The organism is Pseudomonas nicosulfuronedens, from assembly GCF_005877905.1.
Lineage (GTDB): Bacteria > Pseudomonadota > Gammaproteobacteria > Pseudomonadales > Pseudomonadaceae > Pseudomonas > Pseudomonas nicosulfuronedens.
The window spans coordinates 1-57,671 of record NZ_SWDV01000031.1; the positions used below are offsets into that span (position 1 = coordinate 1).

The window sequence follows — 57,671 nt, forward strand, 5'->3', positions numbered from 1 at the left end:
TCGAAGAACGGGGTGGACTAGACCGCTGGCTAGTTCATGTCAATCCCATTGATCGGGAAATCCTCGTGCTCCGATTTGTTGCGGAACTGGAGTTCCAGGAAATCGCCGACATCATGCACATGGGGCTTAGCGCCACGAAGATGCGCTACAAACGTGCACTCGATCGAATGAGAGAAAAGTTTTCGAATGTGACGGAATCTTAGTCCGGGAAATATTGTCTCTCTGTTTGGCAAGTTCTGATAAACTTGCCACCCAAGTTGTACGGCCTATGGTTAGGACAACTTATTGACCACCAAGATGGGGATTTAACGGATGAAACTGAAGAACACCTTAGGCGTCGTAGTTGGCTCGCTGATCGCCACCGCCGCTGTCAATGCCTTCGCTCAAGGCCAGGGCGCCGTCGAAGTCGAAGCATTCGGCAAGCGCTACTTCACCGACAGCACCCGCAACATGAAGAACGCGGACCTGTACGGCGGCTCCGTTGGTTACTTCCTGACCGACGACGTCGAGCTGGCTCTGTCCTACGGTGAGTACCACGACGTACGTGGCACCTACGAGACCGGCAACAAGAAGGTCCATGGCAACCTGAGCACTCTGGACGCCATCTACCACTTCGGCACTCCGGGTGCTGGCAACCTGCGTCCGTACGTTTCCGCCGGCGTTGGCCACCAGAGCCTGACCAACATCAACTCCGACAACGGTGGCCGTCAGAACCTGACCATGGCCATGGTCGGTACCGGTCTGAAGTACTACTTCACCGAAAACTTCTACGCCAAAGCCAGCCTCGACGGCCAGTACGGCCTGGAGAAGCGTGACAACGGTCACCAGGGCGAGTGGATGGCTGGCCTGGGCGTCGGCATGAACTTCGGCGGCGGCGCCAAGCCGGCCCCGGCTCCCGAGCCGGTTGCTGAAGTCTGCTCCGACTCCGACAACGATGGCGTCTGCGACAACGTCGACAAGTGCCCGAACACCCCGGCCAACGTCACCGTTGACGCCAACGGCTGCCCGGCTGTTGCCGAAGTCGTTCGCGTTCAGCTGGACGTGAAGTTCGACTTCGACAAGTCCAAGGTTAAAGAGAACAGCTACGCTGACATCAAAAACCTGGCTGACTTCATGAAGCAGTACCCGTCCACCTCCACCACCGTTGAAGGCCACACCGACTCCGTCGGCACCGACGCCTACAACCAGAAGCTGTCCGAGCGTCGTGCCAACGCCGTTCGTGACGTACTGGTCAACGAGTACGGTGTTGAAGGCGGCCGCGTAAACGCTGTTGGTTACGGTGAGTCCCGTCCGGTTGCTGACAACGCAACCGCCGAAGGCCGCGCTGTTAACCGCCGCGTAGAAGCCGAAGTAGAAGCCCAAGCCAAGTAATTGGTCTGAGCTGACGAGAAAAACCCGGCCTAGGCCGGGTTTTTCTTTGCCTGCAGGAAAGTGAGCTTCAGGCGGTGCGAGCCAGGATTGCCTGCTGCGCAGCGGCTGCGACTTCGCCAATCACCAGGATTGCCGGGCTCTTCAGGGCAAAGCGCTGGGCGTCGTCCAGCATGCTGGCGAGTTGGGAGCGGTACTCGCGTTGGGTGGGCAGGGAAGCGCTCTCGATCATCGCCACCGGCGTGCCGGCAGCCATGCCACCGTCGAGCAGGCCGTCGCGGATTTCCGCCAGTTTTGCCACGCCCATGTACACCACCAGCGTTGTGCCGCCCTCGGCCAGACCACGCCAGTTCAACGGGCTGTCGTCCTGGGTGTGCGCTGTTACCAGGGTCACGCCCCGGCTGATGCCGCGCAGGGTCACGGAGATGCCGCACTGGGTCGCGGCTGCCAGCCCGGCGGTGATGCCATTGACCAGTTCGCAGTCGATGCCGCGCGCAGTTAGCCAGTCGGCTTCTTCGCCGCCACGGCCGAAGATGCACGGGTCGCCGCCTTTCAGGCGTGCCACGCGGCGCCCCTGGCGGGCGTAGCGCAGCATCAGGCGGTGGATGAAGTCCTGCGGTGTAGAGCGGCAGCCGCCGCGTTTGCCGACGGAAATCACCCGCGCTGAAGGGCAGTGCTCCAGTACCGCGGGGTTCACCAGGTCGTCGATGAGGACCACGTCGGCCTGAGCCATCGCACGGACGGCCTTCAGGGTCAGCAGTTCCGGATCGCCGGGGCCGGCGCCGATCAGCCAGACTTTTCCACTCATGTCGTTCTCCTCGGGCTGCCGTCTTCGCGGCTTGGTTCAGGCTGTCGCCGCCAGCGGTTTTTGGGCCAACAGGCGCTTGATTTCCGGTACGCAGGAGCCGCAGGCGGTCCCGCACTTGAGTTCGCATTTCAGACCTTCGAGGTCCAGGCCCTTGTCGATACCGGCCTGGATACGGCTCTGGCTGACGTTCAGGCAGTTGCAGAGTGTCTTGTCTGCTGCCGCGCCAGCCTTGCCGGGGGCCGCGCTGAGCGGTGCGAGCAGCCAGCGGCGCAGTTCCTGGTCGGCACGGCCTTCCTTCCAAAGCTCGCGTAGCCAGGCGCGGGCAGCGGTTTCGCCGGCCAGCCGCAGCGAGACAATTCGTGACTGCTCGATACGCACGCGTTTGCCCACGGTGCGGCGCGGGTCGTCATAGGCCATGACCGGTCCATCGCCGAGGTCCAGCAGGGCGTCTATGCGGGCCAGCCAGTCCGCACTGGGGGCCTCATGGTGCGCGGCACGGATCACCAGCGCCGGGCGCTCGCGGCCGATGGGGCTGAAGCTGGCGTAGCGCAGGTCTTCGAAAAGCGGGCGCAAGGCGTCGAAGCGTTTCTGTACGTTGCCTTCCACCAGGGCGAAGAACTGCCAGGACAGCTCGATGCGGCTGACTTCCACCGTGGCGTGTTTCAGCTCGGGTTGGCGGGACAGCGGGTCTACCGCCGGCAGGGTCAGCACATTGATGCCCAGACCCTTGAGGTAGCGGTCGCCCCAGTGCATCGGCAGGAAGGCCTGGCCGGGGCGCAGTCGGTCGTCTGCCTGTACCGGCAGCACCAGTTCGCCACGGCGGCTATGCAGGCGCACCAATTGGCCGTCGCTGATGCGTCGGCGGCGCAGCTCGTCCGGGTGCAGGCCGAGTATGGCTTCTTCCACGTGGCCGAACAGTTGGGGAGCCGTGCCGGTACGGGTCATGCCGTGCCATTGATCGCGCAGGCGACCGGTGTTGAGGATCAGCGGGTAACGCGCATCACGCTTTTCCTTCGGGGCGCGGTAGGGCTCAGCGATCAGCCGGGCGCGGCCATTGGCGGTGGGGAACTGTCCGTCGCCATACAGGCGCTCGGTGCCTTGGGTTGCGCCGGCGCGGAAGGGCCATTGCTGCGGGCCACGGGTGTCCAGCAGTGCGTAGTCGATACCGGACAGATCAAGATCACGTTCACGGGTCAGCAGCTTGTACTCGTCGAACAGCGCGGACGGTGAGCCGAAGTCGAACAGGCTGCTTTCGCCGGGTCGCAGGTGTTGTTCCAGGCGGCGGGCGAAGTCGCAGACGATGTTCCAGTCCGCCCGGGCCTCGCCGATCGCCGGAATGGCCGGGCGCACGTGGCTGATGCGACGTTCGGAGTTGGTCACCGTGCCTTCCTTCTCGCCCCAGCTGGCGGCCGGAAGCAGCAGGTCGGCGTACTGGCAGGTCTCACTGGTGGTGAAGGCTTCCTGGACGATGACGAAGGGGCAGGTTGCCAGGGCTTCGCGCACGCGGGTCTGGTCCGGCAGCGATTGTGCCGGGTTGGTGCAGGCGATCCACAGGGCCTTGATGCGCCCGTCGCGTACTGCGTCGAAGAGCTCGATGGCGCTCAGGCCGGGACTTTCCGGCAGCCGTTCGACGCCCCAGTAGGCAGCCACTTCGGCACGATGTTCAACGTTTGCAGCCTCGCGGTGGCCAGGCAGCAAGTTGGACAGGCTGCCGGTCTCGCGGCCGCCCATGGCGTTGGGCTGGCCAGTGAGGGAGAAGGGGCCGGCGCCGGGGCGGCCGATCTGCCCGGTGGCCAGGTGCAGGTTGATCAGCGCACTGTTCTTCGCGCTGCCGGCGGTGGACTGGTTAAGTCCCATGCACCAGAGCGACAGGACGGACGGCGACTGGCCGATCCACTGGGCCGCACGCTGCAGGTCATCGACTGCGATGCCACAGATTTCCGCCACGGCCAGCGGGCCGTAGTCACGCACCAGGGCTTTGAGCTCATCCAGGCCGTCGGTGTGGGCGTCGATGAAAGCCCGGTCGATCCAGCCTTCCCAGAGCAGGATGTGCAGGATGCCGTGGAACAGCGCGACGTCGGTGCCGGGCAGGATCGCCAGGTGCAGGTCGGCCGCCTCGGCCGTGTCGGTGACGCGCGGGTCGATGACGATCAGCTTCATCTCCGGGCGCCGTGCGCGGGCCTCTTCCAGGCGGCGGAACAGCACCGGGTGCGCGTAGGCCATGTTGCTGCCGGCGATCAACACGCAGTCGGCCAGTTCGATGTCTTCGTAGCTGCAGGGCGGGGCGTCGGCGCCCAGGCTGCGCTTGTAGCCGACCACCGCCGAGGACATGCACAGGCGCGAGTTGCTGTCGATGTTGTTGGTGCCGACCAAGGCGCGGGCGAGCTTGTTGAAGGCGTAGTAGTCCTCGGTCAGCAACTGGCCGGAGACGTAGAAGGCCACGCTGTCCGGCCCGTGCTCGCGAAGGGTTTCGGCGAAGACGCCAGCGGCATGTTCCAGCGCGGTGTCCCAGTCGGTTCGGGTGCGCGACAGGCCCTTGCCCAGGCGTAGCTCCGGGAATTGCGCGCGGGCATCGGCATCGCCGGTCAGGTGCAGGGTCGAGCCCTTGCTGCACAGGCGGCCGAAGTTGGCCGGATGCTGCGGGTCGCCCTGCACGCCCAGGATGCGCTCGTCGTCGTGCTCGATCAGTACACCGCAACCCACGCCGCAGTAGCAGCAGGTCGATGCGGTAGTGCGACGGTTATGGGGCATGGCGCAGCCTCGCTCTGAATCGGAAGCAGGGAAAATCAGGCGCAGTGGGCGAGGTTGTCGCGCAGGGCCAGCAGCACGCGCCCATCCGTGACCTTCACCTCGTGGCGATGGGCGCAACCCTGGTCGGGGGCCACGGCTTCGCCGCTGGCCAGTTCGATCTGCCAGTTATGCAGCGGGCAGGCCACGCGCTTGCCATAGATCAGGCCCTGGGACAGCGGGCCGCCCTTGTGCGGGCAGCGGTCGTCGAGGGCGAAGACCTCATCATCGGAGGTACGGAAGATCGCGATATCGCCCTGGGGGCCGGCGATGACGCGCGAGCCCAGTGGGTTGATGTCGTCCAGGGCGCAGATGTCGATCCAGTTCATGGGGTGTCTCCGGCAAACGGGTAGTAGGGGCCTCGATGACGGGGCCCGGCGGGCACTCAGGCGGGTTCCAGCTGTTTGAGGGGAATCCGTTCGAACTCCTTCTTCAGCGGCTGCTGGGTGATGCGCTCCTGCCATGGGTCCTGCTCCAGCGACAGGGAGAACTGCAGGCGGGCGTTGAGGGCCTGTCGGTTATCCGCGTCCTCCAGCACGGCCTTCTTGATGCGCTCCATGCCGACGCGCTGCAGGTAATGCACGGTGCGTTCGAGGTAGAAGGCTTCCTCACGGTAGAGCTGCAGGAAGGCGCCGCTGTACTCGCGGACTTCGTCGGAGGTCTTGAGCTTGACGAAGAATTCCGCCACCTCGGTCTTGATCCCGCCATTGCCGCCGATGTACAGCTCCCAGCCCGAGTCCACACCGATGATGCCGATGTCCTTGATGCCGGCCTCGGCGCAGTTGCGCGGGCAGCCGGAGACGGCGAGCTTGACCTTGTGCGGCGACCACATGTTGAACAGGTCGTGCTCCAGGTCGATGCCCAGCTGGGTCGAGTTCTGCGTGCCGAAGCGGCAGAACTCGCTGCCCACGCAGGTCTTCACGGTGCGGATGGACTTGCCGTAGGCATGCCCGGAGGGCATGTCCAGTTCCTTCCAGATCGCCGGCAGGTCGTCCTTCCTGATGCCGAGCAGGTCGATGCGCTGGCCGCCGGTGACCTTGACCATGGGCACCTGGTACTTGTCAGCGACGTCGGCGATGCGCCGCAGTTCGGCGGCGTTGGTGACGCCGCCCCACATGCGCGGGACTACCGAGTAGGTGCCGTCCTTCTGGATGTTGGCGTGGGCGCGCTCGTTGATCAGGCGCGACTGCGGGTCGTCCTTGGCCTCGCCCGGCCAGGTGGAGATCAGGTAGTAGTTCAGCGCGGGGCGGCAGGTGGCGCAGCCGTCCGGGGTACGCCAGTCCATGAAGCGCATGGCGCTGCTCAGGGTGACCAGGTGATGGTCGCGGATCGCCTGGCGTACCTGGCCGTGGTTGAGGTCGCTGCAGCCGCAGATGGCTTTTTCGCTCTTGGGCTTCACGTCCGCCGCACCGCCCACGGTGCTGATCAGGATCTGCTCCACCAAGCCGGCGCAGGAGCCGCAGGAGCTGGCGGCCTTGGTGTGTTTCTTCACCTCGTCGACGCTGAACAGGCCGTTTTCCTGGATCGCCTTGACGATGGTGCCCTTGCACACGCCGTTGCAGCCGCAGACTTCGGCGGTGTCGGGCATGTTCGCCGCGCTGTTCTGGCCCTGGTGGCCGACATCGCCGATGCTGCTCTCGCCGAACATCAGGTGGTCGCGGATTTCGCCGACGTTGTGGTTCTCGCGGATCTGCCGGAAGTACCAGCCGCCATCGGCGGTGTCGCCGTAGAGGCAGGCGCCGACCAGGACGTCGTCCTTGATCACCAGCTTCTTGTACACGCCGCCGATGGGGTCGGAGAGGGTGATGGTCTCGGTGCCTTCGCCGCCCATGAACTGGCCGGCGGAGAACAGGTCGATGCCGGTGACCTTGAGCTTGGTGGAGGTCACCGAACCCTGGTAGCGGGCGAAGCCGAGCATGGCCAGGTGGTTGGCGCAGACCTTGGCCTGCTCGAACAGCGGCGCCACCAGGCCGTAGGCGATGCCGCGGTGGCTGGCACACTCGCCCAGGGCGTAGATGCGCGGGTCATAGGTCTGCAGGGTGTCGTTGACCAGGATGCCGCGGTTGCAGGGCAGGCCGGTCTTCTCCGCCAGTTCGGTGTTCGGGCGGATGCCCGCGGCCATCACCACCAGGTCGGCGGCGATCACTTCGCCGTCCTTGAAGCGGATGGCGCAGACGCGGCCGCTGCCGTCGTCGATCAGTTCTTCGGTGTGGGTGTTCAGGCGAAAGTGGATGCCGCGCGATTCCAGCGCTTCCTGCAGCAGCTTGCCGGCGGTGCGGTCCAGCTGACGCTCCAGCAGCCAGTCGGAGAGGTGCACCACGGTGACGTCCATGCCGCGCTGCTTGAGGCCGTTGGCCGCTTCCAGGCCGAGCAGGCCGCCGCCGATGACCACCGCGTGGCTGTGGGTGCCCGCGGTGTCGATCATGGTCTGGGTGTCGGCGATATCGCGGTAGCCGATCACGCCCTGCAGGCGGCTGCCCGGCACCGGCAGGATGAAGGGGTTGGAGCCGGTGGCGATGAGCAGGCGATCGTACTCGGCCTCGGTGCCGTCTTCGGCGTAGACCTTGCGGCGATGACGGTCGATGCGGGTGACCTTGCGGTTGAGCAGCAGGCGGATGCCGTTCTCGCTGTACCAGTTGAGGTCGTTGAGGACGATGTCCTCGAAGGCCTGTTCGCCAGCCAGCACGGGGGAGAGCAGGATGCGGTTGTAGTTGGGGTGCGGCTCGGCGCCGAATACGGTGATGTCGTAGAGGTCCGGTGCGATCTTCAGCAGTTCTTCCAGGGTCCGCACACCGGCCATGCCGTTGCCGATCAGTACGAGCTTGAGCTTCTTCATGTCAGGGCTCCGTCACGCAAAGCTGAAACACGGAAAACAAAAAAGGCGTCCCGCCGGTTACCCAGCGAGGACGCCTTTGTCCAAGTCCCGTTCGATCGGGAAGTGCGAGCCTCTTCGTTGAGGGACGCGCTTTTGTAGATTGTTGCCAGGGTTATTGCAGGGGCTGTGCCAACTTGCTCGGGCTCCGGTTTCCGGGGCTCTCAGCCGGCCTGTTCTAGCGGTTAGCCATTCTGCTGCACTGCGGTGATGCGTTCTGAACCGAACTGGTGCGCCTTCAGCCCCCGTGCAACAGCCAGAGCAGCAGCCCCAGGTTGATCGCCAGCGAGGCCAGGGCGACGCCACGCCAGACTCTCAGCGGTTCGCGCTCCAGCAGCGGACGCGGGCGCGCCGGGGCCTGCCGTTCGCCTTGTTCCAGGGCGAGCAAGCATTCCTCGGCGGTCTCGAAACGCTGTTGCGGCTGGGTGGAAGTCAGTTTTGCCAGCCAATCGTCGAGCCAGGCCGGCACGTCCGGACGGTAGCGGCTGGCCGGGGCGGCTGTGCCGAAGCGCGGATGCTGGAAGGCTTCGATCTCGCCGTAGGGGTAGTGCCCGCAGAGCAGGCGGTAGAACGTTACACCGGTCGCATAGAGGTCCTGGCGGGCGTCCGGTGCTGCGCCCTGGAAAGATTCAGGGGCGAGGTAGCTCGGTGTGCCGGGCAGGTTGTGCGGGTCTTCCTGCGACAGTCCTGGGCAGTAGGCCAGGCCGAAGTCCAGCAGGCGCAACTCGCCGTCGTCGGCCCAGTGCAGGTTTTCCGGCTTGATGTCGCGGTGCAGGATGTTGCGCCGATGCAGCTGGCCCAGGCCGCGCAGCAGGCGCTGGGCGAGGTCCAGCCAGTCGGGCAGGTTCAGCGGGCCGTTGAGTTTCAGGTGCTCGTCCAGCGTCTGCCCCGGATACTCGCGCATCGCGTAGTACAGGTGCTGGCGCTGCGGCAGGCTGTGCAGCTCGGGAAAGTAGCGGCCCTGCACGCGGCGCAGGAACCATTCTTCCAGCAGCAGCGCCTGGGCGGCTTCCGGGGAGTCGCGCAGCGCCGGCGGCAGGGTCTTGAGCAGCCAGGGGCGATTCTGCCGGTCGCGCACGCGGTAGATCAGCGACTGGCGCGACTGGGCCAGTTTGCCTTCCACCTGCCAGCCTTCGAACTCCTGCCCGTCCCGCAGAGCGGGCGGTGCCGGCCAGTGATCGAGCTGGGCGAGGGCGTCGCCGAGACTCGCGGGTGGCAGTTCCGCCACCTGGAGGAGCAGGGCGCTGGCGTTGTCCTGGCTGCCGGCCAGGTGGGCAGCGCTGACCAGCGCATCGGCGCAGGCCTGCAGGGATTGAGCGTCCTCCAGCAGGCGCTGGATGGCGCTGTCGCCCAGCGCGGCCCAGATGCCGTCGCTGACCAGCAGGAAGCTCTGCCCGACCTCCAGCTCTCCGTCGCAGTAATCGACCACGAGGTGTTGGTCGAGACCCAGCGCGCGCTTGAGCACGTGCTGCATGCCGGGCTGTTCCCAGGCGTGGTCCTGGGTCAGGCAATCCAATTGACCAGCATGCCAGCGGTACAGGCGGCAGTCGCCGACGTGGGCGAGGGTGAAGCGCCGGCCCCGCAGGACCAGCGCGGTCAGGGTGGTGAGCAGCGGTTGTCCGCCGCCGTTGGCCTGCAGCCAGCGGTTCTGCGAGATCAGCAGGCGGTCGAGGGCCTGGGCGACGGCCCAGGTCTCGGGGGTGGCGTAGTAGTCGGCGGCCAATGCCTGCAAGGTCAACCGTGCGGCCAGGCCGCCGTCGGCGCAGTGGCTGACGCCGTCGGCGATGGCGAACAGGTGCCCCTTGCTGGAGGCCAGCCCGGCGGGCGGGGTGACTACCCGTAGGGCATCCTGGTTCTCGTCGCGCGGGCCGGTGGCGCTGGCCTGGGCAAAGCTCAGGCGCAGCTGATTGTAGGAACGAGCTTGCTCGCGAACGTGTTCCCCAGTGACCTCCGCATCAAGCGGTTCGCGAGCAAGCTCGCTCCTACAGGCCATGTTCAGACTCGCGCCGCAGTAACGGCCGCGCTGCCCCAGGTGGTGCGCCAGCGGGCTTTCACCGCGTGCAGGCCGAACCAGGCCAGTACGCCGAGGCTGGCGAACAGCCAGAGGCCGATCTGGTAGTCACCGGTGGCCTGCTTGATCGCCCCCAGGCCCGCCGTCAGGCAGAAGCCGCCGATGCCGCCGGCCATGCCGATCAGGCCGGTCATCACACCAATGGTCTGGCGGAAGCGCTGCGGCACCAGCTGGAACACCGCGCCGTTGCCCGCGCCGAGGCTGAGCATGGCGACCACGAAGAGGCCAAGCGCCGCCACTGCGCTGGGCAGGTGGAAGCCCACGGCGGCGATGCAGATCGAGGCGATGGTGTACATCACCAGCAGGCTGCGGATGCCGCCGATGCGGTCGGCCAGGGCGCCGCCCAGCGGGCGCATCAGGCTGCCGGCGAAGACGCAGGCGGCGGTGTAGTAGCCGGCTTTCACCGGGTCGAGGCCGTACTGGTCGTGGAAGTAGCCGGGCAGGGTGCTGGCCAGGCCGAGGAAGCCACCGAAGGTCACGCTGTAGAAAAACATGAACCACCAGCTGTCACGGTCGCCCAGGGCCTTCAGGTAATCCCCCAGGGATTTGGCCGGCGGCCGCTCCGGCGCATTGCGGGCGAGCAGGGCGAACACCACCAGGGTGGCCAGCAGCGGGATCAGCGCGAAGCCGAACACGTTCTGCCAGCCAAAGGCGGCGGCGATGGCCGGGGCGAACAGCGCGGTGAGCACGGTGCCGGAGTTGCCGGCGCCGGCGATGCCCATGGCCTTGCCCTGGTGCTGTGGCGGGTACCACTGCGAGGCCAGCGGCAGAGCCACGGCGAAGGAGGCGCCGGCCATGCCCAGCAATACGCCGAGGATCATCGCCTGCTCCAGGCTGTGAATGCCCAATTGCCAGGCGCCAAACAGGGCGCAGATGACGATCACCTGGCCGAGGATGCCGGCTGCCTTGGGTGACCAGCGATCGGCCAGCAGGCCCATGAGGAAGCGCAGGATGGCGCCGGAGAGGATCGGCGTGGCGACCATCAGCGCGCGCTGCTGGGTCGTCAGTTGCAGGTCGGTGGCGATCTGCACCGCCAGCGGGCCGAGGACGTACCAGACCATGAAGCTCAGGTCGAAATACAGGAAGGCGGCAAACAGGGTCGGCGCATGGCCGGCTTTCCAGAAACTCGTGTTCATCGAACACCTCATCAGCAACGGTAGAGGAGCCCGGTCGTGCGCCACGTGGCAGCCGCCGGGTTCGAGAAGGTCCTGAGCCCCTGCGCCGGGGCAAACGAAAAAGGCGTCGCTCCACCCACCGCACTGTGCGGGTGTGGATGCGACGCCTTTGTCGAAGTCGGGTAATCGCCGTTGATTACCATCGCCTTGTGCAGAGCAAGGCGCGGGCCAACAGCGGAAAATCCCGTCGGCTCAACGAGTTAGTAGGATTCGTGCTTTACCTGCTGTCCCACAACGGGGCGCACGCGTCCCTGGCGTGCTCCCCGTTGGGGCGATTCAGGGGGCGGGCGGGGACGGGAAGAGGACTACCGGGCCCTTGGGCGTGCCGCCGGGCGGTACGTAATCGGGAGCCCTGTTGCCGGCGGCTCCGAGGTGGCGCACGTAGCGATAGATACCGCGCAGGTCGGCTTCGTCCATGATCCGCAGCGTGTGGGAAGGCATTGGTGGACGGAAGTTGGCCTGGCGCGCTATGGCCAGCCATTGCTCTTCGTCATAGGCCTGCATGGCCAGGCGCAGGTTGCTGGCGTAGGTGGTGCCCCAGGGGCCGCTCCAACCGAGCTGGTCGCCGGTGAGCCAGGTGCTTTCGGGGACCTTGTCCGGGGCGAGGATGTAGCCCGCGGTGTGGCAATCGTTGCAGCCGGCGACTTGCACCAGATAGCGGCCGCGCTGGACCGGATCGGTATCCGCCGCATGGGCGATGGCGAACAGTGAAGGGAAGGGCAGGCACAGACAGCTGGACAGCGCGCCCACCCGAAGGAAGGACGGCATGCTGGAATCTCCTCTGGAGGCTGACGAGTACGACTCCAGAGGTATAGCGCGCTGCCGCTTCGCTTGCCGCTCAGGCGATCCAGTTGACGTTGGGGAAGGTGTCGCGGAAGGCCTCGGGAATCGGCACGACCTGGCCGATCTTGTAGTCGAAGAACACGAAGCCGGACTTGGCCATGGCCACCAGGGTGTCGTCGGCCGGGCGGGTGATGCGGAAGATGATGTCGCCGCCGTACTTGTTGAAGTCCATCACACCGACCTCGAACAGCAGCTGGTCGCGGGCGTGGGCCTCCGCGCGGTAGGTGGTGGCGAGGTCAGTGACGATGATGCCGGTCTCGCGGATGCCGTAGTCGAACAGGAAACGCGCTCGGGCCTCGGAGATCATCGAGATCATCGAGTCGTTGCCCAGGTGGTTGGCGCCGTTGATGTCGGTGACGCGAACGGTGAGCTTGGTGGTGTAGATGAAGAGTTCTTCGGGAAATTCCAGTTTCAGGCGGGCCATGGCGGTCTCGATGACAAGGCAACGGGTAGTGCGGATGTGTCGCGCATTCTACGCGCAGTCCGCCCGCCCCGTGCCTCATCAGGTCAGTGAATGGCGAGTCAGCGGTGCGCCGAGTTCAGGTGGAAGACGGTCACCCGCGCACCCTCGCTGCTGTCGCCGTAGTTGTCGTTGATGTACGCGCCGGCCTTGAAGTACAGCAGTTGTTTGGACCAGGTGGTGCTGAGGATCTTGCGGTAGTAGTTGGCCCGACCGTCGGAGGTCTCCACGCGGATCGCCAGGTTGCCCACCGAGGTGACGCGCAGGCTGTAGTTGAAGGTCTGGTCCAGAGCGATGTTGTCGATCAGCGGGACGTTGATGCTGGCGCTATCGTCGGGATGGTTGCGCACCAGGGCTTCCAGGCGTCCACTTTCCAGGGTAGGGAGGTAGTGGTACTGCAGCTTGACCAGGGGCTCGCCGTTGCCGGTGTAGGGCGAGCGGCTGTGGATCTGGCCGATGATGATCTTGTTCTTCGACGGCACCTGCTGGACGCTCATGGTCACGCGCAGCTCGTTGTCGCCCTGGTTGTAGTACCAGTTGGAGACCTCGCCAGCGGTAGTGGTCTCGCGCAGTTCGCTGCGCGGGTAGACGCTATCGGAGGTATGCGAGCCGGTGACGGGAACCCAGAACACCACCTGACTGCCGTCGCGCCGGAAGTAGCGGCTCTGGTAGCCCCTGGCGATCTGCGCGGTGGTGACTTCGGTGGGGCGGGGGTCGGTGGGAACGCTGAGGTTCCAGGTGGTGAGGTCGATCATGGGCTTGCCCTTGCTGAGCCGCACAGGCGGCGAGGTCGGGTGGGCGCCGAGGTGCCTAGCCGGCGGCGGCCACTGCGATGCGCCATCGAACCCTGCCGATGACGCTCCTGGGACCCGGCCAGAAGACCGGGCGGCCGCAGCATAGGGCGTTGCAGGCGAGGTAGGGGCCAGCTCCGCCGCTGGCGAAATGATCGCGCCTTGCCGCCGCTGGCCGTTGGCCGGCTTCACCTCTTCGACGTCAGTGCCCCAACATCTCGTGCATGGCGATGATCTGCTCGGCCACTTGTGAAAGCTTCTGCTGGCGGCCCATGGCTTGGCGGCGCATCAGGGTGTAGGCCTCCTCCTCGGCACAACCCTTCATTTTCATCAGCAGCCCCTTGGCCAGCTCGATGCGCTTGCGCTCGGCCAGTTGCTGCTCGCGGGCCTGCAGTTGGGCACGCAGAGCCTGGTCGCTCTCGAAGCGGGCCATGGCGACATCGAGGATCGGCTGCAGCCGCTGCGCCTGGATGCCCTCGACGATGTAGGCGCTGACCCCGGAGCGGATGGCCTGGCGCATCACCTGCGGGTCGTGTTCGTCGGTGAACATGACGATGGGGCGTGGCTGGTCGCGGCTGACCAGTACCACCTGTTCCATCACGTCGCGGCCGGGGGATTCGGTATCGATGAGGATCACGTCCGGGTGCAGGGCTTCGACCCGTTGCGCGAGGTCCACGGTGAGGCCGGATTCGTCGATGACCTCGAAGCCGCACTCCACCAGCGCGGCCTTGAGGCGCCCGACCTTTTTCGGGGTGTCGTTGATCAGCAGGACGCGCAGCATGCTCAACCTCGCTCCGCCAGGGCATTCAGCTCGAAGCTGCGGGCATAACCGGCCGGGTCGCTGCCGTCCCAGAGGCGCCCGTCGATCAGGGTCGAGGCACGCATCTCGGCGGCCGGCACGCTGACGCCCACGGCGCTGGCGGCTTCTCGATAAAGGTCGAGTTGCTGAACCTGGCGGGCGGTGCCGAGGTAGTCGACGTCCTCGCGCAGCAGGCCCCAGCGGCGGAACTGGGTCATGAACCACAGCCCGTCGGAGAGCCAGGGATAGGTGGCCTTGCCGTCATTGAAGAAGCGCAGCGGGTGCGCATCTTGCCAGGCGTGGCCGAGACCGTCCTGATAGCGGCCGAGCAGGCGTGGCTCGACGCTGGCGAGAGGGGCGTCGACGTAGTCCTCGCTGCTGATCAGCTGGGCGGCACTGCGCAGGTTGTCTTCGTTGGCTTCGATGAAGCGGCTGGCATCGAGGAGGCTCATCACCAGCGCGCGGGCGGTGTTGGGGTACTGCTCGACGAAGGCTCGGGTGGTGCCCAACACCTTTTCCGGGTGGTCCGGCCAGATCTGCTGGCTGGTGGCGAGGGTAAAGCCCATGCCTTCGTCCACCGCCAGCGCGCCCCAGGGGCCGCCGGCGCAGAAGCCGTCAATGCGCCCGGCCTTGAGGTGCTCGACCATCTGCGCCGGGGGCACCACGAGACTGCGGACATCTTGCAGCGGATGGATGCCGTGGCTGGCCAGCCAGTAGTAGAGCCACATCGCATGGGTGCCGGTGGGAAAGGTATGGGCGAGAGTCAATTGTGCTCCGTTCTGGCGCACGTGGCTCCGCAGTGCCTCGGCAGAGGTCACACCGTCGCGCATCAGTGGGGCGGAGAGGTTGATTGACTGGCCGTTCTGGCACAGCCCCATGAGCACGGCCATGTCGGTGGCCGAGGCGCCGCCCAGGCCCAGTTGCAGGTCGTAGATGAGGCCGTAGAGGCTTTGCGCTGCGTCCAGTTCGCCGCTGAGCAGGCGGTCGCGCAGCCCGGACCAGGAGTTCTGTCGCTGCAGGTTGAGCGTCAAACCGTAGGGCTGGCCGAATCCCTGGGTGGCGGCCACCACCAGCGAGGCGGAGTCGGTGAGGGCCATGAAGCCCAGGTTGAGCGCGGTCTTCTCCGGGGCATCGGAGCCGGCCACCCAGGCCAGGTTGTCCGGCAGTGGGCTGGTGCTGTCGATCATCTCCACCTCTCAACGCACTCTCAATACAAAAAAGCGCCGCTCCACCGGCCGTCGAGGAGGCGGTGGCAGCGACGCCATTGTCGGTAGGCGATCCGCCGTTGGATCACCCTTTGCGAAAGTGCAGCAAGGGCTGTGCCAGTCAGCTGGATAAAAAGAAGCCCCGCCATGGAGGGCGGGGCGCAGAGGAAGGGAGCGCACCTCTGGAGGGTTCCACAAGGGCACCTGGGCACGGATATCGGCAGGAGCCTGATCTCCACCTTAGACCCGAGGCGCGTGGGTGCAACCGGTCAATAAGTATTAGGCCCATCGTTAGGGGAGGGCGGGAGCGCTCTGTTTCGGGGCCTGGAAAAGAAAAGCCCCGCACGAGGCGGGGCTTTTCATCACGCTAGGAGTCTCAGACCTGGACGGCCGGGATCTTCGCGTTGGCGGCAGCTTCGCGGAACTCGGCGATCTGGTCGAAGCTCAGGTAGCGGTAGATATCGGCAGACATGCTGTCGATGTCCTTCGCGTAGGCCATGTACTCCTCGACGGTCGGCAGCTTGCCGATGATCGAGGAAACGGCGGCCAGCTCGGCGGATGCCAGGAACACGTCGGTGGCGTCGCCCAGACGGTTCGGGAAGTTACGGGTCGAGGTGGAGACCACGGTCGAACCGGTCTGTACGCGAGCCTGGTTACCCATGCACAGCGAGCAGCCCGGCATTTCCATGCGCGCGCCAGCCTTGCCGTAGATGCCGTAGTAGCCTTCTTCGGTCAGCTGATGGGCGTCCATCTTGGTCGGCGGAGCCAGCCACAGACGGGTCGGAATGCCACCCTTGACCTTGTCCAGCAGCTTGCCGGCAGCGCGGAAGTGACCGATGTTGGTCATGCAGGAGCCGATGAAGACCTCATCGATCTTGCGGCCTTGTACGCTGGACAGCAGGCGGGCGTCGTCCGGGTCGTTCGGAGCGCAGAGTACCGGCTCCTTGACGTCGGCCAGGTCGATCTCGATGACCGCGGCATACTCGGCGTCCTTGTCGGCGTCCAGCAGTTGCGGGTTGGCCAGCCAGGCTTCCATCGCTTGCGCGCGGCGCTCCAGGGTGCGGGCATCGCCGTAGCCTTCGCCGATCATCCAGCGCAGCAGGGTGATGTTGGACTTCAGGTACTCGGCGATGGCCTCTTCCGGCAGCTTGATGGTGCAACCGGCAGCCGAACGCTCGGCGGAGGCGTCGGACAGCTCGAAGGCTTGCTCGACAGTCAGGTCGTTCAGACCTTCGATCTCGAGGATGCGGCCGGAGAAGATGTTCTTCTTGCCTTTCTTCTCGACGGTCAGCAGGCCAGCCTGGATCGCGTAGTAGGGGATGGCATGGACCAGGTCACGCAGGGTGATACCCGGTTGCAGCTGGCCCTTGAAGCGCACCAGAACCGATTCGGGCATGTCCAGCGGCATGACGCCGGTGGCAGCGGCGAAGGCGACCAGGCCGGAGCCGGCCGGGAAGCTGATGCCGATCGGGAAGCGGGTGTGCGAGTCGCCGCCGGTGCCGACGGTGTCAGGCAGCAGCATGCGGTTCAGCCAGCTGTGGATGATGCCATCGCCCGGACGCAGGGAGACACCGCCGCGGGTCATGATGAAGTCCGGCAGGGTGTGGTGGGTCTTGACGTCGATCGGCTTCGGATAGGCAGCGGTGTGGCAGAAGGACTGCATCACCAGGTCGGCGGAGAAGCCCAGGCAAGCCAGGTCTTTCAGCTCGTCGCGGGTCATCGGGCCGGTGGTGTCCTGGGAACCGACGGTGGTCATCTTCGGTTCGCAGTAGGTGCCCGGACGGACGCCCTGGCCTTCGGCCAGACCGCAGGCGCGGCCAACCATCTTCTGGGCGAGGGTGAAGCCCTTGCCGCTGTCGGCCGGCGCTTCCGGCTTCTTGAACAGGTCGGACGGGGCCAGACCCAGCTCGGCGCGGGCCTTCTCGGTCAGGCCACGGCCAACGATCAGCGGAATACGGCCGCCGGCGCGGACTTCGTCCAGCAGGACCGGGGTCTTCAGCTCGAAGGTGGTGACCACTTCGCCGCTGTCATGACGCACGACCTTGCCTTCGTACGGGTAAACGTCGATGACGTCGCCCATGGCCAGGTTGGTGCAGTCGAATTCGATCGGCAGGGCGCCGGCGTCTTCCATGGTGTTGTAGAAGATCGGGGCGATCTTGGTGCCGAAGCAGAAACCGCCGCCGCGCTTGTTCGGCACGTAGGGGATGTCGTCGCCGAAGAACCACAGCACCGAGTTGGTGGCGGACTTGCGGGAAGAACCGGTACCGACCACGTCACCGACGTAGGCAACCGGGAAGCCCTTGGCCTTGACCGCTTCGATCTGCTTCAGCGGACCGACGGAACCCGGCTGGATCGGCTCGATGCCGTCGCGGGCCATCTTCAGCATGGCCAGGGCGTGCAGCGGGATGTCAGGGCGCGACCAGGCGTCCGGAGCGGGGGACAGGTCGTCGGTGTTGGTTTCGCCGGGGACCTTGAACACGGTCAGGGTCAGCTTTTCGGCGACGGCCGGACGGGCCTTGAACCACTCGCCATCGGCCCAGGATTGCAGCACGGCCTTGGCGGCGGCGTTGCCTTTCTTGGCGCGCTCGGCGACGTCGTGGAAGGCGTCGAACATCAGCAGGGTGTGCTTCAGCTGCGCGGCGGCGACTTCGGCCAGCTCGGCGTTGTCCAGCAGCTCGACCATGGTGGTGATGTTGTAGCCACCCTGCATGGTGCCCAGCAGCTCGAGCGCGCGGGCCTTGGTCAGCAGCGGGGAAGTGGCTTCACCCTTGGCGACGGCGGACAGGAAGCCGGCCTTGACGTAGGCAGCTTCGTCCACGCCCGGCGGTACGCGGTTGGTGATCAGGTCGAGGAGAAATTCTTCTTCGCCGGCCGGCGGGTTCTTCAGGAGTTCGACCAGACCAGCGGTCTGTTCGGCGTTCAGCGGCTGGGGCACGACGCCCTGGGCGGCACGCTCTTCTACGTGTTTGCGATAGGCTTCAAGCACAGTATTTCCCTCATCAGTGGTCCCGGAGGACGCGTATCCAGGAGACCCCTCCGATCCATTCGTCAGGCATGGTGGACGGTAATCCACTGACCTACGACGGCACCGGCGATCTCCGGGCAGAAGCTGTTTTCAAAGTTTTACGCCGGGGTGGCCTGGGACTGATGGGGCTGGGCGCTTGAGGGAGGCGCCCAGACCGCGCGGCTGCCGGAATCTGTGCTTCGTGACGCTTTGAAAACAGCTTCTTTCGGACAATGACGCCAAAAAGGCGCAGCCATTCTAATGGAATTAATGGGCCTTGGTAAGCCGATTTGCGTGGCGCCCGAGGGTGATCTTGCCTAGACAAAGGGCTAACATGCCCGCTTTGCCAGCTATCTGTTCAGCCATGTCTTCGCAACGCATCAAAACCCCCTGTGTCGGGCTCTGCTCGACGGTCTATGGCGACCTGGTCTGCCGTGGCTGCAAGCGCTTCCACCACGAAGTGGTGAACTGGAACCGCTACGGCGACGAAGAGAAACGGGCGGTCCTGAGCCGTCTGGAGATCCTGCTGACGCAGGTGATGATGGCCAAGCTGGAAGTCTTCGATGCGTCCTTGCTGCGCAGCCAGCTGGAACAGCGGCAGATCCGCTTCGTGCCCGAGCAGTCGCCGTATTGCTGGGCCTACCAGCTGATCGCCCGCGGCTCGCGGATGATCAACCAGGTGGAAGCCTACGGCCTGGCGTTGCTGCCGGAGTTCCGCGAATGGCCGCTGCCGGATCTGCGCGATGCCATCGACAAGGAGTTCTTCATCCTGTCCGAGGCGCATTACGAGCGTTATATCGCGCCGAGCTTCCTGGCTGAGGCGCTGGAGTCGCGGGTCTGACTGTCTGCCGCCTGCCCATAAAAAAAGCGCCCGACGGGCGCTTTTGTTTTTTGTAGGAGCGAGCTTGCTCGCGAACTGGATTTTCCGGCAGCTCCAGCGCTGTGCTGGTTCGCGAGCAAGCTCGCTCCTACAGGTCAGGCTTCTGCGCGGTTTTCAGGGCTTGGCGGCGATCTCCTCCAGGTGGGCGATGATGTCGTCCGGCTTGAGCACCAGGATGTCGCTTTCCAGCGTATCCAGCACCACTTCCGCGGTGTTGCCGATCAGCGCGCCGGCGAACCCGGTGCGCGCCACGCTGCCGATCACCGTTACCGCCGCATCGAGGTTATGCGCTGCACGGGGGATCAGCACGTCCGCCGGGCCTTCCTCGATGTGCAGGTGCTGGTCGTCGACGCCGTATTCCGCCTGGAACGCCTTGCACGCCTCGCGGTACTTGGCCTCGATGGTCTCGCTGAGCTGGAAGGTCGGGTCGGCCGCCGAGAGCATGGGCGAGGGATGCGCGCTGATGACGTGCAGCTGACCGTGGGCGAGGCCGGCGATGTCGTAGGCGTGGCTGACGATCCCGGCGTGCAGCGTACGGTGCTCGACGTCGTTGTTGCCCACGTCCACGGCAGCGAGGATGTTGCGTCCGGCCCAGGGCAGGCTGGTCTTCACCAGCAACACCGGGGCAGGGCAGAAGCGCAGCAGCTTCCAGTCGTCCGGGGTGAGCAGGGCTTTCTTCAGTGGGTTGTCCGGGCTGTGCTGCTTGATCACCAGCCCGCAGCCTTCGGCTTGCTGTTCGGCGATGATGGTCTGGTGCAGGTTGTCCTTCCAGGCCTGGCGGCTGGAAGCGCTGAAACCTTCCTGGCGCAGCACCTCGGCGACTTCCTCGAGCTTGGCGCTGTAGTCGGCGCGCCGCTCGCAGGCCAGCAGGTGCAGGTGCGACTGGGTCACGCTGGCGATCAGGCGGGCCCGTTTCAGCGCGAGACCTTCCGGCTGGTCCGGGTCCACGACTACGAGGATGCTACGGATGGCTTGCATGATCGTCTCCCTTCGTGCGCGTTGTTTATGTGGAACAACTGTAGTCGGGATATCTCGTTCATGACGTTGAGGCATATCAACGCCGGAAGCTGGTTCCGCGCGGCGGCATTCGTATAATGCTCCGCCTTTATGACACCGGCCAGCGACGGGCGGGTGCGCCAAGTGTTTGCGCGGCTGCGCGTCGGTCTGCGGGTTGGAGAAAGTACATGTTGTCTGAAATCAGGGAATTTCTCGGTTGTGCCACGCCGGATGCGTGGGTGGAAGCCGCGCTGCGGGATCAGGCGGTGATGCTGATCGACCACAAGAACAACGAGTTCAAGGCTGCCAGCACGGCCCTGGCCCTGATCGCCAAGTACAGTGCCCACGAGGAACTGGTGAACTTCATGTCGCGCCTCGCCCGCGAGGAACTGCGTCACCATGAGCAGGTGCTGGCAATCCTGAAGAAGCGCGGCATCCCGCTACGGCCGATCTCCGCCGGTCGCTACGCTTCCAGCCTGCGTACCGTGGTACGCAATCACGAGCCGCAGAAGCTGGTGGATACCCTGATCGTCGGCGCCTTCATCGAATGCCGCAGCTGCGAGCGTTTCGCCGCGCTGGTGGATCACCTGGATGCCGACCTGGCGAAGTTCTACGGCTCGCTGCTGAAATCCGAGGCGCGGCACTTCCAGGGTTACCTGAGCCTGGCGCGCCGCTACGGCGATGACGCCGACATTGACCGCCGCGTGGCGGAGATTCGCGAAGTGGAGGCTGGACTGATCCAGTCGCCGGACAGCGAGTTCCGTTTCCACAGCGGCGTGCCCGAAGTGCAGGCGGCCTGATTCTCCCGCCGGAATGAAAAAGCGCCCAGTCGGGCGCTTTTTTCTTGGTTCTTCGTAGGAGCGAGCTTGCTCGCGAACAGATTTCCCGGCAGCCAGGGCGCTGGGCTGGTTCGCGAGCAAGCTCGCTCCTACAGGTTCAGTCCTTGACCTTGAGGTCCAGCGCCAGATCGCGCGCCGCCTTGGTAGCGAGCACGCCCATCAGCTGGCCGATCTCGTCCTGGCGGCTGCTGGCACCGGTCGGGCCGCCAGCCATCATCACGCTGGGTACCGGCGCCTGGGCGGCAGCTTCAGCCCAGACCTTGTTGATGGCGATCAGTGCGTCGAGCTTGGGCTGCAGCGCGCCGTCCGCCTTGATTACCGCTTCGCGGGCATAGGCATCGGCGTCGGCGGTGATCTTGGTGGCCTGTGCCGTCACGGCAGCTTTGTCGCGCAGCAGCTCGGCGGTTTGTTTCTCGATCTCGGCGCGCTGCTTCTCGCGCTCGGCGTTGATTACTGCCAGCTGCTTCTCGGTCTCGGCCTGGGTGGTGCGCTCGATCTGGTCACGCAGGGTTTCCTGGCGCTTGGCTTCCACTTCCTTCTCGCCGCGAGCGGTGACCAGCAGCTTCTCTTCCTCTTCCTTCAGGCGGTTCTGACGAGCCACGGCCAGCTCGGCCAAAGCCTGCTGAACCTTGACCATGCGCTGCTTGTACTGCGGGTTGGGGTCGACGTTGGTGATGCGTGCCTCCACCACTTCCACGCCGAACTTGCGGAATTGCTGCTGCTTGCGTACCGGGATGCCCTTGGTGTCAGTGACCTTCTCGGTGACGAACTGGCTGGCGTTGTTGTCGCCGAAGCTGCCCTGTTCGGTGCCGGCCTGGAGGATGGCGGTCTGATGCGGGACGGCGCCGCGCGGGCCACGGACTTCCTTGCGCTTGATCAGGTAAAGGCCGTCGTTGAGCTGGTTCTCGAACTCTGCGGCGAATTCGCTGCGGGCGCCGGCGTAGTAGTCGTCGGCGGTCATCAGTGAGGCGGTGGCCTGGAGGGTTTCCTTGATTGCCGGGACCAGCGCGGTACGGATGAAGTTGTCCGGGTTGCGATATTCCTGGGCCATCTTCAGGAACTGGTCGCCGCCGGGCAGGCGGAAGCGCGCGGAGGACTCGACCTTGGCGTCGACGTTGCCGAGGAACACGATCGGGAAGGCTTCGATGGTGGCGCCGAGGCCATCGTTGTCGGGGTTGTTGTCGTTGTCGTCCATGATCAGTACGGACTGCACGCTGATGGCTTTCTTCCAGGTAGTGGCACGGCCGAACCATTTGGTGGCGTAGCCGACGTCGTCGACGATCTTCTCGTCGCCGAAGATGGTCCGCACGTGGGTCATGAAGCCGGCTTCGTTATAGAAGAAGACGCCGTTGAACAGGATGAAGGCGGCGGCGACCAGTGCCAGGGGCAGGGCGCCGAACTTGATGAGGTTTCCCTTGCTGAACATGTTTCTTCCTTGAGTGAGCAAACCGCGAATGCTGCGCAGGGCGGTTGGTGCCGGTCAAGGAGAAATGTCTGACAGTGCGGGTGAGTTAGCGCCAAAAGGCCACCATTGCGGTGGCCCGGGGCTTCACAGGGGGAAAGGCGCCTGCTGCATGCCTTGTTCGTCGGCCTCCAGGGCCCAGCCCTGGCTGTCCCAGTCGCCGAGGACGATGCGCCGCGCGGGGCGACCGTCAATTTCCAGTTCGTGGACGGCAGGGCGGTGGGTATGGCCGTGGATCAGGATGCGTACGCCCTTGTCGCGCATGATGCGCTCCACTTCCGCCGGGGTGACGTCGACGATCTCGCTGGCCTTCATGCGAGTCTGCGCGCGGCTTTCCTTGCGCAGCTTGCGCGCCAGCTTGTGGCGGGCGGCCAGTGGCAGGTGGCGCAGGATGAACAGGGTCAACGGATTGCGCAGCCAGCGGCGCAGCTTCATATAGGCCACGTCGAGAGTGCACAGGCTGTCGCCATGCATCAGCAGGACTTGCTCGCCGCCCAGATCGATCAGGCTCGGGTCGCGCAGCAGCTTGCAGCCGGCCTCACGGCAGAAGGCCTGGCCGATCAGGAAGTCGCGGTTGCCGTGCATCAGGAAGATGCGCGTGCCGCTATCGGACAATTCACGCAGGGCGCGGGCGATGGAGTGCTGGAACTCGTCCATGCCATCGTCGCCGATCCAGGCTTCGAAGAAGTCGCCGAGGATATACAGCGCCTCGGCCGTGCGGGCCCGGGTAGAGAGGAAATGCAAGAACGCCCGGGTAATGTCCGGGCGTTCCGCTTCGAGATGCAGGTCCGAGATGAACAGGACGCTCATCGACTCACTCGCCGATGACTTCTGCTTTCTCGATGATCACGTCGTCGGCCGGTACGTCCTGGTGGCCGGAGCGCATGGTGGTGGCGACGGTCTTGATCTTGTTGACCACGTCCATGCCGTCCTTCACTTCACCGAACACGCAGTAGCCCCAGCCCTGCACGGTCGGTGCGCTGTGGTTGAGGAAGTCGTTGTCGGCGACGTTGATGAAGAACTGCGCGCTGGCCGAATGCGGCTCCATGGTGCGGGCCATGGCGACGGTACCGATCTTGTTGCCGACGCCGTTGTTGGCTTCGTTCTTGATCGACTTGCGGGTGGACTTCTGCTTCATGCCCGGCTCGAAACCGCCGCCCTGGATCATGAAGTTGTTGATCACACGGTGGAACACGGTGTTGTCGTAATGGCCGGCCTTCACGTACTCCTTGAAGTTGGCGACGGTTTCGGGTGCCTTGTCGTCGAACAGTTCAAGGGTGATATCGCCGAAGTTGGTCTGCAGTTTGACGGTGGTAGTCATCAGGGAATTCCGCTCTTTGGAAAAATCGAAGGCCTGTCAGGGGGTTGACAGCTTCGGCTATGATAAGCGCTTTGGTTTGGCCGGCCTACCCTGGCTGAACGACAGCATGATCAAGGACACCATGAGCAAGCCTACCGCCGATACGAAAGAAGCCACTGTTGCCGCCAACTTCCTACGCCCCATCGTCCAGGCCGACCTGGACAGTGGCAAGCACCAGAAGATCGTCACCCGCTTCCCGCCGGAGCCCAACGGCTACCTGCATATCGGCCATGCCAAGTCCATCTGTCTGAACTTCGGCCTGGCCAAGGAGTTCGGCGGTGACTGCCACCTGCGCTTCGACGATACCAATCCGGCGAAGGAAGACCAGGAATACATCGACGCCATCGAGGCCGATGTGAAGTGGCTGGGCTTCGAGTGGGCGGGCCAGGTGCGCTATGCGTCCAACTACTTCGACCAGTTGCATGACTGGGCAGTGGACCTGATCAAGGCCGGCAAGGCCTTCGTCTGCGACCTGAACGCCGAGGAAATGCGTGCCTACCGTGGCTCCCTGACCGAACCGGGCAAGAACAGCCCGTTCCGCGACCGTTCGGTGGAAGAGAACCTGGACCTGTTCGCTCGCATGAAAGCCGGCGAATTCCCGGATGGCGCCCGCTCGCTGCGCGCGAAGATCGACATGGCCTCGCCGAACATCAACCTGCGCGACCCGATCCTCTACCGTATCCGCCATGCCCATCACCATCAGACCGGCGACAAGTGGTGCATCTACCCCAGCTACGACTTCACCCACGGTCAGTCGGATGCGATCGAGGGCATCACCCACTCCATCTGCACCCTGGAGTTCGAGGATCACCGCCCGCTGTACGAGTGGTTCCTGGCCAACCTGCCGGTCCCGGCCCAGCCGCGCCAGTACGAATTCGCGCGCCTGAACCTGAACTACACCATCACCAGCAAGCGCAAGCTCAAGCAGCTGGTCGATGAAAACCACGTGAATGGCTGGGACGACCCGCGCATGTCGACGCTGTCCGGCTACCGTCGCCGTGGCTACACCCCGGCGTCGATCCGTGCCTTCTGCGACATGATCGGTGTTAACCGTGCCGGTGGCCTGGTGGATATCGGCATGCTGGAGTTCGCCATCCGTGACGACCTCGACGCCAACGCCGGCCGCGCCATGTGTGTGCTCAAGCCGCTGAAGGTGGTCATCACCAACTACCCGGAAGGCCAGGTCGAGAACCTCGAACTGCCGCGCCATCCGAAGCAGGACATGGGCGTGCGCGTGCTGCCGTTCAGCCGCGAGATCTACATTGATGCCAGCGACTTCGAGGAAGTCCCGCCGGCCGGCTACAAGCGCCTGATCCCGGGCGGCGAAGTGCGCCTGCGCGGCAGCTACGTGATCCGTGCCGACGAAGCCATCAAGGATGCCGAAGGCAATATCGTCGAACTGCGCTGCAGCTACGACGAGAACACCCTGGGCAAGAACCCCGAGGGTCGCAAGGTCAAGGGCGTGATCCACTGGGTACCGGCCGCCGAGAGCGTCGAGTGCGAGGTGCGCCTGTACGACCGCCTGTTCCGCTCCGCCAACCCGGAGAAGTCGGAAGAGGGCGGCAGCTTCCTCGACAACATCAACCCGGACTCCCTGGTGGTGCTCCAGGGCTGCCGCGCCGAGCCGTCGCTGGCCAGCGCCACTGCCGAGGATCGCTTCCAGTTCGAGCGTGAAGGTTACTTCTGCGCGGATGCCAAGGACTCCAAGGCTGAAGCCCTGGTCTTCAACCGCACCGTGACCCTGCGCGATTCCTGGGGGCAGTAACGGATGGCTGACTTGCAGATCTACAGCACGCTGTCCAAGACCAAGGACAGCTTCAAGCCGCTGGTGGGCAACCAGGTACGCATGTACGTGTGCGGCATGACCGTGTACGACTTTTGCCACATCGGCCATGCCCGCGTGATGGTGGCGTTCGACGTCATTGCTCGCTGGCTGCGCCATCGCGGCTATGACCTGACCTATGTGCGCAACATTACCGACATCGACGACAAGATCATCCGTCGCGCCCAGGAGAACGGTGAATCGTTCGAAGACCTGACCGCCCGCATGATCGCTGCGATGCATGAAGACGAGGCGCGCCTGTCGGTCCTGCGTCCGGACATCGAGCCGCGCGCCACCGGCCATATCGCCGGCATGCACGAGATGATCCAGACCCTGATCGACAAGGGCTACGCCTACGCGCCGGGCAACGGCGACGTCTACTACCGGGTTGGCAAGTTCGCCGGCTACGGCAAGCTGTCGCGCAAGAAGATCGAAGACCTGCGCATCGGTGCGCGGATCGAGGTCGACGAATCCAAGGAAGACCCGCTGGACTTCGTGCTCTGGAAAGGCGCCAAGCCGGGCGAGCCGAGCTGGGAGTCGCCCTGGGGCGCCGGGCGTCCGGGTTGGCACATCGAGTGCTCGGTGATGTCTACCTGCTGCCTGGGCGAGACTTTCGACATCCACGGCGGCGGCCCGGACCTGGTGTTCCCGCACCACGAGAACGAGATCGCGCAGAGCGAGGCGGCCACCGGCAAGCTCTATGCGGCCAGCTGGATGCACGCCGGCGCGGTGCGCGTGGATGGCGAGAAGATGTCCAAGTCCCTGGGCAACTTCTTCACCATTCGCGAAGTGCTGGAGAAATACCATCCGGAAGTCGTGCGCTTCCTGCTGGTCTCCAGCCACTACCGCAGCCCGATCAACTATTCCGAAGACAACCTCAAGGAAGCGAAGGGCGCACTGGAGCGTTTCTACACCGCGCTGCGCGGTCTGCCGCAGGTGGCTGCCGAGGGTGGCGAGGAGTTTGTTGAGCGCTTCGGCAATGCAATGGATGACGACTTCGGTACGCCGGAAGCGGTTGCCGTGCTGTTCGAGATGGTCCGCGAGGTCAATCGTCTACGCGAAAGTGACCCGGCGGCAGCGGCTGCTCTCGCGGCGCGCGTGCGTGAGCTGGGTGCTCTGCTGGGCGTGCTGCAGCTGGGTGCCGACGAGTTCCTCCAGGCCGGCGCTGTCGGCAAGGTCGACGCCGCGCAGGTCGAGGCGCTGATTCAGGCTCGCCTGGATGCCCGCGCGGCGAAGAACTGGGCTGAATCCGACCGCATCCGCGACGAGCTGACCGCTCTGGGCGTCGTGCTGGAAGATGGCAAGGGTGGCACTACCTGGCGTCTCGCCGAGTAAAGTTGTCCTGGAAATGAAAAAGGCCGCTGATCAGCGGCCTTTTTCTTGCTCGTCGAAAGCCTGTCAGGTGTGCAGGTGTTCGGCGGCGTACAGCGTGTTTTCCAGCAGGCAGGCACGGGTCATCGGGCCGACGCCGCCCGGCACCGGGGTGATCCAGCTGGCGCGCTCGGCGGCAACGTCATATTCAACGTCGCCCACCAGCTTGCCGTCGGCCTGGCGGTTAATGCCCACGTCGATGACGATGGCGCCTTCCTTGATCCACTCGCCCTTCACCAGGCCTGGCTTGCCGGCGGCCACGACCACCAGGTCGGCGCGGCGTACGTGATCGGCCAGGTCGCGGGTGAATCGGTGGGTCACGGTGACGGTGCAGCCGCCCAGCAGCAGTTCCAGTGCCATGGGGCGGCCGACGATGTTCGATGCGCCCACTACCACAGCGTCCATGCCGTAAAGATCGACGCCAGTGCTTTGCAGCAGGGTCATGATGCCTTTCGGGGTGCAGGGGCGCAGCAGCGGGATGCGCTGGGCCAGGCGGCCGATGTTGAAGGGGTGGAAGCCGTCCACGTCCTTGTCCGGGCTGATGCGCTCCAGCAGTTGGGAGGCATCGAGGTGGGCGGGGAGGGGCAGCTGGACGAGGATGCCGTCGATGGCCGGGTCGGCGTTCAGGCGGTCGATCAGTGCCAGCAGCTCTTGCTGGGTGGTGCTGGCGGGGAGGTCGTACGCCTGGGAGAGGAAGCCGACCTCTTCACAGTCCTTGCGCTTGTGCGCGACATAGACCTGAGAGGCGGGGTCGCTACCGACCAGGATCACAGCCAGGCCGGGGATGCGCAGTCCTTGCTGGCGGCGTTCATTGACGCGTTGGCCAATCTGCTGGCGGAGGCTGGCGGCGATCGCTTTGCCGTCGATCAGTTTTGCAGTCATGTCGGGGGGATAACCATTAAGGCGGGAGAAAAGAAGGCGCGCATTTTCGCATGCTGCCTCCATAAGGCAAAGGCGGGAGCCCCTGATTTGGCGTAACTCCTTTATCTCTTTGAACTTTTTTTAAAAAAGTTGTTGACGGGGTATGGCCTCATCGATAACATGCGCCCCGCTTGCCGAGCACAGCCTGAAACACGAAAGAGGCGGTGCCAACCGATCTGGTGGTAACGCCAGGTCTGCTTAGCAAGGGTTGCCGCCACTAAAGCGCCCGTAGCTCAGCTGGATAGAGCATCCGCCTTCTAAGCGGATGGTCGCAGGTTCGAGTCCTGCCGGGTGCGCCAAGTGGCGTTCGGTACAAGCAAATGTAATATGGTGGGCGTAGCTCAGTTGGTAGAGCACAGGATTGTGGCTCCTGGTGTCGTGGGTTCGATTCCCATCGTCCACCCCATATTCCGAAGCGCCAGGCCCAGAGCCTGGCGTTTTCGTTTCTGCGGTACCCTGCGGACGTGGTGAAATTGGTAGACACGCCGGATTTAGGTTCCGGTGGCGCAAGCTGTGAGAGTTCGAGTCTCTCCGTCCGCACCATCTTCTTTCCATAAGCTCTCGCATCCGTGAATTTCCGCAGCTTCCACTCGGGGTGACTTCTGCATTTCTAGCTACTAGAATGCTTGCCCTTGATTCTGGGAGCCGGAAGGACCGGCTTACGTCTGTGCCACGAGGAATATCCATGCAAGTTTCCGTTGAAAGCACCTCCGCTCTTGAGCGCCGCATGACCGTTGGCGTGCCGGCCGAGCGCATCGAGACCGAAGTCAACAAGCGTCTGCAGCAGACCGCTCGTCGCGCCAAGGTTCCTGGCTTCCGTCCCGGCAAGGTGCCGATGAGCGTGATCCGTCAGCGCTATGAAGCCGCCGCTCGTCAGGAAGCCCTCGGTGACCTGATCCAGGAAACCTTCTACGAAGCCGTGGTCGAGCAGAAGCTGAACCCGGCTGGTGCCCCCTCCGTCGAGCCGAAAGTGTTCGAGAAAGAGAAGGGCCTTGAGTACATCGCTACCTTCGAAGTCTTCCCCGAGTTCCAGGTTGCCGGTTTCGACGGTATCAAGGTCGAGCGCCTGCAGGCCGACGTGGCTGACGCCGATCTCGACAACATGCTGGAAATCCTGCGCAAGCAGAACACCCGCTTCGAAGCTGTTGACCGCGCCGCTCAGAACGACGACCAGGTGAACATCGACTTCGTTGGCAAGATCGATGGCGAAGCCTTCGCTGGTGGTTCCGCCAAGGGCACCTTGCTGGTGCTGGGCTCTGGCCGCATGATTCCGGGCTTCGAAGAAGGCCTGGTCGGCGCCAAGGCCGGTGAAGAGCGCGTTCTGAACGTAACCTTCCCCGAGGACTACCAGAACCTGGACCTGGCCGGCAAAGCCGCCGAGTTCACCGCTACCGTCAACAGCGTCGCCGAGCCGAAGCTGCCGGAACTGAACGAAGAGTTCTTCGCTCTGTTCGGCGTCAAGGAAAGCACTCTGGAAGGCTTCCGCACCGAAGTTCGCAAGAACATGGAGCGTGAGCTGCGTCAGGCCATCAAGTCCAAGGTGAAGAACCAGGTGATGGAAGGTCTGGTAGAGACCAACCCGATCGAAGTTCCGAAAGCCCTGATCGGCAACGAAGTCAATCGTCTGCGCGTCCAGGCTGTCCAGCAGTTCGGTGGCAACATCAAGCCCGACCAACTGCCGGCCGAGCTGTTCGAGGAGCAGGCCAAGCGCCGCGTCGTGCTGGGTCTGATCGTCGCCGAGCTGGTCAAGCAGCACGAGCTGAAGGCTGATGAAGCCCGCGTTCGCGAAATGATCGAAGAGATGGCTTCCGCTTATCAGGAGCCGGAACAGGTTGTTTCCTGGTACTACAAGAACGACCAGCAACTGAACGAAGTTCGCTCGGTTGTACTGGAAGAACAAGTTGTAGATACTGTCCTGCAGAAGGCCAATGTGACCGACAAGCAGGTATCCTACGAAGACGCGGTCAAGCCTGCAGAAGCTCCGCAAGCGGCCTGATCCTTCGCTTCGTTCGATTGTCACAAGCCAGCCTTCGGGCTGGCTTGTGCGTCTATAGAGACATGACTTTTTATTAGGGAGTGATCGTCGGACATGCATAATCCTTATATGCCGCAAGTTCCGAACATTCAGGCCGCTGGTGGTCTGGTGCCGATGGTGGTGGAGCAGTCCGCCCGCGGTGAGCGTTCCTACGACATCTATTCGCGCCTGCTGAAGGAGCGGATCATCTTCCTGGTGGGCCAGGTAGAGGACTACATGGCCAACCTCGTGGTTGCCCAGCTGCTGTTCCTCGAGGCCGAAAACCCGGACAAGGACATCCACCTCTACATCAACTCCCCGGGTGGTTCCGTGACTGCTGGCATGTCGATCTACGACACCATGCAGTTCATCAAGCCCGACGTGTCCACCATCTGCGTGGGCCAGGCGTGCAGCATGGGTGCCCTGCTGCTGGCCGGCGGCGCCGCTGGCAAGCGCTACTGCCTGCCGCATTCGCGCATGATGATCCACCAGCCGCTGGGTGGCTTCCAGGGCCAGGCCTCGGATATCGAGATCCACGCCAAGGAAATCCTCTTCATCAAGGAACGCCTGAACCAGGTGCTGGCGCACCACACCGGCCAGCCGCTGGATGTCATCGCCCGCGATACCGATCGTGACCGCTTCATGAGCGGCGACGACGCCGTCAAATACGGTCTGATCGATCAGGTCTTCACTCAGCGTCCTTCCGCCAGCTGAGTCTCTCCGCTGTACCGCGGCCGGTAATCCGGCCGCTCGCGGGCTTGAAAATGCCTGCGAATGCCTTCATCTTGTCCTTCACGTATATCCCCGATTGGAACGATCGAATGACTGACACCCGCAACGGCGAGGACAACGGCAAGCTGCTGTATTGCTCCTTCTGCGGCAAGAGCCAGCACGAAGTGCGCAAGTTGATTGCCGGCCCCTCGGTCTTTATCTGCGACGAGTGCGTCGACCTGTGCAATGACATCATCCGTGAGGAGGTGCAGGAAGCACAGGCAGAGAGCAGTGCGCACAAGCTTCCGGCGCCGAAAGAGATCCGCACCATCCTCGATCAGTACGTGATCGGCCAGGAACGTGCCAAGAAAACCCTGGCAGTAGCGGTGTACAACCACTACAAGCGTCTGAACCAGCGTGAGCGCAAGGACGACGTCGAGTTGGGCAAGAGCAACATCCTGCTCATCGGGCCGACCGGCTCGGGCAAGACCCTGCTCGCCGAGACCCTGGCGCGCCTGCTCAATGTTCCCTTCACCATCGCCGATGCCACCACCCTCACCGAGGCTGGCTATGTGGGCGAGGACGTCGAGAACATCATCCAGAAGCTGCTGCAGAAGTGCGACTACGATGTCGAGAAAGCCCAGATGGGTATCGTCTACATCGACGAAATCGACAAGATCTCGCGCAAATCCGACAACCCGTCGATCACCCGCGACGTCTCCGGCGAAGGCGTTCAGCAGGCTCTGCTGAAGCTGATCGAAGGCACCGTGGCTTCCGTGCCGCCCCAGGGCGGCCGCAAGCACCCGCAGCAGGAGTTCCTGCAGGTCGACACCCGCAATATCCTGTTCATCTGCGGTGGCGCGTTCGCTGGCCTGGAAAAGGTCATCCAGAACCGTTCCACCAAGGGCGGCATCGGTTTCAATGCCGAGGTTCGCAGCCAGGAAGCGGGCAAGAAGGTCGGTGAGGCGCTGCGTGAGGTCGAGCCGGAAGACCTGGTGAAATTCGGTCTGATCCCCGAGTTTGTCGGCCGCCTGCCGATCATCGCGACCCTTGACGAGCTGGACGAGCCTGCGCTGATGCAGATTCTGACCGAGCCGAAGAACGCGTTGACCAAGCAGTACGCCAAGCTCTTCGAGATGGAAGGCGTGGACCTCGAGTTCCGCCCGGACGCGCTCAAGGCTGTCGCCCGTCGCGCGCTGGAGCGCAAGACCGGCGCCCGCGGCCTGCGTTCGATCCTCGAAGGCATCCTGCTCGACACCATGTACGAGATCCCCTCGCAGAACGATGTCAGCAAGGTGGTGATCGACGAAAGCGTTATCGAGGGCTCCTCCCAGCCGCTGCTGATCTACGAGAACAGCGAGCAGCCGGCCAAGGCTGCACCTGACGCCTGAAACCAGAAGGGGCCCTAGGGCCCCTTTTTTCTTCCCATCTACCGCGCTTGTTTTTTCCCAGTCCTAACCCCATCTTAGGCCGAAGGGTCCAATCCCATCGTTTTGGCCAAGTGCCGCTGTAGAGCCGAATATCATGAAAACACTCGTCGAGTTGCCCCTGCTGCCCCTGCGTGACGTAGTGGTGTATCCGCACATGGTCATCCCGCTGTTCGTGGGGCGTGAGAAGTCCATCGAGGCCCTCGAGGCCGCCATGACCAGCGACAAGCAGATCCTGTTGCTGGCGCAGAAGAATCCGGCCGACGACGATCCGGGCGCGGACGGTCTGTACCGGATGGGTACCGTGGCCACCATCCTGCAACTGCTGAAGCTGCCCGACGGTACCGTCAAGGTGCTGGTGGAGGGCGAGCAGCGCGGCCAGGTAGAGCGTTTCATCGATGAGGAAGCCTACTGCCGCGCCGAAGTTTCGATCATTGACGAGGCGACCGTCGGCGAGCGCGAGTCCGAAGTCTTTACCCGCAGCCTGCTCAGCCAGTTCGAGCAGTACGTGCAGTTGGGCAAGAAAGTCCCGGCCGAAGTCCTGTCCTCGCTCAACAGCATCGACGAGCCCGGCCGTCTTGTAGACACCATGGCCGCCCACATGGCGCTGAAGATCGAGCAGAAGCAGGAAATCCTCGAGATCACCGAGTTGTCCGCCCGCGTCGAGCACGTGCTCGCCATGCTGGATGCCGAGATCGACCTGCTGCAGGTCGAGAAGCGCATCCGCGGCCGCGTGAAGAAACAGATGGAGCGCAGTCAACGCGAGTACTACCTCAACGAACAGATGAAGGCCATCCAGAAAGAACTGGGTGACATCGACGAAGGCCACAACGAAGTCGAGGAGCTGAAGAAACGCATCGACGCCGCTGGCCTGACCAAGGAAGCCCTGGCCAAGGCCACTGCCGAGCTGAACAAGCTCAAGCAGATGTCGCCGATGTCCGCCGAGGCGACCGTGGTGCGCTCCTACATCGACTGGCTGGTGAATGTGCCGTGGAAGGCCGAGAGCAAGGTGCGCCACGACCTGGACAAGGCCGAGGACATCCTCGACGCCGACCACTATGGCCTGGAAGAGGTCAAGGAGCGCATCCTTGAGTACCTCGCCGTGCAGAAGCGCGTGAAGAAGCTCAAAGGCCCGGTACTCTGCCTGGTCGGCCCTCCCGGCGTCGGCAAGACCTCGCTGGCCGAGTCCATTGCCCGCGCGACCAACCGCAAGTTCGTGCGCATGGCCCTGGGTGGCGTACGTGACGAGGCCGAGATTCGTGGTCACCGTCGTACCTACATCGGTTCCATGCCCGGTCGTCTGATTCAGAAAATGACCAAGGTCGGCGTGCGCAACCCGCTGTTCCTGCTCGACGAGATCGACAAGATGGGCAGTGACATGCGCGGCGACCCCGCGTCGGCGCTGCTGGAAGTGCTCGACCCGGAGCAGAACCACAACTTCAACGACCACTACCTCGAAGTCGACTACGACCTTTCCGACGTGATGTTCCTCTGCACGGCGAACTCCATGAATATTCCGGCAGCGTTGCTGGACCGCATGGAAGTCATCCGCCTGCCGGGTTACACCGAGGACGAGAAGATCAACATCGCCTCGAAATATCTTGTACCGAAACAGACTGCGGCCAATGGTCTCAAGAAGGGCGAGGTGGTCTTCGAGGAAGCGGCAACCCGTGACATCATCCGCTATTACACCCGCGAAGCCGGCGTGCGTAGCCTTGAGCGCCAGATCGCCAAGGTCTGCCGCAAGGCGGTCAAGGATGGTGGCAAGGCCAAGCGCATCGAAGCGGTGGTGACGCCGGATTCGCTGGAAAACTACCTGGGCGTGCGCAAGTTCCGCTACGGCCTGGCCGAGCAGCAGGACCAGATTGGCCAGGTGACCGGCCTCGCCTGGACCCAGGTGGGCGGCGAATTGCTGACCATCGAATCAGCCATGGTTCCCGGCAAGGGCGCACTGACCAAGACCGGCTCGCTGGGCGACGTCATGGCGGAGTCCATCACCGCCGCGCTGACCGTGGTTCGTAGTCGTTCGAAGAGCCTGGGCATCGCCCCGGACTTCCACGAGAAGCACGATATCCACATCCACGTGCCGGAAGGTGCGACGCCCAAGGACGGCCCTAGCGCGGGCATCGGCATGTGCACCGCACTGGTTTCGGCGATCACCCAGATCCCGGTCCGCGCGGACGTTGCCATGACTGGCGAGATCACCCTGCGGGGTCAGGTGCTGGCCATTGGTGGCCTGAAGGAAAAACTTCTGGCTGCGCACCGGGGTGGAATCAAGACGGTGATCATTCCCGAGGAAAACGTACGAGACCTTAGGGAAATTCCGGATAATATTAAGGCCGATCTTGTTATTAAACCGGTTAAATGGATTGACGAGGTCCTGCAAATTGCGCTGCAATACGCCCCGGAGCCCTTGCCCGATGCGGCTCCCGAGATGGTTGCAAAGGATGAGAAGCGCGAGTCTGATTCCAAGGAGCGAATCAGCACGCATTAGTTGGGGGGCTTTCTTGACACTGTTTTTGAGCCCTTGTTATAAAGCGGCACTTGCTTTGTCAGTTGGCAAACCAGCACCTGCTTTTGCTTACACCTAACACATAGAAACATACTCAACAGAAATAAGGGGACTTAGAGTGAACAAGTCGGAACTGATCGATGCTATCGCCGCATCTGCTGATATCCCGAAAGCTGTTGCCGGTCGCGCTCTGGACGCGGTGATCGAGTCCGTAACTGGCGCCCTGAAGGCTGGTGACTCCGTCGTACTGGTAGGCTTCGGCACCTTCGCTGTCAAAGAGCGCGCTGCTCGCACCGGTCGCAACCCGCAAACCGGCAAGCCGATCAAGATCGCTGCTGCTAAGATCCCGGGCTTCAAGGCCGGTAAAGCCCTCAAGGACGCTGTCAACTAAGCGTCTTTTTGGACTTGACCTGGACCGGTTCAACCTCGGTTGGGCCGGTCACGGAGCGATGACCCGGCTGGCGTAGGTCGGTTGGAATCATCAGGGGTCACGGGCTCAATGCCCGCAAGCTCCACCAGTTACGAGAAGGCGCATCCTCGGATGCGCCTTTCTTATATCCGCCTTTTTTCCACGCCGCGCCGCCATTGACGGTGAGCCGTGGCCGCGTCGGGGGCCGCATGCTGCAAAACATCAGGGACAATTCCCAAGGCTGGATCACCAAGACCATCCTGGGCGTGATCGTTGTCCTCATGGCTTTGACCGGGTTCGATCAGATCATTCGCGCAACCCACCACGAGAACGTCGCTGCTCAGGTCAACGGTGAAGACATCGGTCTGCCGGAACTGCAGCAGGCCGCGGACATGCAGCGTCGCCAGCTGATGCAGCGCCTGGGCAAGGACTTCGATTCGTCCATGCTCGACGACAAGCTGCTCAAGGATTCCGCGCTGAAGTCGCTCATCGAGCGCAAGCTGATCCTGCAGGCCGCCCAGAACGACAAGTTCGCCTTCTCCCAGCAGGCGCTGGATCAACTGATCCTGTCGACTCCTGAATTCCAGGTGGAGGGCAAGTTCAACGCCGACCGCTTCGACCAGGTCATCCGCCAGATGGGCTATGACCGCATGCAGTTCCGCCGCATGTTCGGCGAGGAAATGCTGATCGGTCAGCTGCGCGCCGGCATCGCCGGTACCGGCTTCGTCACCGACGACGAGCTGAATGCGTTTGCCCGCCTGGAGAAGCAGACCCGCGACTTCGCCACCCTGACCCTCAAGGCCGACCCGGCCAAGAGCAAGGTCGGGGACAGCGAGATCAAGGCGTACTACGACGCCCATAGCACCGAGTTCATGACTCCCGAGCAGGTCACCATCGACTACGTCGAGTTGAAGAAGTCGGCCTTCTTCGACCAGGTCGAGGTGAAGAAGGAAGATCTCGATGCTCTCTATCAGAAGGAAATCGCCGGCCTGGCCGAGCAGCGCGACGCCGCGCACATCCTGATCGAGGTGAACGACAAGCAGAACGACCAGCAGGCCAAGGCCAAGATCGACGAGATCAAGGCGCGCCTGGACAAGGGTGAAGACTTCGCCAAGCTGGCCAAGGAGCTGTCCAACGATACCGGTTCTGCGGCCAACGGTGGTGACCTCGGCTTTGCCGGTCGTGGCGTGTATGACCCGGCCTTCGAGGAGTCGCTGTATGCGCTGAAGAAGGGCGAAGTCTCTGCCCCGGTGAAGACCTCCTACGGCTGGCACCTGATCAAGCTGCTGGGCGTCGAAGCGCCGGAAGTTCCGACCTTCGATAGCCTCAAAGCCAAGCTGGAGCACGAAGCCAAGGCCCAACTGGTCGAGCAGCGTTTCGTCGACGCGACCAAGCAGCTGGAAAGCTCCGCCTACGAAGCTTCCGATCTGGGCCAGCCGGCTCAGGACATGAGCCTGAAGGTGCAGACCAGCAAGCCGTTCGGCAAGGAAGGTGGTGAGGGCGTGACTGCCAACCGCCAGGTCATCCAGACTGCTTTCAGCCCCGAGGTGCTGGAAGAGGGTGCCAACAGCGGCGCCATCGAACTGGACCCCGACACCGTAGTTGTGCTGCGCGTGAAGGAGCACCACAAGCCTGAGCAGGAAACCCTGGAGCAGGTGAGTGCCGATATCCTCAAGCGCCTGCAGGTCGAGCACGCTGCCACCGATGCCAAGGCTCGTGGTGAAGCGCTGCTGGCTGGTCTGCGCGATGGCAAGATCCCGCTGACCCAGGCCCAGGAAGGCCAGGACTGGAAGGTCGTGGAAGCAGCCGCCCGTGGTCAGGAAGGTGTCGATCCGGTCGTGCTGCAGAGCGTGTTCCGCATGGCTCGCCCGGAAGGCGCCGGCAAACCCGGCCTGGGTGGTGTCGCGCTGCAGAACGGCGACTTCGTGTTGGTCAAGCTCAGTGGTGTGAGTGAGCCGGAGGCCAAGCCGACCGAGGAAGAGAAAGCCATGTATCAGCGCTTCCTCGCCTCGCGTAGCGGCCAGGACGATTTCTCGGCCTTCCGTCGCTACCTGCAGGATCAGGCGAAGATCGAGAAGTTCGACGACGCCAAGAAGTAAAAGACAGGGCCGCGCAAGCGGCCCTTGTTTTATCGGGTACAAGAAAAAGGCCGCATCAGCGGCCTTTTTCTTTGCCTGGGATAAGATCTCAGTCGTCGCCCAGCGGGCCCATGGCGGTGGTGTTGAAGCCGCCATCGACAAAGAGAATTTCGCCACTGATACCGCTGGCCAGGTCCGAGCAGAGGAAGGCGCCGGCGTTGCCGACCTCCTCGATGGTCACGTTGCGCCGCAGCGGCGTCTGCCGTTCGTTGGCGGCGAGCATCTTGCGGAAGCTCTTGATGCCCGAGGCGGCGAGGGTGCGAATCGGGCCGGCGGAGATGGCGTTGACGCGGGTGCCTTCCGGGCCGAGGCTGCCGGCCAGGTAGCGCACGCCGGCTTCCAGGCTGGCCTTTGCCATGCCCATGACGTTGTAGTTGGGCATCGTGCGTTCGGCGCCCAGGTAGGAAAGGGTGAGCAGGCTGCCGTTGCGGCCCTGCATCAGTTCGCGACCGGCCTTGGCCAGGGCGACGAAGCTGTAGGCGCTGATGTCGTGGGCGATGCGGAAGCCGTCGCGGGTGGTCACTTCGGTGAAGTCGCCGTCGAGCTGGTCGCCCGGCGCGAACCCCACCGAGTGGACGATGCAGTCCAGGCCGTCCCACTGTTTCGCCAGTGCGGCGAACACGGCTTCGATGTCCGCATCGCTGGCCACGTCGCACGGGAAGCACCGCTCGGCGTTGGAGCCCCAGCTGGCGGCAAACTCCTCGACGCGGCCCTTGAGCTTGTCGTTCTGGTAGGTGAAGGCGAGCTCGGCACCTTCCCGGTGCATCGCTGCGGCGATGCCGGAGGCGATGGACAGCTTGCTGGCGACACCGACGATCAGTACGCGTTTACCGGCGAGAAATCCCATGTCATTGCTTCCTTGTCTGCTGGGTCAGGCTTGCGTGGGCACCATGAAGGCTGCCTCCAGCAGTTGCTGTGTGTAGGCATGCTGTGGCGCGGCGAAGACTTCCTCCGCCGAACCCTGTTCGACCACCTTGCCGTGGCGGATCACCATCAGCTGGTGACTGAGGGCTTTTACCACCGCGAGGTCGTGGCTGATGAACAGGTAGGTCAGGTTGTACTTGGCCTGCAACCCGCGTAGCAGCTCGACGACCTGGCGCTGCACGGTGCGGTCCAGCGCCGAGGTTGGTTCGTCCAGCAGGATCAGCGCCGGCTTGAGCACCAGCGCGCGGGCGATGGCGATGCGCTGCCGCTGGCCCCCGGAAAATTCGTGGGGATAGCGGTGGCGAGTATCCGGGTCGAGCCCTACTTCCTTGAGCGCCTCGACGATCGCCTGTTCGCGTTCCTCGGGGGTGCCCATGCCATGGATTTCCAGGCCTTCGCCGACAATCTGCCCCACTGACATGCGCGGGCTGAGGCTGCCGAACGGGTCCTGGAAGACTACCTGCATCTCGCGACGCAGAGGCCTGACTTCCGCCTGGTTCATGCCTTCGATGGCCTGGCCTTCGAAGCGGATGCCACCCTGGCTGTTGATCAGCCGGAGGATGGCCAGGCCCAGGGTCGACTTGCCCGAGCCGCTCTCGCCGACGATTCCCAGGGTCTGGCCGCGCGGCAGGCTGAAGTCGATGCCGTCCACCGCCTTGACGTGGTCGACGGTCTTGCGGAACACGCCTTTCTTGATCGGGAACCACACGCGCAGGTCGTCGACCTCCAGCAGCGGCTCGCCGGGCTCGTTCTGTGCGGGTCTACCGCTGGGTTCGGCGCCGAGCAATTCGCGCGTGTAGGGGTGCTGTGGGGCCTCGAAGAGGGTTTCGCAATCGGCCTGCTCGACGATGCAGCCGCGCTTCATCACGCAAACTCGATGGGCGATGCGCCGCACCAGGTTGAGGTCGTGGGTGATCAGCAGCATGGCCATGCCCAGACGCTGCTGCAGGTCGCGCAGCAGGTCGAGGATCTTCAGCTGAACCGTGACATCCAGCGCCGTGGTCGGTTCGTCGGCGATCAGCAGCTCCGGCTCGCAGGCCAGCGCCATGGCGATCATCACCCGCTGCCGTTGGCCGCCGGAAAGCTCGTGCGGGTAGGCCTTGAGGCGGCTGGCGGGATTGGGGATGCCGACCAGGTCGAGCAGCTCCAGCGTGCGCTCGCGGGCCTGGTTGCCGTTCATGCCCTTGTGCAACGCGAGCACTTCGCCGATCTGCTTCTCGATGGTGTGCAGTGGGTTCAGTGAGGTCATGGGTTCCTGGAACACCATGGCGATGCGGTTACCGCGGATGCCGCGCAGCTTGCGCTCGGGCAGCTTGAGCAGGTCCTTGCCGCCGTACTGGATGCTGCCGGAGGGATGGCTGGCGGTGGGGTAAGGCAGCAGGCGCAGGATGGAGTGCGCGGTGACCGACTTGCCGGAGCCGCTCTCGCCGACCAGCGCCAGGGTCTCGCCCTTGCGGATGTCGAAGCTGATGTGCTCGACCGCACGCACTTGTTCGTCGCCGCAGCGGAAATCGACGGACAGGTCGCGGACTTCGATGAGGTTCTCGTTCTGGTTCATGTCACTTCCTTGGGTCAAAGGCATCGCGGGCGGCTTCGCCGATGAACACCAGCAGGCTCAGCATCACGGCCAGCACCATGAAGGCGGTGATGCCCAGCCAGGGCGCCTGCAGATTGGACTTGCCCTGGGCGACCAGCTCGCCCAGCGACGGCGCGCCGGCGGGCAGACCGAAACCGAGGAAGTCCAGGGAGGTCAGGGTGCCGATCGCGCCGGTGAGGATGAAGGGCATGAAGGTGAGGGTGGAGATCATCGCGTTGGGCAGGATGTGGCGGAACATGATTGCCCCGTTGCGCATGCCCAGGGCGCGCGCGGCGCGCACATATTCCAGGTTGCGGCCACGGAGGAATTCGGCGCGCACCACGTCCACCAGGCTCATCCAGGAGAACAGCAGCATGATTCCGAGCAGCCACCAGAAGCCCGGCTGCACGAAGCTGGCAAGGATGATCAGCAGGTAGAGCACCGGCAGGCCCGACCAGATTTCCAGGAAGCGCTGGCCGAGCAGGTCGATCCAGCCGCCGTAGAAGCCCTGCAGCGCACCCACGGCGACGCCGACGATGGAGCTGAGCACGGTGAGGATCAGGGCGAACAGCACCGACACGCGGAAGCCGTAGATCACTCGCGCCATGACATCGCGCGCCTGGTCGTCGGTGCCCAGCCAGTTCTCCGCGGTGGGCGCCGAGGGGGCCGGCACCCGCAGGTCGTAGTTGATGGTGTCGTAGCTGTAGGCGATCGGCGGCCAGAGAATCCAGCCGTCCTTCTGCGCGATCTGCTCGCGCATGTACGGGCTCTTGTAGTTCGCCTCCATGGGGAACTCACCGCCGAAGGCGGTTTCCGGGTAGCGCTTGACCACCGGGAAGTACCATTCGCCGTCGTAACGGATCGCCAGCGGCTTGTCGTTGGCGATCAGCTCGGCACCCAGGCTCAGGACGAACAGCGTGAGGAACAGCCAGAGGGACCACCAGCCGCGCTTGTTGGCCTTGAAACGCGCCCAGCGGCGCTGATTGATGGGAGACAGGCGCATCGGATTACTCCCGGTTCTCGAAGTCGATGCGCGGATCGACCAGCGTGTAGAGGACGTCGCTGACCAGCTTCATGATCAGGCCGAACAGGGTGAAGATGAACAGCGTGCCGAATACCACCGGGTAGTCGCGGTTCAGCGCCGCCTCGAAGCTGAGCAGGCCCAGTCCGTCGAGGGAGAAAATCACCTCGATCAGCAGCGAACCGGTGAAGAAGATGCCCAGGAGGGCGGAGGGCAGCCCCGCGATGATCAGCAGCATGGCGTTGCGGAACACATGGCCGTAGAGCACGCGGCGCTCGGTCAGGCCCTTGGCGCGGGCGGTGACCACGTACTGCTTGCCGATCTCGTCGAGGAAGCTGTTCTTGGTCAGCAGGGTGATGGTGGCGAAGTTGCCGATCACCAGCGCGGTGATGGGCAGCGCCAGGTGCCAGAAGTAGTCGCGGACCTTGCCGCCCCAGGTCAGCTCGTCGAAGTTGTTGGAGGTCAGCCCGCGCAAGGGGAACCAGTCCCAGTAGCTGCCGCCGGCGAACAGAACCACCAGCAGGATCGCGAAGAGGAACGCGGGGATGGCGTAGCCGACGATGATTGCCGAGCTGGTCCAGACGTCGAAATGGCTGCCGTGGCGCACCGCCTTGGCGATACCCAGCGGGATCGACACCAGGTACATGATCAGCGTGCTCCATAGCCCCAGGGAGATGGACACGGGCAGCTTCTCGACGATCAGGTCGGTGACCTTGGCGTCGCGGAAGAAGCTCTGGCCGAAGTCCAGATGCACGTAGTTCTTGAGCATGATCCAGAAGCGCTCGGGGGCCGGCTTGTCGAAGCCGTACATCTTCTCGATTTCCTTCACCAGCTCCGGGTCCAGGCCCTGGGCGCCGCGGTAGTGCGTGCCAGCGGAGGCCACTTCACCGCCGCCGCCGGAGATACGCCCGGTGGCGCCGCCGCTGGCGGCATCGAAGCCCTCCAGCTTGGCAATCATCTGCTCGACCGGGCCGCCGGGGGCGGCCTGGATGATGATGAAGTTGATCAGCAGGATGCCGAACAGGGTGGGGATGATCAGCAGCAAGCGCCGCAGGATGTAGGCCAGCATCAGTTGGACCCTTGGGCGACGGTGCCGTCAGCCGGCGTTTCGCTCGCGGCCTTGGCATCCGTATGGGTCGGTACGGCCTTGTCGCGGGCCTGCCACCAGGTCTGCAGGGCGTAGCTGTAGGGCGGCAGTTTTTCCGGGTGGGCGATGCGGTTCCAGTAGGCGATCCGCCAGTTGCCCAGGTACCAGTTGGGCACCACGTAGTGCCCCCAGAGCAGGGCGCGGTCGAGGGCGCGGGCGTGGCGAACCAGGCTTTCGCGGGAGCCGGCGTTGATCAGGCCTTCCACCAGGGCGTCGATGCCCGGATCGCGCAGGCCGATGAAATTGCGGCTGCCGGGCTTGTCGGCGCTGCTGGAGTGCCAGAACTCGCGCTGCTCGTTGCCGGGCGAGCTGGACTGCGGCCAGCTGCTGACGATCATGTCGTAGTCCCGCGAGCGCAGGCGGTTGATGTACTGCGAGACATCGACGCGGCGCAGCTGCATGTCGATGCCCAGCTCGCCGAGGTTGCGCTTGAACGGCAGCAGCACGCGCTCGAAGTCGGCCTGGGCGAGCATGAACTCGAAGCTCAGCTGCTTGCCGTCCGGGCCGACCATCTTGTCGTTCTCGATCTTGTAGCCGGCCTCCAGCAGCAGTTGGTAGGCCTTGCGCTTCTGCTCGCGAATGATGCCGCTGCCGTCGCTGGTGGGCGGTACGTAGACCTGGGTGAAGACTTCTGGCGGCAGCTTGTCGCGCAGCGGCTCGAGGATCTTCAGCTCCTCCGCGTCGGGCAGCTCCTTGGCGGCCATCTCGGAGTTCTCGAAGTAGCTGCCATCGCGCAGGTAGGAGCTGAAGAACAGCTGCTTGTTGGTCCACTCGAAGTCGAACAGGTTGGTGATGGCTTCACGCACCCGCGGGTCCTGGAACACCGGGCGGCGGATGTTGAAGGCATAGGCCTGCATGCCCCACGGGTTGCCGTTCACCGGCTCTTCGCGAACGATGCGGCCGTCGCGCACGGCGGGCGAGTCGTAGGCGGTCGCCCAGTTCTTTGCGATGCGCTCGTCGTTGAAGTCGAACTGCCCGGCCTTGAAGGCCTCGAGGGCGACGGTGAGATCGCGGTAGGACTCCACCACCACGGCGTCGAAGTTGTTGAAGCCGCGATTCACCGGCAGCTTGTCGCCCCACCAGTCCTTGACCTTCTCGTAGCGGATCGAACGGCCGGCCTCGACCTTGGCGATCCGGTACGGGCCGCTGCCCAGCGGCGGCTCCATGTTGGTCTTGTTGAAATCGCGGCTGGCCCACCAGTGCTTGGGCAGGATCGACAGCTGGCCGAGAATCAGCGGCAGCTCGCGGTTATCGCCGTGCTTGAAGTCGAAGCGCACGCGCAGCTTGTCTTCGGCCACCACCTTGTCGACGTCCGCGTAGTAGTTGCGGTACATCGGGTCGCCGTCCTTCATCAGCGTCTCGAAGGTGAACACCACGTCTTCGGCAGTGACCGGCGTACCGTCCTGGAAACGCGCCTCGGGGCGCAGGTAGTAGCGGACGAAACGGTGCTCCGGGTCCTTCTCGATCTTCTCGGCGAGCAGGCCGTACTCGGTGAAGGGTTCGTCGAGGGAATGGAAGGTGAGGGTGTCGTAGATCAGGTTGATCTGCGGGGCCGAGTTGCCCTTGGCGATGAAGGGGTTGAGGCTGTCGAAACCGCCGAAATCGGAGAGGCGCAGCGTACCGCCCTTGGGTGCATCCGCATTGACGAAGTCGAAATGCTTGAAGTTCGCCGGGTACTTCGGCGCCTCGTCATACAGGGTGATGGCGTGCTGCGGCGCGGCCTGCGCACTGCCCAGCAGTCCCAGCAACAGGCCGGCGCAGAGCGCGGCGCGGCGGGGGCTTTTCATAGGGTTTTCTCCTGGTCTTTTTGCCACCAGGCTCGCAGACCCAGCGTGTAGGGCGGCGTGGTGACGAAGGCGAAGCGGTTGCGGTACGCCAGTCGGTGCTTGTTCAGGTACCAGTTTGGAATGCTGTAGTGCTGCCACAGCAGCACCCGGTCCAGGGCGCGCGCCGCCGCTTCCTGCTGGTCGCGGTCGGTGGCGCTGAGGAGTTTATCGAGCATCGCGTCCACCACGGGGTTGGCGATGCCTGCATAGTTCTTGCTGCCCTTGACCGCCACCTGGCTGGAGTGGAAGTACTGCCATTGTTCGAGGCCGGGGCTCAGTGTCTGGGGCAGGGTCATCAGAATCATGTCGTAGTCGAACTGGTCCAGACGCTGTTTGTACTGGGCGCGGTCCACGGTGCGCAAGCTCGCATCGATACCGATGCTGGCGAGGTTCTCGCGATAGGGCTGAAGTATCCGTTCCAGGCTGGGGTTGACCAGCAGGATCTCGAAGCGCAGCTGCTTGCCGCTGGCATCCAGCAGACGATCGCCAGAGAGTTTCCAGCCGGCTTCGCCCAATAGACCCAAGGCATGGCGCAGGGTTTCCCGCGGAATGCCGGCGCCCTTGGTCACCGGCACGGTGAAGGGGCGCTTGAACAGCGCTTCGGGCAGTTGCGAGCGGTACGGCGAGAGTAGCAGCCACTCCTGGCCTTGCGGTACGCCGGTGGCAGCGAGGGTGCTGTTGGGGTAGTAGCTGCTGGCGCGTGCGTAGGCGTCGTTGAACAGCGCGCGATTGGTCCATTCGAAGTCGAACATCATCCCCAGCGCCTCGCGCAGGCGGCGATCGGCGAAGGTCGCGCGGCGGGTGTTGAGGAAAAGCGCCTGGGTCTGGGTGGGAATCTGGTGGGGGATTTCCACCTTCACCACATCACCCCGGCGCACTGCCGGGAAGCGGTAGTTGCTGCGCCAGTTCTTCGCCTGGTGCTCGATGTAGACATCGAACTCGCCGGCCTTGAAGGCTTCGAAGGCGATGCCGGCGTCACGGTAGAAGTCCACCTCGACCCGGTCGAAGTTGTACTTGCCGCGATTCACCGGCAGGTCCTTGCCCCACCAGTCCTTGACCCGCTCGAACACCAGGCGGCGCCCCGGCTCCACCTCGGTGATCCGGTACGGGCCGCTGCCCAGCGGTGGCTCGAAGGTGGTGGCCTGGAAGTCGCGGCCTTTCCAGTAGTGCTGCGGCAGCACCGGCATCTCGCCCAGCCGCAGGATCAGCAGCGGGTTGTCGTGGCGCTTGAAGACGAAGCGGATGCTCTGCGGCGAGAGGATGTCGACCCGCTGCACTTCCTGCAGGTTGGTGCGGTACATCGGGTGGCCGTGGTGCAGCAGCGTGCGATAAGAGAACGCCACGTCGTAGGCGGTGATCGGTTTGCCGTCGTGGAAGCGGGCTTCCGGGCGCAGGTTGAACACTACCCAGCTGCGGTCCTCGGCGTATTCCACGCTGCGGGCGATCAGGCCATAGCTGGAGGCAGGCTCGTCGCCGGACGGGTCATACAGCCCGGTGCCCACCATCAGCGGCTCATTCAGCTCACTGACGCCGTACTGCAGGAAATCCGCGGTGCTGACCGGCGGGCTGCCCTTGAAGGTGTAGGGGTTGAGCGTGTCGAAGGTGCCCAGGCCCATCAGCCGCAGCAGGCCGCCCTTGGGCGCCTTGGGGTTGACCCAGTCGAAATGGTCGAAGCTGGCCGGGTACTTGAGGTCGCCGAACTGGGCGTAGCCATGGCTCTCGGTGATCTGGGCGGAGGCGGGGAGGCCCAGGAAGAGTCCCAGGAACAGGAGAGACAAGCGACGCATCAGGCGTAGGATCCGATCCCGGCTGGCTGAAGGGGTTAGCGTCGTACAGTAGCAGCTTGTCCTGGCTGCCAGAAGACATGCAGCCGGGGCTGTGCGCCCCGGCGCATGGTGAGACTCAGCGGCTGGCGGTATCGAGGTACAGGGTGATGGTCTGGCCCGGCTTCAGGGCCTGGCCACTGCGCGGGTTCCAGCGCTTGATGTGCTGCATCTCGACGTTGAAGCGCTTGGCGATCAGGTACATCGAGTCGCCCTGCTTGACCTTGTAGTAGGTCGCGGTGTCCTGCTTGGACTTGCTCTTGCTGCTGGAAGCCAGCTGCGTCGCGGCGGCGCTCTGCAGCTTGAGGGTCTGGCCGGGCTTGACGCCATGGCTGTCCAGGCCGTTCCAGCGCTTGAGGTCCGCCACCTCGACGCCGTTCTTCTTGGCGATGTTCCACAGGGTATCGCCATTCTTCACGGTGTAGCTGCGAGTAGCGACGCGGGCGCTGGCGATGGTCTTCGAGCTTTCCACCTGAGCCAGTTGGCGCGGGCTCTCCGGCTCGATGGTCGGACGGCCGGGCTGGCCGGGGATGACCAGGGTCTGGCCATTGCGCAGGCGGTTGGCGCTCAGGCGGTTGGCGGCCTTGAGTTCGGCCACGCTCAGACGGTAGCGCTGGGCGATGCTGTGCAGGCTATCGCCTTTGCGTACGCGGTAACGGCCAGTGTTCGATGCCACCAGGGGCTTGACCTGTACCGGTTCCAGGTTTGCGACGCCAGCCTTGAGGGAGTCGGCCTTGGCCAGCGGCACCAGCAGGTGATGCGGGCCATCCAGGGTCACACCGCGCTTGAAGGCGGGGTTGAGCTGTTGCAGTTCGTCCTGGTCCAGGTCCCCCGCAGCGGCGACCTGGGAGAGATCCAGGCCCGGCTTGACACGGATCGAGGTGAAGTAGGGCTGGTTGGCGATCGGGCTGAGGTTGATACCGTAGATGGTCGGGGCATTCACCAGTTGCGACAGGGCCAGCAGCTTGGGCACGTAGTCCTGGGTTTCCTGCGGCAGTGGCAGGTTCCAGTAGTCGGTGGGCAGGCCGAGGCGCTCGTTGCGCTCGATCGCGCGGCTGACGGTACCTTCGCCGGCGTTGTAGGCGGCCAGCGCAAGTAGCCAGTCGCCGTTGAACATGTCATGTAGGCGATTCAGGTAGGTCAGCGCGGCGTTGGTCGACGCGGTGATGTCGCGGCGACCGTCATAGAAGTTGGTCTGGCGCAGGTTGAAGTGCGTACCGGTGCTCGGGATGAACTGCCACAGGCCTACGGCCTGGGCACGCGACACGGCCATCGGGTTGTACGAGCTCTCGATCATCGGCAGCAGTGCCAGCTCCAGCGGCATGTCGCGCTCTTCCAGGCGCTCGACGACGTAGTGCATGTACGGCGCACCGCGCTCGCTGGCGTTTTCCAGGAACGACTGGTTGCTCATGAACCACAGGCGCTGGCGCTCGATACGCGGGTTGGTATTGAGCTGGTCCTGCAGCTGGAAGCCGCCACGCATGCGTTCCCAGATATCGTTCTGGGCCTGGTTCCAGGCCGGGTTGAACTGCACGTCGATGGCGCGGGACGCGCTGCGGACCTGGCTGTCGCTGGCGGTCTGCTGGGTCGACTGGCAACCCGCCAGGCCCGCCGCGAGGAGGACAATGGAGACTCGGATGGCGCGTGCCAATGCGTCTAGATCGGAGGTCTTTCTGGTCTTGGGCGGCATTGGCTGATGACTATGTCCGGGGCAAAAATTTCGGCGATTCTAGAAACCGAGCCTGCCCTGGTCAAGATTTCGCCAGCCCTCAGAACTGATCCTTCCAGCGGCGAATGGTCGCAAAGACCTCTTCCGGCGTGCGGATTTGCTGGCCGCTCCGCTCGTCGGCGACTTTCTTAACGGATGTTTCCGACACGCGAAGGAAAGGATTCGTCGCCCGCTCCAGAGCAATGGAAGAAGGAAGACTGATCTTCCCTTGTTCGCGCCAGCGACTGACTTCCTCGAAGCGCGCCAGGACCTCGGGATTCTCCGGCTCAACCGCACAGGCGAAGCGCAGGTTGCTCAGGGTGTATTCGTGGGCGCAGTACACGGCCGTGTGCTCGGGCAGGGCGGCCAGCCGGCTCAGCGAGGCATGCATCTGCGCCGGCGTGCCTTCGAACAGGCGACCGCAACCCGCGGCGAACAGGGTGTCGCCGCAGAACAGCAAGGGTTGCTCTTCGTCGTCATGGCTGTCTGTTGAGTGGAAATAGGCGATATGCCCGAGGGTGTGGCCCGGAACATGGATGACCTCGAACGGCAGGCCGAGCACTTCGACACGGTCGCCGTCTTCGAGCGCCACGTCGCGCCCTGGAATCTTTTCCCCGGCCGGGCCCAGCACGCGGGCGCCGGTTTCCGCCTTGAGACGGACGACGCCGCCGACGTGGTCGGCATGGTGGTGGGTAATGATGATGTCGGTCAGCTTCCAGCCAGGATGGGCCTGTAGCCATTGCTCGACCGGCGCGGCGTCACCCGGGTCGACCACCGCGCATTCGCGGCGGGTCACATCCTGCAACAGCCAGAGGTAGTTGTCGGAAAAGGCGGGCAGGGCATCTATCTGTATCATGGGTGGAAAGTCGCCAAGTGGTGGGCATTGGCGCATAGTAGTGCGGATACGCACTTTTGTGTCGCGCTGTCCCACAGGGGGTAGTGATGATCGAAGAACCCTTCGCCCAGGCCGATGCCGACTGGCTCGAACTGATCGACCAGGCCCGCCATTGGCTGTCCGGGCCGATCGGCGGAATGATGCTCGCCGAAGAACAGCAACTGCTGATCGACGAGCTGGAGCGCTACTTCGGCGGCTACTTGGTGCATTACGGGCCGCATGCACAGTTGCCGGCGAGCGTCGGCAATATCCAGCGTGGCGTCCGCCTCGGGCCACCGTTGCCCGGCGTGGAGATCGCCTGCGACGAGGCTGCCTGGCCGCTGGGCGAGCATGCTGCTGACGTGGTGCTGCTGCACCATGGCCTGGATTTCTGCCTGTCGCCTCACCGCCTGCTGCGCGAAGCCGCGCGTAGCGTGCGCCCTGGTGGGCACCTGCTGGTGGTCGGGGTGAACCCCTGGAGCGCCTGGGGCATCCGTCATTACTTCGCCCGCGATGCCTTGCGCCGCGCCCGCTGTATCTCGCCGAACCGGGTCTGCGACTGGCTCAACCTGCTGGGCTTCGCGCTGGAGAAACGCCGCTTCGGGTGTTATCGTCCGCCGCTTGCATCGGCGAAATGGCAGGGCCGTCTGGCCCGCATGGAGACCTGGGGCCCCGTCCTGCAGGGCTCTGGCGCCGGCTTCTATCTATTGGTGGCGCGCAAATTGGTGGTTGGTCTGCGGCCCCTGCGTCAGCCCCGTCGCGAGCCGCGCGGCCAACTGGTGCCGCTGCCGGTGGCCAAGGTCAGCCGCCGCGATTCCGAGTCCTGAAAGCGAGCCAAATGAGCGAAGAGAAAGTCGAGATCTACACCGACGGCGCCTGCAAGGGCAACCCGGGTCCGGGTGGCTGGGGCGCCGTGCTGTTCTACAAGGGTGCCGAGCGCGAACTGTGGGGCGGCGAGGCCGAAACCACCAACAACCGCATGGAACTGATGGCCGCCATCATGGCTCTGGCCGCGCTCAAGCGGCATTGCGAGGTGCGCATCGTCACCGACTCGCAGTACGTCATGCAGGGCATCACCGAGTGGATGGTCAACTGGAAGAAGCGTGGCTGGAAGACCGCCGCCAAGCAGCCGGTGAAGAATGCCGACCTGTGGCAGGCGCTGGACGAGCAGGTGAACCGGCATAATGTCGAATGGCGCTGGGTGCGCGGCCACACCGGCCACCCCGGCAACGAGCGGGCCGACATGCTTGCCAACCGTGGCGTGAGCGAGCTGCCGCGCTAAGCGTCCCGTTATCAGGATCAAGGTCGCCCGGAGCCGTCCGGGTGCATCAATCGCAAGAAGGTTTCACACAGAATGCGCAGCGTCGTACTCGATACTGAAACGACCGGTATGCCGGTCACCGACGGCCACCGGATCATCGAGATCGGTTGTGTCGAACTCGACGGTCGCCGCCTGACCGGCCGGCACTTCCATGTCTACCTGCAGCCCGATCGCGAGATCGACGAAGGCGCCATCGCGGTCCACGGCATCACCAATGAATACGTCAAGGACATGCCGCGCTTCCGCGAAGTGGCGGATGACTTCTTCGAGTTCATCAAGGGTGCCCAGCTGATCATCCACAACGCGGCGTTCGACGTTGGCTTCATCAACAACGAATTCGCCCTGCTGGGGCAGACCGAACGCGCGGACGTCGCTGACTACTGCGGCATCCTCGACACCCTGCTGATGGCCCGCGAGCGACATCCGGGCCAGCGCAACAACCTCGATGCCCTGTGCAAGCGCTACGGCGTCGACAACTCTGGCCGTGACCTGCACGGCGCACTGCTCGATGCCGAGATTCTCGCCGACGTCTATCTGGCGATGACCGGTGGCCAGACCAGCCTGTCGCTGGCTGGCAACGGTGCCGAAGGTGATGGCAGCGGCCGCGCCACCGCTTCGGCGATCCGTCGCCTGGCGGCGGAGCGTGGGCTGACCCGAGTGATCCGCGCCACCGATGCAGAGATCGAAGCGCATGCGGCGCGCCTGGCGGTGATCGAGAAGTCTGCTGGCGGCCCGTCGCTGTGGGCGCAGATGGAAGCGCCGAAGGAGTGATCCTCCGCGCTGCCCTAAAAGGCCCCTGAACAGGGGTCTTTTTCATTTCGGCGAACAGTAGCCAGAGCCCGGCGCTCGAGGTGAGCGCACCTGTCAGCCACGCGACGTTTTATTACAGCCGTCAGCCGGGTGCATTCCCCTACATTCCGTGAGTCCATACTCTGGAGAGGATCGACGCCAGTCGTACGTCTTTTCAGGGGTTCACAATGTACAAAGATCTAAAATTCCCCATCCTCATCGTTCACCGCGACATCAAGGCCGATACCGTGGCCGGCGACCGGGTGAGGGATATCGCACGGGAGCTGGAGCAGGACGGCTTCAGCATCCTTTCCACTGCCAGTTCCGCCGAGGGGCGCATCGTCGCCTCGACTCACCATGGCCTCGCCTGCATCCTGGTCGCCGCCGAGGGGGCGGGGGAGAACCAGCGCCTGCTGCAGGACGTGGTGGAGCTGATCCGCATGGCCCGGGTGCGCGCGCCGCAACTGCCGATCTTCGCCCTCGGCGAGCAGATGACCATTGAGAACGCACCGGCCGAGTCCATGGCCGACCTGCACCAGCTGCGCGGCATTCTCTACCTGTTCGAGGACACCGTGCCGTTCCTTGCGCGCCAGGTCAGCCGCGCCGCGCGCAAGTACCTGGAAGGCCTGCTGCCGCCGTTCTTCAGGGCGCTGGTGGAGCACACTGCGCAGTCCAACTATTCCTGGCACACACCGGGCCACGGGGGCGGCGTGGCCTATCGCAAGAGCCCGGTGGGGCAGGCTTTCCACCAGTTCTTCGGGGAGAACACCCTGCGTTCCGACCTCTCCGTCTCGGTACCCGAGCTGGGCTCGCTGCTCGACCACACCGGCCCGCTGGCCGAGGCGGAGGCCCGCGCAGCGCGTAATTTCGGCGCCGACCATACCTTCTTCGTGATCAACGGCACCTCCACGGCGAACAAGATCGTCTGGCACTCCATGGTCTGCCGCGATGACCTGGTGCTGGTGGATCGCAACTGCCACAAGTCGATCCTCCATTCGATCATCATGACCGGTGCCATCCCGCTGTACCTGACACCGGAGCGCAACGAGCTGGGCATCATCGGGCCGATCCCGCTGTCGGAATTCAGCCGCGAATCCATTGCCGCGAAGATCGAGGCCAGCCCGCTGGCGCGCGGCCGAGAGCCCAAGGTGCGGCTGGCGGTGGTGACCAACTCTACCTACGACGGCCTCTGCTACAACGCGCAGCTGATCAAGCAGGCCCTGGGCGACAGCGTCGAGGTGCTGCATTTCGACGAAGCTTGGTATGCCTATGCGGCTTTCCATGAGTTCTACGCCGGACGCTACGGCATGGGCACCAGTCGCGACGACAGCGGCCCGCTGGTATTCACCACCCACTCCACGCACAAGATGCTCGCGGCTTTCAGCCAGGCCTCGATGATCCACGTGCAGGATGCCGGCGCGCGGCGTTTCGAGCAGGCGCGCTTCAACGAAGCCTTCATGATGCACATCTCCACTTCGCCGCAGTACGGCATCATTGCCTCGCTGGATGTGGCCTCGGCGATGATGGAAGGCCCGGCGGGGCGCTCGCTGATCCAGGAAACCTTCGACGAAGCCCTGAGCTTCCGCCGTGCCCTGGCCAACGTGCAGCAGAACCTCGCCGAGGATGATTGGTGGTTCTGCGTCTGGCAGCCGCCGGGCGTCGAGGGCACCGATGAGGTGAAGACCCGCGACTGGGTGCTGGAGCCCAACGCCGACTGGCATGGCTTCGGTGACGCGGTGGAAGACTACGTGCTGCTCGACCCGATCAAGGTGACCCTGGCCACGCCGGGCCTCACCGCCGGCGGGCGCCTGGACTCCCGCGGGATCCCCGCCGCAGTGGTCAGCCGCTTCCTCTGGGAACGCGGGCTGGTGGTGGAGAAGACCGGGCTGTACTCCTTCCTTGTCCTGTTCTCCATGGGCGTGACGAAGGGCAAATGGAGCACCCTGGTCACCGAGTTGCTGGAGTTCAAGCGCAGCTACGATGCCAACCAGCCGCTGGCGGACGCGCTGCCCAGCGTCGCACAGGCAGGCGGCGCGCGATACGCGGGCATGGGTCTGCGCGACCTGTGCGACGAGTTGCATCGCTGCTACCGCGACCACGCCACGGCCAAGGCGATGAAGCGCATGTACACGGTGCTGCCGGAAATCGCCATGCGCCCGGCGGATGCCTACGCGCAGCTGGTGCGCGGCGAGGTGGAGGCGGTGCCTATCGATCGGTTGGAAGGGCGTATCGCGGCGGTGATGCTGGTGCCATATCCGCCAGGAATTCCGCTGATCATGCCAGGTGAGCGGTTCACCGAATCCACCCGCTCCATACTGGATTACCTGGCCTTCGCCCAGAGTTTCGAGCGCAACTTCCCAGGTTTCGACTCGGACGTCCATGGTCTGCAAGTGCGCGAGGTAGACGGTGAGCGGCGTTATACCGTGGAGTGCTGCAGGTGACCGTCCGGCTCCTGACAGAAGTGACATACAACCTTGTATGAAAACTGGAACTATCCTTGTGCGCATCGGTAAAGGGAGAACTTGAGGAAAAAGGGAGGTTTCCCCTATGCGCTGTCCCGTGACGTTGCCGAACGAAAGTGAGCGTTTGAGCGCGCTCTCCGACTATGGATTCGACGACGAAAACCTGCTGCCGAGCCTGGACCCGGTGGTGCAGATTGCCGTGCGCATGTTTGGCATGCCGGTCGCTGCGGTGAACATGATCGGCAGTGACCACGTGTTCTTCGCGGCCGCCACCGGCATCGGCGAAGTGGACATGGGGCGCGACGTATCCTTCTGCGCCCATGCCATCGCCCAGGACGGCGTGATGGTGGTGGGCGACGCCAGCCGCGACGAGCGCTTCCACGACAACCCCCTGGTGACCTCGCCCAATGGCGTGCGCTTCTATGCCGGCGTTCCCCTGCTCTCGGTGGAGGGCCAGCCGCTGGGCGCGTTGTGCATCATCGATAGCCAGCCCCACGAGGATTTTTCCAGCGACGACTGCGAGCGCTTGAAGGAGCTGGCGCGGATGGCTTCCGATCGCCTGGAGCTGCGGCGTATCGAGGTCGCCTCGGCGCGCACTCGGCCGCTGTTCGAGGAGTACGCCGGTACGTCGCCGACGCCGGTCGTGTGGTTCGATTGCTGGGGTGAGATCGGCGCCTGGAACGAGGCTGCCGCCAACCTGTTCGGCTACGAGCTTGCCGAGGGCAGTGGGCAGGCTTTTGAACTGCTGTTGCCCGAGCGCAGCCGCCAGTCCTTCCGCAGTCTGATCAGCGGGGCCAGCGATGCCACCTCCCTGGACGGCATGGCCGTACCGGGAGAAATCGCCGGCTTGCGCAAGGATGGCTCGGAACTGTCCCTCGGCCTGACCCTGTTCAGCTGGTCGGAGCGGGGCAAGCTCAAGTTCGAGGCGGTGCTCAAGGATCTCACCGCCCGCCACCTGGAAGAGGAAGCGCTGCGCCAGTTGGCCAGCGTCGACGTGCTCACCGGCCTGGCCAATCGCGGTCAGTTCTACCGGCGCACCGAGGAGGTGCTGGTGCAGTCCCGGCCGGCGACGGTGCTGATGATCGACCTGGACGGTTTCAAGGACGTCAACGACTCCCTGGGTCATGCGGTGGGCGATGGCATCCTGCGGCAGGTGGCCGAACGACTGGACCGGCTGGCCACGGCGGAGGCCACGGTCGCGCGGATCGGCGGCGACGAATTCGCCATCCTCGAGCCCAATCTGCTCTCGCCGGAGCATGCCATGCGCCTGGCTCAGGCTGTGATCGCCAGTATCGCCGAGCCCATCGTCATTGAGGCACACGAAGTGCGGGTAGCTGCCAGCTGCGGGGTGGCGCTGGCGCCTCTGCATGCCCAGGAAGCGCTGGAGCTGGTCGGCGACGCCGACCTGGCCCTGTTCAAGGCGAAGATCAGCGGGCGCAGCCACGCCTTCGTGTTCGTTCCGGCACTGAAGATGGAAGCGGCGGCGCGGCACCTCTATGGCATGGAACTGCACCGAGCCGTGGCCAACGGTGAGTTCCTGCTCTTCTACCAGCCGCAGGTGAGCCTGCGCGATGGCTCGCTTCGCGGCGCCGAGGCGTTGATTCGCTGGCAGCATCCGCAGCGTGGCCTGCTGTCACCGGCGGCTTTCCTGCCATCGCTGGAGGGCGGACCGCTGGCGGCCATCGTCGGGGCCTGGATACTCGATGAAGCCTGCGCCCAGGCTGCCTACTGGCGCCGCAACGGTGCGCCCGACCTGCGCATGGGGGTGAACCTGTTCGGCGCGCAGTTCCGCATGGGCAACCTGGTCACCCAGGTGCTCGAAGCGTTGGAGCGGCATGGCCTGCCGGCGGAGGCGCTGGAGCTGGAGATCACCGAGAACATCGTGCTCAACCACGACGACAGCGTGCTCAGCACCCTGCAGAGCCTGCGTTCCTATGGTGTGGGCATCGCCTTCGACGATTTCGGAACCGGCTATGCCTCCCTCAGCCTGCTCAAGACCTACCCGCTGAGCCGCATCAAGATCGATCGCACCTTCGTCAACGGCATGCTGGAGACCCAGCAGGATCTCTCGGTGATCCGCGCGATCCTCGACATGGCGCGCAGCTTCGATCTGGAGACCATCGCCGAGGGCATTGAAACGACTGCCCAGCGCGATCGCCTGCGCGCTGAGCGCTGCACCGAAGGACAGGGGTACCTGTTTGCCAAGCCGATGCCGTCACTGTTGTTCGAGCAGCTCTACGGTATCGGCGCGCGTCAGGTCGGCTCTGCCTGATTCCACGGTTTTTCTGCAGCGGCATTGACCGTGCAGGGCGAAATCGCTCGAAACGGGCAGTGTCGTCCTGCAAAACGGTTTCCTCCTTTGCCCGGCGCTGTCTACCCTGTAGGACAGATCGCCGCTCTGCGTCTTCTCCAGGGGCAGGGCGATAAAACGAAAATACGGATCGCGGGCTTCTAAGGAGCGCAGATGGCGGAAGCGAAAAAGGGCAGCATGGGGTTCTGGAGCTGCACTGCGCTGGTGGTCGGCAACATGGTCGGGTCAGGGGTGTTCCTGTTGCCGTCGAGCCTGGCGGCGTTTGGCGGGCTCAGCCTGTTCGGTTGGCTGGTGTCGAGCACCGGGGCGGTGATCCTGGCCTTCACTTTCGCCCGGCTGTCGCGGCTCAATCCCGGTGCCGGCGGACCTTACGCCTATACCCGCGACGGTTTCGGCAGCTTTGCCGGTTATCTCTGCGCCTGGACCTACTGGAAAGCCGCCTGGATCGGCAACGCCGCCATCGCCGTCACGCTGGTGGGCTATCTGCGGGTGTTCATTCCGGCCCTGGCCGACCCGCTGCTGATGGTCGCCACGGCCATTGGCGCCATCTGGTTGTGCACCCTGATCAACCTGCGTGGCATCACCGCCTTCGCCGTGGTGCAGAACTGCCTCACTGCGCTCAAGCTGATTCCGTTGCTGCTGGTGGGTATTCTCGGCTGGTTCCACTTCAACCCCGACTACCTGACTATCCCGGCGCCCAGCGAGCTGCCGAACATGGGCTATGCCCAGGCGATCGCCACCACGGCGGCGCTGACGCTGTGGTCGTTCATCGGCCTGGAATCGGCCACCGTGCCGGCGGACGACGTGCGGGACCCGAAGAAGACCATCCCCCGCGCCACGCTGTTCGGCACCCTGGCAGCGGCTTCCGTGTACATCCTGTCGATCACCGCCGTGCAGGGCCTGATGCCGCCGGAAGTGCTGGCCAAGTCCACCTCGCCGTTCGCCGATGCCGCGCGCATCCTGCTGGGCAACTGGGGCTACTACCTGGTCGCCGGCGGTGCGGTGATCGCTTGCCTGGGCGCGCTCAATGGCTGGGTGCTGCTGCAGGGACAGATTCCGGTGGCGCCGGCCCGTGACGGGTTGTTCCCCGAGTCCCTGGGCAAGCTCAACAAGAATGGCGCGCCGGCCAATGGCCTGCTGTCCTCCGGGCTGCTGGTGACGGCGCTGGTGATGGTCGACGGCCACGGCGAGTTGGTGGAGGTGTTCAACGTCATCATCCTGCTCGGCACCATGACCGGCGTCGTGCCCTATGCCTTCTGTACCGCCGCGCTGCTGCAACTGCTGGCCACCAAGCCGGAGTCCTTCTCGCCACGCTCGCGGCCGCAGGTGCTGGCGATCGGTTGCCTGGGCTTCCTCTATTCGCTGTGGGCGTTGTATGGCACCGGCGAGCAGGCGATCTTCTGGGGCTTCCTGGTGTTCATGGCGGGTATCCCGATGTACACCTGGCGCCAGTACCGCAACCGTGCACAGGGGCTGCCGATGGCCGCTGGCGACTGATTGTCGCGGCGGCCACCTTCTTGCCAGATCAAGCAGTTGGTGAGCGTATTGCGAGCGGATTCACGCCTGATGCCGTGGCCTGTGTCACAGACCATGGCATCGACTTTTGGTCTTGCCTTGTTATAGTGGCGCGATGCCAAAAATCTGTATGCGGCACCCATAAGAACTGTTGGCCCGGGCTCCAGCGGCAGCGCGCCGCACCCAGACGAGAAGCAGGGCATTCCCGAGGACATCTCCCGTGACCGAATACAAAGCCTTCCGCGTTGAACTGGCGGACAAGATCGCCCATGTGCAGATCAACCGTCCGGAAAAGCTCAACGCCATGAACGCCGATTTCTGGAAGGAAATCATCGATATCTTCCAGTGGGCCGATGAAACGGATGAAGTCCGTGTCGTCGTCCTCAGTGGCGCCGGCAAGCACTTCTCCGCCGGCATCGACCTCGCCCTGCTGGCCCAGGCCGCCAGCCACCTGGGCAAGGACGTAGGTCGCAACGCCCGCGCGCTGCGCAAGACCATCCTGCAACTGCAGGGCTCCTTCAACGCCGTGGACCGCTGCAGCAAGCCAGTGCTTGCGGCGATCCAGGGTTACTGCATCGGCGGCGGCATCGACCTGATCTCCGCTTGCGACATGCGTTACTGCAGCGCGGATGCGCAGTTCTCCATCAAGGAAATCGACATGGGCATGGCGGCCGATGTCGGCACCCTGCAACGCCTGCCGCGCCTGATTGGCGATGGCATCATGCGTGAGCTGGCCTACACCGGGCGTAACGTCAATGCCGAGGAGGCCCAGCGCATTGGCCTGGTCAACAGCGTCTACGCCGACCATGCCGCGCTGTTCGATGGGGTGATGGAACTGGCCCGGCAGATCGCTGCCAAGTCGCCAATCGCCATTCGCGGCACCAAGGAAATGATTGGCTATGCCCGCGACCACCGTGTCGAGGACGGCCTGGAATACATCGCCACCTGGAACGCCGCCATGCTGCAGTCCGCTGACCTGCAGGCCGCCATGATGGCGCACATGAGCAAGAAGACCCCCGAGTTCGCCGATTGATGTCCGTTCACTCTTCTTGCGCGCAGGAGGCGCACTAGGCCGATGGTTACTGGAGCCACGTCCCTCAGTCTGGTCCGCGACGAGCTGTTCGCCACGATGGAGGAGGCCGAGCAGAATCTCGAGCACTTCATCGCCGAGCGCCAGAACGGCAGCCTGCTGCAACATTCCGTTGATTGCCTGAGCCAGATCCGCGGCACGCTCAATCTCATCGAGCTGGCCGGCGCTGAATTGCTGGCGCAGGAAGCGCTGGACCTGGCCACCGACATTCCGACCGGGGTCAGTGAAGACCGCGACGG

General features: G+C 64.2%; 45 protein-coding genes and 3 tRNA genes (1 of these 48 running past the window's edge). 23 read left to right on the forward strand and 25 right to left on the reverse strand.

Going from position 1 to position 57,671, the window contains the following annotated elements:
• Together FAS41_RS21655 and FAS41_RS21660 are read left to right on the forward strand one after the other, a co-directional pair.
• Positions 1-203: sigma factor-like helix-turn-helix DNA-binding protein (locus FAS41_RS21655; protein WP_281286816.1), on the forward strand; the 203-nt coding region annotated here is incomplete at its 5' end.
• Positions 204-312: 109 nt separating this feature from the next.
• Positions 313-1,371 (forward strand): OmpA family protein, encoded by a 1,059-nt coding sequence (locus FAS41_RS21660; RefSeq protein WP_045208524.1) that lies wholly within the window; start codon positions 313-315, stop codon positions 1,369-1,371.
• Positions 1,372-1,438: 67 nt separating this feature from the next.
• Here the strand turns inward: FAS41_RS21660 and cobA are convergent, their stop codons facing one another.
• From cobA to acnB, 12 genes are all read right to left on the reverse strand, one after another.
• Positions 1,439-2,176 (reverse strand): uroporphyrinogen-III C-methyltransferase, encoded by a 738-nt coding sequence (cobA, locus tag FAS41_RS21665; RefSeq protein ID WP_138525491.1) that lies wholly within the window; start codon positions 2,174-2,176, stop codon positions 1,439-1,441.
• Positions 2,177-2,212: 36 nt separating this feature from the next.
• Complete coding sequence (locus FAS41_RS21670; RefSeq protein WP_138525492.1) at positions 2,213-4,927, reverse strand: nitrate reductase; 2,715 nt, start codon at positions 4,925-4,927, stop codon at positions 2,213-2,215.
• 35 nt (positions 4,928-4,962) lie between these two features.
• Entirely contained in the window at positions 4,963-5,292 is a 330-nt protein-coding gene (gene nirD / locus FAS41_RS21675; protein WP_138525493.1) for a nitrite reductase small subunit NirD, read from the reverse strand.
• 56 nt (positions 5,293-5,348) lie between these two features.
• Positions 5,349-7,799 (reverse strand): nitrite reductase large subunit NirB, encoded by a 2,451-nt coding sequence (gene nirB / locus FAS41_RS21680; RefSeq protein WP_138525494.1) that lies wholly within the window; start codon positions 7,797-7,799, stop codon positions 5,349-5,351.
• Between the two features lie 274 nt (positions 7,800-8,073).
• Positions 8,074-9,828, reverse strand: coding sequence for a bifunctional protein-serine/threonine kinase/phosphatase (locus FAS41_RS21685; RefSeq protein WP_246084917.1), 1,755 nt, complete (start codon positions 9,826-9,828; stop codon positions 8,074-8,076).
• A 2-nt stretch (positions 9,829-9,830) separates the two neighbouring features.
• Positions 9,831-11,042: a nitrate/nitrite transporter gene (locus tag FAS41_RS21690; protein ID WP_138525495.1), complete on the reverse strand. Its 1,212-nt coding sequence runs from the start codon at positions 11,040-11,042 to the stop codon at positions 9,831-9,833.
• 315 nt (positions 11,043-11,357) lie between these two features.
• Positions 11,358-11,849: a cytochrome C gene (locus FAS41_RS21695; protein WP_218939121.1), complete on the reverse strand. Its 492-nt coding sequence runs from the start codon at positions 11,847-11,849 to the stop codon at positions 11,358-11,360.
• A 70-nt stretch (positions 11,850-11,919) separates the two neighbouring features.
• On the reverse strand, positions 11,920-12,348 hold the full coding sequence (locus FAS41_RS21700; RefSeq protein WP_138525496.1) for a thioesterase family protein: 429 nt from the start codon (positions 12,346-12,348) through the stop codon (positions 11,920-11,922).
• Between the two features lie 98 nt (positions 12,349-12,446).
• Entirely contained in the window at positions 12,447-13,139 is a 693-nt protein-coding gene (locus tag FAS41_RS21705) for a polysaccharide lyase family 7 protein (RefSeq protein ID WP_138525497.1), read from the reverse strand.
• A 238-nt stretch (positions 13,140-13,377) separates the two neighbouring features.
• Positions 13,378-13,956 (reverse strand): ANTAR domain-containing response regulator, encoded by a 579-nt coding sequence (locus FAS41_RS21710; RefSeq protein ID WP_138525498.1) that lies wholly within the window; start codon positions 13,954-13,956, stop codon positions 13,378-13,380.
• Positions 13,957-13,958: 2 nt separating this feature from the next.
• Complete coding sequence (locus FAS41_RS21715; RefSeq protein WP_138525499.1) at positions 13,959-15,161, reverse strand: CmpA/NrtA family ABC transporter substrate-binding protein; 1,203 nt, start codon at positions 15,159-15,161, stop codon at positions 13,959-13,961.
• Positions 15,162-15,555: 394 nt separating this feature from the next.
• The gene (gene acnB / locus FAS41_RS21720) at positions 15,556-18,165 is read right to left on the reverse strand and encodes a bifunctional aconitate hydratase 2/2-methylisocitrate dehydratase (RefSeq protein ID WP_138525500.1); all 2,610 of its coding nucleotides are present in this window, start codon (positions 18,163-18,165) and stop codon (positions 15,556-15,558) included.
• Between the two features lie 382 nt (positions 18,166-18,547).
• On the opposite strand from acnB, the gene FAS41_RS21730 reads away from it, so the two are divergent.
• Positions 18,548-19,024 (forward strand): DUF1289 domain-containing protein, encoded by a 477-nt coding sequence (locus FAS41_RS21730; protein WP_138216343.1) that lies wholly within the window; start codon positions 18,548-18,550, stop codon positions 19,022-19,024.
• 153 nt (positions 19,025-19,177) lie between these two features.
• Here FAS41_RS21730 and FAS41_RS21735 read toward each other — a convergent pair whose 3' ends face one another.
• Entirely contained in the window at positions 19,178-20,041 is an 864-nt protein-coding gene (locus FAS41_RS21735) for a universal stress protein (RefSeq protein WP_138525501.1), read from the reverse strand.
• A gap of 206 nt (positions 20,042-20,247) precedes the next feature.
• Between FAS41_RS21735 and FAS41_RS21740 the strand changes: the two genes are divergently transcribed.
• A complete protein-coding gene (locus FAS41_RS21740; protein ID WP_138525502.1) occupies positions 20,248-20,859 on the forward strand; it encodes a MiaE family protein in 612 nt (203 codons plus the stop codon).
• Between the two features lie 136 nt (positions 20,860-20,995).
• On the opposite strand, the gene FAS41_RS21745 is transcribed toward FAS41_RS21740, so the two are convergent.
• The 3 genes from FAS41_RS21745 to FAS41_RS21755 form a co-directional block, all read right to left on the reverse strand.
• Entirely contained in the window at positions 20,996-22,324 is a 1,329-nt protein-coding gene (locus FAS41_RS21745; RefSeq protein WP_138525503.1) for an SPFH domain-containing protein, read from the reverse strand.
• A gap of 123 nt (positions 22,325-22,447) precedes the next feature.
• Positions 22,448-23,170: a UDP-2,3-diacylglucosamine diphosphatase gene (gene lpxH, locus FAS41_RS21750; protein WP_138525504.1), complete on the reverse strand. Its 723-nt coding sequence runs from the start codon at positions 23,168-23,170 to the stop codon at positions 22,448-22,450.
• A 4-nt stretch (positions 23,171-23,174) separates the two neighbouring features.
• Positions 23,175-23,681, reverse strand: a complete 507-nt coding sequence (locus tag FAS41_RS21755; RefSeq protein ID WP_081516469.1) for a peptidylprolyl isomerase — start codon at positions 23,679-23,681, stop codon at positions 23,175-23,177.
• A gap of 121 nt (positions 23,682-23,802) precedes the next feature.
• On the opposite strand from FAS41_RS21755, the gene FAS41_RS21760 reads away from it, so the two are divergent.
• Positions 23,803-25,485 carry a glutamine--tRNA ligase/YqeY domain fusion protein gene (locus FAS41_RS21760; RefSeq protein ID WP_138525569.1) on the forward strand — a complete coding sequence of 561 codons (1,683 nt, stop codon included), beginning with the start codon at positions 23,803-23,805 and terminating at the stop codon, positions 25,483-25,485.
• Positions 25,486-25,488: 3 nt separating this feature from the next.
• Positions 25,489-26,877 carry a cysteine--tRNA ligase gene (gene cysS / locus FAS41_RS21765; RefSeq protein ID WP_138525505.1) on the forward strand — a complete coding sequence of 463 codons (1,389 nt, stop codon included), beginning with the start codon at positions 25,489-25,491 and terminating at the stop codon, positions 26,875-26,877.
• Between the two features lie 63 nt (positions 26,878-26,940).
• On the opposite strand, the gene folD is transcribed toward cysS, so the two are convergent.
• Positions 26,941-27,795: a bifunctional methylenetetrahydrofolate dehydrogenase/methenyltetrahydrofolate cyclohydrolase FolD gene (gene folD, locus FAS41_RS21770; protein ID WP_138525506.1), complete on the reverse strand. Its 855-nt coding sequence runs from the start codon at positions 27,793-27,795 to the stop codon at positions 26,941-26,943.
• 261 nt (positions 27,796-28,056) lie between these two features.
• On the opposite strand from folD, the gene FAS41_RS21775 reads away from it, so the two are divergent.
• The 9 genes from FAS41_RS21775 to FAS41_RS21815 all read left to right on the forward strand — a co-directional run bounded on the left by FAS41_RS21775 (position 28,057) and on the right by FAS41_RS21815 (position 37,006).
• Positions 28,057-28,133 (forward strand) — tRNA-Arg (locus FAS41_RS21775).
• A gap of 31 nt (positions 28,134-28,164) precedes the next feature.
• Positions 28,165-28,240: transfer RNA gene (locus tag FAS41_RS21780), tRNA-His, on the forward strand.
• Between the two features lie 52 nt (positions 28,241-28,292).
• Positions 28,293-28,377: transfer RNA gene (locus FAS41_RS21785), tRNA-Leu, on the forward strand.
• Positions 28,378-28,519: 142 nt separating this feature from the next.
• Positions 28,520-29,830: a trigger factor gene (gene tig / locus FAS41_RS21790; protein ID WP_054907730.1), complete on the forward strand. Its 1,311-nt coding sequence runs from the start codon at positions 28,520-28,522 to the stop codon at positions 29,828-29,830.
• 93 nt (positions 29,831-29,923) lie between these two features.
• Complete coding sequence (gene clpP / locus FAS41_RS21795; RefSeq protein WP_138525507.1) at positions 29,924-30,562, forward strand: ATP-dependent Clp endopeptidase proteolytic subunit ClpP; 639 nt, start codon at positions 29,924-29,926, stop codon at positions 30,560-30,562.
• A gap of 107 nt (positions 30,563-30,669) precedes the next feature.
• A complete protein-coding gene (gene clpX, locus FAS41_RS21800) occupies positions 30,670-31,950 on the forward strand; it encodes an ATP-dependent Clp protease ATP-binding subunit ClpX (protein ID WP_017519553.1) in 1,281 nt (426 codons plus the stop codon).
• A 133-nt stretch (positions 31,951-32,083) separates the two neighbouring features.
• Entirely contained in the window at positions 32,084-34,480 is a 2,397-nt protein-coding gene (gene lon, locus FAS41_RS21805; protein ID WP_138525508.1) for an endopeptidase La, read from the forward strand.
• A gap of 136 nt (positions 34,481-34,616) precedes the next feature.
• Positions 34,617-34,889, forward strand: coding sequence for a nucleoid-associated protein HU-beta (hupB, locus tag FAS41_RS21810; protein WP_003087931.1), 273 nt, complete (start codon positions 34,617-34,619; stop codon positions 34,887-34,889).
• A gap of 227 nt (positions 34,890-35,116) precedes the next feature.
• Positions 35,117-37,006 (forward strand): SurA N-terminal domain-containing protein, encoded by a 1,890-nt coding sequence (locus FAS41_RS21815; RefSeq protein WP_138525509.1) that lies wholly within the window; start codon positions 35,117-35,119, stop codon positions 37,004-37,006.
• Positions 37,007-37,094: 88 nt separating this feature from the next.
• On the opposite strand, the gene fabI is transcribed toward FAS41_RS21815, so the two are convergent.
• The 8 genes from fabI to gloB form a co-directional block, all read right to left on the reverse strand.
• Positions 37,095-37,892, reverse strand: coding sequence for an enoyl-ACP reductase FabI (gene fabI / locus FAS41_RS21820; RefSeq protein ID WP_138525510.1), 798 nt, complete (start codon positions 37,890-37,892; stop codon positions 37,095-37,097).
• A 24-nt stretch (positions 37,893-37,916) separates the two neighbouring features.
• Complete coding sequence (locus FAS41_RS21825; RefSeq protein WP_138525511.1) at positions 37,917-39,527, reverse strand: ABC transporter ATP-binding protein; 1,611 nt, start codon at positions 39,525-39,527, stop codon at positions 37,917-37,919.
• A 1-nt stretch (position 39,528) separates the two neighbouring features.
• Complete coding sequence (locus tag FAS41_RS21830; protein ID WP_138525512.1) at positions 39,529-40,548, reverse strand: ABC transporter permease; 1,020 nt, start codon at positions 40,546-40,548, stop codon at positions 39,529-39,531.
• A gap of 4 nt (positions 40,549-40,552) precedes the next feature.
• Entirely contained in the window at positions 40,553-41,635 is a 1,083-nt protein-coding gene (locus FAS41_RS21835) for a microcin C ABC transporter permease YejB (protein ID WP_017519547.1), read from the reverse strand.
• Positions 41,635-43,500 (reverse strand): extracellular solute-binding protein, encoded by a 1,866-nt coding sequence (locus tag FAS41_RS21840; RefSeq protein WP_138525513.1) that lies wholly within the window; start codon positions 43,498-43,500, stop codon positions 41,635-41,637. Before FAS41_RS21840 ends, FAS41_RS21835 begins: the two co-directional genes overlap by 1 nt.
• Positions 43,497-45,326 (reverse strand): extracellular solute-binding protein, encoded by a 1,830-nt coding sequence (locus tag FAS41_RS21845; protein WP_138525514.1) that lies wholly within the window; start codon positions 45,324-45,326, stop codon positions 43,497-43,499. The genes FAS41_RS21840 and FAS41_RS21845 overlap by 4 nt, the downstream gene beginning before the upstream one ends.
• A 115-nt stretch (positions 45,327-45,441) precedes the next feature.
• Positions 45,442-47,052 carry a LysM peptidoglycan-binding domain-containing protein gene (locus FAS41_RS21850; protein ID WP_138525515.1) on the reverse strand — a complete coding sequence of 537 codons (1,611 nt, stop codon included), beginning with the start codon at positions 47,050-47,052 and terminating at the stop codon, positions 45,442-45,444.
• Positions 47,053-47,131: 79 nt separating this feature from the next.
• Complete coding sequence (gloB, locus tag FAS41_RS21855) at positions 47,132-47,926, reverse strand: hydroxyacylglutathione hydrolase (protein WP_138525570.1); 795 nt, start codon at positions 47,924-47,926, stop codon at positions 47,132-47,134.
• An 89-nt stretch (positions 47,927-48,015) separates the two neighbouring features.
• Between gloB and FAS41_RS21860 the strand changes: the two genes are divergently transcribed.
• From FAS41_RS21860 to FAS41_RS21895, 8 genes are all read left to right on the forward strand, one after another.
• Positions 48,016-48,771: a class I SAM-dependent methyltransferase gene (locus FAS41_RS21860; protein WP_026079125.1), complete on the forward strand. Its 756-nt coding sequence runs from the start codon at positions 48,016-48,018 to the stop codon at positions 48,769-48,771.
• Between the two features lie 11 nt (positions 48,772-48,782).
• Complete coding sequence (gene rnhA / locus FAS41_RS21865; RefSeq protein WP_045208371.1) at positions 48,783-49,226, forward strand: ribonuclease HI; 444 nt, start codon at positions 48,783-48,785, stop codon at positions 49,224-49,226.
• 72 nt (positions 49,227-49,298) lie between these two features.
• A complete protein-coding gene (gene dnaQ, locus FAS41_RS21870; protein ID WP_138525516.1) occupies positions 49,299-50,036 on the forward strand; it encodes a DNA polymerase III subunit epsilon in 738 nt (245 codons plus the stop codon).
• A gap of 206 nt (positions 50,037-50,242) precedes the next feature.
• Positions 50,243-52,495 (forward strand): Orn/Lys/Arg family decarboxylase, encoded by a 2,253-nt coding sequence (locus tag FAS41_RS21875; protein ID WP_138525517.1) that lies wholly within the window; start codon positions 50,243-50,245, stop codon positions 52,493-52,495.
• Between the two features lie 145 nt (positions 52,496-52,640).
• Positions 52,641-54,788, forward strand: coding sequence for a putative bifunctional diguanylate cyclase/phosphodiesterase (locus FAS41_RS21880; RefSeq protein ID WP_246084918.1), 2,148 nt, complete (start codon positions 52,641-52,643; stop codon positions 54,786-54,788).
• Positions 54,789-54,980: 192 nt separating this feature from the next.
• Complete coding sequence (locus FAS41_RS21885; RefSeq protein ID WP_138525519.1) at positions 54,981-56,324, forward strand: amino acid permease; 1,344 nt, start codon at positions 54,981-54,983, stop codon at positions 56,322-56,324.
• Positions 56,325-56,562: 238 nt separating this feature from the next.
• On the forward strand, positions 56,563-57,375 hold the full coding sequence (locus tag FAS41_RS21890) for a crotonase/enoyl-CoA hydratase family protein (protein ID WP_138525520.1): 813 nt from the start codon (positions 56,563-56,565) through the stop codon (positions 57,373-57,375).
• Positions 57,376-57,417: 42 nt separating this feature from the next.
• Positions 57,418-57,671, forward strand: partial view of a FimL-related protein gene (locus tag FAS41_RS21895; protein ID WP_138525521.1) — the beginning only. The gene runs 1,420 nt beyond the window's last position; the window shows 254 of its 1,674 coding nt (coding positions 1-254); it begins with the start codon at positions 57,418-57,420; its stop codon lies beyond the right edge, outside the window.

Bases quoted from the DNA above. Each gene is read 5' to 3' on its own strand.
- FAS41_RS21660 (WP_045208524.1), top strand. From the start codon at position 313: ATGAAACTGAAGAACACCTTAGGCGTCGTAGTTGGCTCGCTGATCGCC.
- cobA (WP_138525491.1), bottom strand. From the start codon at position 2,176: ATGAGTGGAAAAGTCTGGCTGATCGGCGCCGGCCCCGGCGATCCGGAA.
- FAS41_RS21670 (WP_138525492.1), bottom strand. From the start codon at position 4,927: ATGCCCCATAACCGTCGCACTACCGCATCGACCTGCTGCTACTGCGGC.
- nirD (WP_138525493.1), bottom strand. From the start codon at position 5,292: ATGAACTGGATCGACATCTGCGCCCTGGACGACATCAACCCACTGGGC.
- nirB (WP_138525494.1), bottom strand. From the start codon at position 7,799: ATGAAGAAGCTCAAGCTCGTACTGATCGGCAACGGCATGGCCGGTGTG.
- FAS41_RS21685 (WP_246084917.1), bottom strand. From the start codon at position 9,828: ATGGCCTGTAGGAGCGAGCTTGCTCGCGAACCGCTTGATGCGGAGGTC.
- FAS41_RS21690 (WP_138525495.1), bottom strand. From the start codon at position 11,042: ATGAACACGAGTTTCTGGAAAGCCGGCCATGCGCCGACCCTGTTTGCC.
- FAS41_RS21695 (WP_218939121.1), bottom strand. From the start codon at position 11,849: ATGCCGTCCTTCCTTCGGGTGGGCGCGCTGTCCAGCTGTCTGTGCCTG.
- FAS41_RS21700 (WP_138525496.1), bottom strand. From the start codon at position 12,348: ATGGCCCGCCTGAAACTGGAATTTCCCGAAGAACTCTTCATCTACACC.
- FAS41_RS21705 (WP_138525497.1), bottom strand. From the start codon at position 13,139: ATGATCGACCTCACCACCTGGAACCTCAGCGTTCCCACCGACCCCCGC.
- FAS41_RS21710 (WP_138525498.1), bottom strand. From the start codon at position 13,956: ATGCTGCGCGTCCTGCTGATCAACGACACCCCGAAAAAGGTCGGGCGC.
- FAS41_RS21715 (WP_138525499.1), bottom strand. From the start codon at position 15,161: ATGATCGACAGCACCAGCCCACTGCCGGACAACCTGGCCTGGGTGGCC.
- FAS41_RS21730 (WP_138216343.1), top strand. From the start codon at position 18,548: ATGTCTTCGCAACGCATCAAAACCCCCTGTGTCGGGCTCTGCTCGACG.
- FAS41_RS21735 (WP_138525501.1), bottom strand. From the start codon at position 20,041: ATGCAAGCCATCCGTAGCATCCTCGTAGTCGTGGACCCGGACCAGCCG.
- FAS41_RS21740 (WP_138525502.1), top strand. From the start codon at position 20,248: ATGTTGTCTGAAATCAGGGAATTTCTCGGTTGTGCCACGCCGGATGCG.
- FAS41_RS21745 (WP_138525503.1), bottom strand. From the start codon at position 22,324: ATGTTCAGCAAGGGAAACCTCATCAAGTTCGGCGCCCTGCCCCTGGCA.
- lpxH (WP_138525504.1), bottom strand. From the start codon at position 23,170: ATGAGCGTCCTGTTCATCTCGGACCTGCATCTCGAAGCGGAACGCCCG.
- FAS41_RS21755 (WP_081516469.1), bottom strand. From the start codon at position 23,681: ATGACTACCACCGTCAAACTGCAGACCAACTTCGGCGATATCACCCTT.
- FAS41_RS21760 (WP_138525569.1), top strand. From the start codon at position 23,803: ATGAGCAAGCCTACCGCCGATACGAAAGAAGCCACTGTTGCCGCCAAC.
- cysS (WP_138525505.1), top strand. From the start codon at position 25,489: ATGGCTGACTTGCAGATCTACAGCACGCTGTCCAAGACCAAGGACAGC.
- folD (WP_138525506.1), bottom strand. From the start codon at position 27,795: ATGACTGCAAAACTGATCGACGGCAAAGCGATCGCCGCCAGCCTCCGC.
- tig (WP_054907730.1), top strand. From the start codon at position 28,520: ATGCAAGTTTCCGTTGAAAGCACCTCCGCTCTTGAGCGCCGCATGACC.
- clpP (WP_138525507.1), top strand. From the start codon at position 29,924: ATGCATAATCCTTATATGCCGCAAGTTCCGAACATTCAGGCCGCTGGT.
- clpX (WP_017519553.1), top strand. From the start codon at position 30,670: ATGACTGACACCCGCAACGGCGAGGACAACGGCAAGCTGCTGTATTGC.
- lon (WP_138525508.1), top strand. From the start codon at position 32,084: ATGAAAACACTCGTCGAGTTGCCCCTGCTGCCCCTGCGTGACGTAGTG.
- FAS41_RS21815 (WP_138525509.1), top strand. From the start codon at position 35,117: ATGCTGCAAAACATCAGGGACAATTCCCAAGGCTGGATCACCAAGACC.
- fabI (WP_138525510.1), bottom strand. From the start codon at position 37,892: ATGGGATTTCTCGCCGGTAAACGCGTACTGATCGTCGGTGTCGCCAGC.
- FAS41_RS21825 (WP_138525511.1), bottom strand. From the start codon at position 39,527: ATGAACCAGAACGAGAACCTCATCGAAGTCCGCGACCTGTCCGTCGAT.
- FAS41_RS21830 (WP_138525512.1), bottom strand. From the start codon at position 40,548: ATGCGCCTGTCTCCCATCAATCAGCGCCGCTGGGCGCGTTTCAAGGCC.
- FAS41_RS21835 (WP_017519547.1), bottom strand. From the start codon at position 41,635: ATGCTGGCCTACATCCTGCGGCGCTTGCTGCTGATCATCCCCACCCTG.
- FAS41_RS21840 (WP_138525513.1), bottom strand. From the start codon at position 43,500: ATGAAAAGCCCCCGCCGCGCCGCGCTCTGCGCCGGCCTGTTGCTGGGA.
- FAS41_RS21845 (WP_138525514.1), bottom strand. From the start codon at position 45,326: ATGCGTCGCTTGTCTCTCCTGTTCCTGGGACTCTTCCTGGGCCTCCCC.
- FAS41_RS21850 (WP_138525515.1), bottom strand. From the start codon at position 47,052: ATGCCGCCCAAGACCAGAAAGACCTCCGATCTAGACGCATTGGCACGC.
- gloB (WP_138525570.1), bottom strand. From the start codon at position 47,926: ATGATACAGATAGATGCCCTGCCCGCCTTTTCCGACAACTACCTCTGG.
- rnhA (WP_045208371.1), top strand. From the start codon at position 48,783: ATGAGCGAAGAGAAAGTCGAGATCTACACCGACGGCGCCTGCAAGGGC.
- dnaQ (WP_138525516.1), top strand. From the start codon at position 49,299: ATGCGCAGCGTCGTACTCGATACTGAAACGACCGGTATGCCGGTCACC.
- FAS41_RS21875 (WP_138525517.1), top strand. From the start codon at position 50,243: ATGTACAAAGATCTAAAATTCCCCATCCTCATCGTTCACCGCGACATC.
- FAS41_RS21885 (WP_138525519.1), top strand. From the start codon at position 54,981: ATGGCGGAAGCGAAAAAGGGCAGCATGGGGTTCTGGAGCTGCACTGCG.